Origin of the sequence: Streptomyces sp. M-16 (genome assembly GCF_052114405.1) — a bacterium.
In the GTDB taxonomy this organism is placed as follows: domain Bacteria; phylum Actinomycetota; class Actinomycetes; order Streptomycetales; family Streptomycetaceae; genus Streptomyces.
In genome coordinates, this window is record NZ_JBFRER010000024.1 from 1 (window position 1) to 54478 (window position 54478).

The following is a 54478-nucleotide window of genomic DNA, read 5'->3' on the forward strand; positions in this document are numbered from 1 at the left end:
ACCACCGGGTCGCCGCAGGGCCCGGCGGACGGGGCCGGCGGGCCGGGCGCCGCGGCCGTCTTCCTGGCGCCCGCGGGCGTGGACGGCCGGCCCGCGAGCCAGCGGGCGGCCGACGACCGCAACGTCCTGCGCACGTGCCTCTCGGCCGCCCACGACGCGCTGGAGCGGCTCAAACTGCTGGAGCCCGAGGTGGGCGCCCACACCCCGGTGATCCCGCTGCCCGGCCTCGAAGAGCTGAACCGGATCCTGGTCAGCCTCAGCGCCGACATCGAGAACCTGCGGCGGCGGACCGAGGACCTGCACGAGGACCTGCACGAGGAGGACGGAGAGGAGGGAGAGGAGGGTCTGGACTAGGCGGACGGCGGGCGGGCCGGCGGGGACGGGGACGCTAAGGAGGTCGCGTTCCGGTGTTCCGTCGGCGACGCAACCGTCGTCCGGACGGTCGCCCGCCAAGCCGTTACGGCCCGGGTGGGGGAGCGAAGGCCCTGGCCCGAGAGGGACGGAAGCCCTCCCGGCCGGGCCGGGAGGGCGAAGTGCGTCATGACCGGGGCAGGGAGCGCGTCAGGCCGCGCCGGTCAGCTGAGGCCTCTGCTGCGTTCGCCGATCCGGTCACCCTGGGGAGTGCCGGCCCGCTTCAGGGACGCCTTGGTGTGGGCGCCTCCCTTGACCTTGGTCCGGACCGGACCCTCGAAGCCGTGACCACCCTGCGTGTGGGGCAGCTGGGGGCGTTCCGACGCCTTCGCGATCGCCGCCTGGACGCCCTGCTTCTGCTCTTTGCTCATCCCGTCGTCAACTCCCTCGGGAAGCACCCAATCGGACTACTGGGATCCTATGCAGATATACGGACCAATGCACCCGGACCATGCGTAAAGAATGCTGGATCAAGGCCGTGGCGCGGCCGGCCGCTTCGGGGTGCCCACGGTGGCCCGGATCAGCTCCTCCGGGCAGGGCGTACCCCGCGGGAGCTGGTACTTCGCCGCCACCCGGTACTCCCCCGGCGCCGGCGCCAGCAGCTCCGTCCAGGTGTCCCCGGCGGCGTCGGGGGCCGCCTTGAAGAGGCACCCGGACGTGTTGGCGTACTCCTTGGGCGGCGCGCCCGTCCCGGCGGCGGCGGCGCCCCGGGCCTTGGACGCGGGGGTCTCCTGCGGGGGCTCGACCGCCTTGCCCGCCGCGTCCACCAGGCCCAGCCAGGGCGAGTGGGGGATCCGCACGAGGACCCGGCCGGGGGCCTTGACGTCGATGACCAGCTGATCGGCGCCCGCCCGCACCACGGTGGCCGGTCCGGACACCAGGTCCGTCGGGCCGGACACCTGGAACAGCCGCCAGTTCTCGTCGCCCCACACCTCACGGAGGTACGGGAGTCCCGCGCGCACGAGCTTCGCCTCGGCTTCCCCGCCCGAGTCGGGTTTGTCGGCGGGCAGCACCACGTAGTGCACGGCCCAGCGCCGCAGCCAGGCCCGGTAGCCGTCGGCGGTGAGGGTGCCGTCGTAGAAGAGCGGGTTGCGCTCCAGGTCCGCCTGCCGGTTCCAGCCGCGCGCGAGGTTGACGTACGCGGGGAAGGCCGAGGATTCGCGGTGGCTGCTGGCGGGGACCACCTCGACCCGGCCCCGGTCGGCGCCCGCCTTGCCGAGCCGGTCGATCAGCGGGGCCAGCTCCCGGTTCCAGGCGGCCACGGGGGTGGTGCGGACGATGTCGGTGACGCTGTTGGTGGTGATCCAGGCGGTCAGCCCCACGAAGGCCGCCAGCACCGCGTACCGGCGCCGCGAGCGCGGGGCGGCGTACGGGAGGGCGGCGAGCAGCACCGCCCCGCCGAAGAGCATGACCAGCCGGGTCACGTTCGAGCCGACCTGGGAGTCGATCGCCCAGGTCAGGAACACCCCGAAGGTGTAGACGGCCGAGGCGATCCGGACCGTCTTCCACCCCTTGGGCACCAAGAAGACCAGGGACAGGCCGAAGAGGAACGGCAGCCAGGCCGAGCCCAGCTTCATCGGCTGCGTACCGGAGAAGGGGAACAGCCAGGCCGACAGCCCCACGACGGCCACCGGGGCCAGCCCCAGGGCGTACGCGCCCGGCCGCCGCCCGCTCAGGAAGAGCGCGGCCGCGATCACCCCGAGGAACAGCCCCGCGACCGGACTCGCCGCGGTCGCCAGCCCGGCGAGCGGCGCGGCGACGGCGGCTTTGGCCCAGCGCCGCCGGGCCCATTTGCGGGGCCAGCAGAAGACGGCGGCGACGGCCCCGAGCGCGAACAGCACCCCGAGCCCGAAGGTGACCCGGCCCGACAGGGCGTTGCACAGCAGCCCGTAGACCCCGGCCAGGGCCGGCCACAGGGGGCGGCGGACGGCGCCGCGGCAACGGGTCAGGATGAGCGCGAGGAGCCCCGCCGCACAGGTGCCGGCGATCATCATCGTGGTCCGGACGCCGATCATGTGCATGACGTACGGGGACACGACGCTGTACGAGACCGGGTGCATGCCCCCGTACCAGGCGAGGTTGTACGCGGTGTCGGGGTGCCGGCCGACGAACTCCGCCCACGCGTCCTGTGCCGCCAGGTCCCCGCCGCTGTTGGCGAAGCTGAAGAACCACACCACGTGCAGGACGGCGGCCACGGCGACGGCCACGGCCACCGGATGCCGGTGCGCCCGTGCGAGCAGCCCGGCGCCCGGGCCGCCCGGCCCGGGGGACGCCCCGGCGGGCTCCTGTCCCTGCTCATGCTGCTCAGCGGTGGTCACAACCGACGCTCTCTCCCCGACACGACACGTGAGTCCCGCCCCGGCACCCTAGACGCGCCGCGGCGGCCCCGGGGTTGCCCGGGGCGCCGCGGCGACGCACCTGCGATCGGATCAGCCGATACGGGTCAGCTTGCTGCCGGCACCCGGCGCGACCAGCTCCCGCTGGAGCGCCACGGGCACCTTCACCTGGCTGGCCCCCTCGCCGACGGTCAGCACGCCGACCTGGGTTCCGGCCTTGGCCGTCTCCGGGATCCTGGTGCCGCCGTCGCCGAGCTTGAGGTTCACGGTCAGCGCGGGCCAGCCGACCGCCTGGACGTCGGCGGTGGCCACGACCGGCGTCCGGCCGCCGAGGCCGTCGTCCACGTACCCGACGACATCGCCCTTCTTCACGACGGGCGCGCCCTCGATGGTCTTCTGGGTGGCGATCAGCAGCGTCCGGCTCGCGCCGATGACGCTGTCGATGATCGGCGGCTTGTGCTGGCCGAGGACGGCGCCGACGATCAGCTGGTTGGTGTCGCCGACCTTCTTCTGCGCGGCGAAGAGGAGGTTTCCGCCCGCCTTGGTCGTCGTACCGGTCTTGATGCCGAGGGAGTCGTTGAACGGGACCAGACGGTTCCAGTTGGGCCACGGCTTGCCGGTCGGGTCGGTCCAGCTGGGCATGCGGGTGATGTCCACCAGCGCCGGGATCTCGACGATCTTCAGACCCAGCTTCACCTGGTCCTCGGCGGTGCTGACCGTGGTCGCGTCCAGGCCCGAGGGGTCGGTGTAGGTGGTGTTCGTCATGCCGAGTTCCTTGGCGGTGTCGTTCATCTTCTTGACGAACGCCTCCTGGGAACCGGAGTCCCAGCGCGCGAGCAGCCGCGCGATGTTGTTGGCCGACGGGATCATGAGGGCGGCGATCGCGTCGTACTCCGAGATCTTGTCGCCCTCCTTGACCGTGTTGAGGGTGGACTCGTTGTCCGACTTGTCCTTCTGGCCCTCGGTCTCGGCGGTCTTGTCGACGTCGATCATCGCGCCCTTCTCACCCTTCTTGAAGGGGTGGTCGCGCAGGATGATGTACGCCGTCATCGACTTGGTGACACTGGCGATCGGCACCGGCTTCTGCTCACCGGACGAGCCGATGGTGCCGAGGCCGGCGGCGGCCATGGAGGCCTGCCCCTCGGTGGGCCAGGGCAGCTCGGGCTGCCCGCCCGGGAAGGTGTACGAGGCCTTCGCGGTCATCGCCAGCTTCGGCGCGGGCAGCGGGCGCACCATCTGCACGACGGCGAGCACGATGGCCAGGAGCAGCACGATCGGCGCGTAGATCTTGAACCGCCGGACCGCGGTGCGCATGGGGCTCGGCGGCGGGGGCGGGTTGTTGGTGAGGTCCGCCAGCATGTCGAGCGGCGGCCGCGGGGGCAGCGGCTGCTGGGTGGTGCGCTCGCTGGAGTCCAGCCGGCCGGCCGCCGCCGGCGGGGCCGGGGGCGTCGAGAACGGCTTGGGGGCGGCGGGGGCGGGCTTCGGCGTCGCGGGAGCGGGCGTCGCGGGCTTCGGCGTCGCGGGGGCGGGCTTCGGCGGGGCCGGCTGCTCGTCTCCGCGCAGCGGCACGAAGGTGCTGGACCGCGCCCCGCCCTTCTCCGCGTCCGCCGGCTTCTTCTCACCGGCCGGGGCGGAGCCCGGCTTGACGGCCCGGAAGACGGCCGTGCGCTCGCTGTCGCCGTCGAGCGCCTTGCCCGACCCGGCGGCCTTCTCGGCATCGGCCGGCTCGGCCCCGCGGGCGTCCTGCGCGGGCTTCTTGTCCTCCACGGAACCGGAGCCGGAGCCCGGCTTCACCGTGCGGAAGACGGCGGTGCGCTCGCTGTCGGCGGCGGCGGGCTTCCCGCCCTTGTCCGCCGCGTCCGCGGGGGCCGCCTTGTCAGCCTTCTCCGCGTTGGCCTTGTCGGCCTTCTCCGCGTCGGCCTGCTTGGCCCCGCGCGGGTCCTGCGCGGGCTTCTTGTCCTCCACGGAACCGGAGCCGGAACCGGAACCGGGCGCGACGACGCCGAAGGCGGTGGTGCGCACGTCCGCGGACGGCTTCTTCGGCTCGTCGGCCGGAGCGGATCCCGGCTTCACGGCCCGGAAGACGGCCGTGCGCTCGCTCTTGCCGTCGGCCGGCCCGTCGGCCTTCCCGGCCCCGCGCGGGTCCTGCGCGGGGTTCTTGTCCTCCGCCGGAGCGGAACCCGGCTTCACCGTGCGGAAGACGGCCGTGCGCTCGCCGTCACCCTTCTCGGGCTCAGCGGCGGGCTTCCTGTCCTGCCCCGAACCGGAATCGGGCACGACGACGCCGAAGGCGGTGGTCCGCACGTCCGCGGACGGCTTCTTCGGTTCCGCACCGCGCGGATCGCGCGCCGGCTTCTCTTCCTCCGCGGAGGAAGAACCCGGCTTCACCGTACGGAAGACGGCCGTGCGCTCCCCGTCGCCCTTCCCGGGCCCGTCGGCGGGCTTCTTCGGCTCTCCGCCGCGCGGGTCCTGCGCGGGCTTCTTGTCCTCGGTCGAAGTGGAATCCGCCTTCACGGTACGGAAGACGGCCGTGCGCTCGCCGTCACCCTTCTCGGGCTCAGCGGCGGGCTTCTTGTCCCGCGCCGAACCGGAATCGGGCACGACGGCCCCGAAGGCGGTGGTCCGCACGTCCGTGGACGGCTCCTTCGGGCCGTCGGAGGTCTCCGAGGGAGCCGAGCCCTGGCGGACCACGCCGGGCGTGGCCGGCTTCTCGGGGTCCGCCCGACCGGGGGACGGCTCCGAAGCGGTGGCCGCCTTGCCCGCGCCGCCGGTCCCGGCGGCCGAGTCCGAGCCCGAGCCCGAGCCCGAGTCCGATTCCGTACCCTCGCCGCCGTCGCCGTCCGTGTCGCTGCCCACGTCACCGTCCGTGTCCGCGTCCGTGTCCGCGTCCGTGTCCGCGTCGGCGGTCCGGTCCGCCGGTCCCGTCGGCTCGGCGGTCGCGACCCATGCGGCCACGGCCTCCTTCAGCGCGTCGCGCCGCGGCGGCGGCTGAAAGACCGAAAGCCTCGGGTCCTGTTCCGCGGAGGAGGACTTCGCCGTTCCCGACGTTCCTTCATCTACCGACTTGTCGGGGGACTCGCCCGCCACCGTTCCTCCTCGATCGCCGTCCGGTCGCTGTCCGAACCGTCTAACAGTGTCCCGTCTAGGGGGCATCGCCCCCGTGCTAGACGAGAACGACATAGCTGCAGGTTCCCCCGCAAAGCGGCCAGGCGCTCTCGACAGATGAATGTGAGAGGCGTCACCCTGTCACTCATCCACGCGGGGAGGCATGGATGGGCAGGAGCCGCAGAACAATTCCAGAGGAGCTTCTGCTGCTCGCCTTGGACCCGGCCACGGGAACCACGGCGCAGCCGCAGTCGCTCGACCTCGGCCTGGCCGGGGCACAGCTAGTGGAGCTGGCTCTGGCAGGACGGATAGCCCCTGACGGGGATCGTATCGCCGTGGTGATGCCACGGCCGACAGGAGATCCGACTTTGGACTCCGCACTGGAACTGCTGCGCAGGCGCGGCAGCCCGGTCCGGGCCGTCCACTGGATCGGCGGACCCCGGCTGGGGCTCCGCCAGATTTACCTCGCCCACCTGGAGCGCTGCGGCATGGTGCATGCCGTCGCGGGACAGATGTGCGGGGTGTTGCCGACGACTCGCTACCAGGCGACCGACACGGCGATCAGCCGGGAGATCCGTGCCCGGCTCGACAGTGCGATCCGCACCGGTGTACCGCCGGACCCGCGGACCGCGGCGCTCGCCGCACTGGCCCACGCGGTCGGACTCGGCAAGCACCTGTACCCCGGCAACGAGGGGCGGTCGTCACGGTCCCGGCTGCGGGACCTGATCCGGCACGACCCGATGGGCGGTCTCGTAGCGCACGCCGTGATGGACGTCCAGAACGGCGTGGCCGCCCAGCCGCGCCGCGACCGGGCTCCGGCCCAGCCGCCCGCCGCCCGGGCCACGGCGAGCAGCGGTGTGCCGCTGCAGCCGCGCCGGACGGGTGCGATGGCACGGGCGGCAGCGCACTAGGGACGGACCCGCAACACCCGTACAGGCAGCACGCACAGGCCCCGTGACACCCCTTGATCCGCCGAACGGGGCACAGATCGCCGCGACCGGAGGTCCCCCAAGGACCGGCGCGGAAGCCGCCCGCACGCGGGGTGGCGTGACCGGCTCACCGGTCACGCCTCCCACCGTCCGACGCCGCCGACTGGGCATGGAATTGCGCAAGCTTCGCGAGGACAAGGGCATGACGGCCGAACAGGTCGCCGAACGCCTCCTCGTCTCCCAGTCGAAGATCAGCCGGTTGGAGAACGGCCGCCGGTCCATCAGCCAGCGTGACGTCCGCGACCTGTGCGAGGTGTACGAGGTCGAGGACGCCCGGCTGGTGGACTCGCTCATGCAGATGGCCAAGGACTCCCGCCAGCAGGGCTGGTGGCACGCCTTCGGGGACATCCCGTACAGCGTCTACATCGGGCTGGAGACCGACGCGGCCAGCCTGCGCACCTACGAACCTCAGATGGTCCCCGGCCTGCTCCAGACCCCGGAGTACGCCCAGGCCCTCATCCGCGGGGCACTGCCGGAGACGGCGCCCGCCGACGTGGACAAGCGCGTCCAGGTCCGCATGCACCGCCAGAAGCGGCTCTCGGAGACGGACAACAACAATCCCGACGTCGGGCCGCTGCGCCTGTGGGCGGTCATCGACGAGGCGGCGCTGCGCCGGCACGTGGGCGATCCGCAGTTGATGATCCGGCAGCTGGAGTACCTGATAGAGCAGTCGCAGCAGCCGTACATCACGGTGCAGGTGATGCCGTTCTCGATGGGCGCGCACCCCGGGGTGAACGGGCAGTACGCCATTCTGGAATTTCCGGACGCATCCGACTCGACGGTCGTCTACATCGAGGGCGTCACGAGCGATTTGTACCTGGAGAAGGCCAACGACGTTCAGAAATACAGCGTGATGTACGAGCACCTGCGGGCCCAGGCCCTCAATGTGGACCAGACCAGGCAGTTCATCGGCGAGATCATCGACCACTACGCGGGCAAGACGGGAAAGTGACCTGATGACCTGATGACCTGAGGCCCTGATGGCCTGATGGCCTGATGGCCTGATGGCCTGATGCGGCGAGGGGGGCCGGTACGGTACACCGTCGGTCCCCGGCCGGAAAAGGCCTGACCGGAATATGCCACCCGGTCGAGTGAATGCCTCGGTCAGGCGTCGGGAGGTGCCGGTAGCGTCGATCACGTCGGTCAGGGAATTGACCGGCACGCAACCGGAACTACTCGCTGAACCGGAGAGAAACATGGCAATTCGTCAGGGCGCCACGGAAAACTGGACCAAGTCCTCCTACTCCGGCGGAAACGGCGCCTGCGTCGAGGTCAAGTCCCCGGCCGTGGAAGCGATCGCGGTCCGCGACTCCAAGGTGCAGGACGGCCCGTCCCTCACCTTCGCGCCGGCCTCCTGGACCTCCTTCGTCACCGACGTCGTCGCGGGCCGGTAAGGGCGCCTCGCCTGAACACCGAAGCGCCCTGTCCGATGCCAGGTCCGATACCGGGGCCGGCGCCGGATCCCACGGCCGGTCCGGCAATGCCGACCAAAGCCCCCTCGACCGGCCCGCCGTCCTGGCCGAGGGGGCTCGGTCATGTCCGGGACCTCAGCGCAGCAGGTCCACGTAGCGGTCGGTTCCCGGCACCGTCGGGATGAACGGCGCGACCAGTTCCACCCGCCCCAGCCCCGATTCCGCGACCTCCGCGTCCAGCCCCTGGAAGCGGTCCCAGCAGGTGCGCGGGTCGGCTTCGAGGAACCACAGCAGGGTGAGCCGGGTGTCGACCCCCTCGACCTGCTTCACATAGGTCATCCGGTCGCCGGGCAGCGGCGTCGGCCGGAAGACGGTCACCATCGCCGCCTGCGAGCCGTTCAGCCGTCGCGGCAGGTCCCGGGAGCGCAAACGTTCCAGCAGCTCCGCCCGCCGGCCGGGGTCCTCGGCGTCGACGACCTGGAGCACGAGCCCGGCGTACGGGTGGTCGAGGGCGTGGAAGTCGCGGGGTCCGGCGGCCCCGTCGCGGTAGACGGTCGCCTCGTGGTCCTGGAAGGCCGTGAAGACGTGGGTGCGGTCCTGGTGGACCCGGCCGTCCCGGTTGAGGCGCTTGTTGATGCCGACGGTCCACTTCATGTGCTCGTCGTAGCGGCCCTCGGTCACCCAGTACGTGGAGAGGTAGCAGCCGGCGGTGACGGGCTGGGCGACCGCCGACTTCTCCGGGTAGCGCAGTTCCTGGAGGTCGCGGGTGGCGACCCAGCGGCGGCCGGCGTACATCCAGGGCATGGCCATGGCGCCGGCGTAGTAGTGGTCGTCCTCGTACCAGCGGTTGTACGCGTACTCGTGGCCCGGGTGGGGTTCCACCATGGTGATGAGGGCGTGGCCGGGGCGGACCCCGTACGGGCCCACGGCCGCCAGCTCCGCGTAGTCCCCGGCCCGGGTGTCCACGGGCTCCGGCCCCCGGTCCGGCCGTTCCCGATCGTCTCTGGTCGTCATGGCACCGGTCTAGCTGATGATGCGTCAGTTGGGGAGGGGTCGGGCGCGGTTCAGCCGGTGGACAGTAGGTGCCGTCTACACCTTCCGCCGCTAGGCTGCGCGGCATCCGCCACCCGAAGGAGCCCCCATGCCCCTCGACTCCCCCGCCCCGGCCGCCGCCCCGCTCCCGCCCTTCGCCGCCCGCGCCGCCTCCGTGGGCGGCTCGCCCGTGCGGGAGATCCTCGCGCTCACCGAACGCCCCGGAGTGATCTCCTTCGCCGGGGGACTGCCCGCGCCCGAACTCTTCGACACCGCCGGCCTGCGGGCCGCCTACGACGCCGCCCTCACCGGGGCCGCCGCCGCCCGCGCGCTCCAGTACTCCACCACCGAGGGCGCCCCGGAACTGCGCGAGGCCGTCGCCGCGCGGGCCCGTGCCCGGGGCCTGCCCACCACCGCCGACGAGGTCCTGGTCACCACCGGCTCCCAGCAGGCCCTCACCCTGATCGCCGCCACCCTCCTGGAGCCGGGCGACACCGTCCTCGTCGAGAACCCCACCTACCTCGCGGCCCTCCAGTGCTTCGGCCTCGCGGGAGCCCGGGTGATACCCGTGCCCTGCGACGAGCGGGGCCTGCTGCCCGACGCCCTGGCCGAACTCACCGCCCGGGAACGCCCGAAGCTCCTCTACACCGTCCCCACCTTCCAGAACCCGACCGGGCGCACCCTGCCGGGCGGGCGCCGCGTCGAGGTGGCCCGGACCGCGGCCCGCCTCGGGCTGTGGCTCGTCGAGGACGATCCGTACGGGGACCTCCGCTACGAGGGCGACCACCAGCCCTGGATCGCCGCCCACCCGGGCGCCGAGGACCGCACCGCCCTGCTCGGCAGCTTCTCCAAGGTGATGGCACCGGGGCTGCGCCTGGGCTGGCTGCGCGCCCCCGGCGCGCTGCGGCGCGCGGCGGTGGTCGCGAAGCAGGCCGCCGACCTGCACACCTCGACGGTGGATCAGCTGGCCGCCGCCCACTACCTCGGCGCCGCCGACCTCGACGCCCACGTCGCCCGGGTCCGCGAGGCCTACCGGGCACGCCGGGACGCCCTCCTCGCCGGACTGGGCGGGGCGCTCCCGGAGGGCTCGGAGTGGAACCGTCCCGAGGGCGGCATGTTCGTGTGGGCGCGGCTCCCCGAGGGGTACGACGCGGGCGCCCTGCTCAAGTCGGCGGTGGCCCACGACGTGGCGTACGTCCCGGGGGCACCCTTCTTCACGGGCACCCCCGACCCGCGCACGCTGCGCCTGTCGTTCACCACGCACACCCCGGCGGAGATCGCAGAGGGCCTCGCCCGGCTGGGCCGGGCCCTGGGATAGCCAGGTGCACTGACCGCAGCGTCGTTGACGCGGCTGATGCGGTGTGGCGTACGCGGACTCCGCCGTCGGGCTGGCCCATGAGGACCTCACCGCCGCAGCGGACCTGTGGATGTCCGAGTGGCCGAGTGCCTGCGAGGCGTACACGGAGGCGGTTGCGCCTCTCGACGAGCGCCGGCCTCGGCCGTCTGGAGCGGTAACTCCTCGCGGAACTCTGCCGTTCAGCCGTCAGCTCGCCCCTTGTGGCTACCTCCCCCTACCACTGCCGACACCGCAGCGGACGACCAGCCGTCAGCTTCTGCGGGCGCCGCCAGCAGGTGTCCCCACCGCAACCTCGCGCAAAGCCGCGCGGTGGAGTAGCGGGGCTAAACAAGATCTTCCGCGTCTGCAGAACTCTGTCGCCCCGCCGCCCAACTGCCGCGTGGTTATTGCTGCTGCTGTTGTTGCTGTTGCTGCTGCTGCTTCTCTTGTTGTTGCTGTTGCTGTTGCTGTTGCTGCTGTTGCTGCTGCTGTTGCTGCTGCTGTTGTTGTTGCTGCTGTTGTTGTTGCTGTTGCTGCTGCTGTTGCTGTTGCTGCTGTTGCGGGTTCTGCTGCTGCTGTTGCTGTTGCTGTTGCTGTTGCTGTTGCTGCTGCTGTTGCTGTTGCTGTTGCTGCTGTTGTTGCTGTTGCTGCTGCTGCTGTTGTTGCTGTTGCTGCTGCTGTTGCTGTTGCTGCGGGTTCTGCTGCGGGTTCTGCTGCTGCTGTTGTTGCTGCTGCTGGGTAATTTGATTGATGATTTGAATTATGACCGGTTGCGCAATGCCGAGGCGCTTACCCGCGGCTTCGGTCGCTGCTTTGGCCTCTGCCTTCACCACCTGCGGGGGGGCACCTCTCTGCACCGCCGCTTGCGCTGCAGCCTGTCCTGCCTGTAGGGCAGCGGCTGCCTTTGCCGAGGACGCTGCAGGGCCGATGCAGACCACAGAACCTACGGAGAACGGGCCCTGGCCCGTAACGGTGATCGGGCCGATGCGACCGCCAGAAGTGGAGCGCACAGTTTTTCCGCCAGGCGAGACGGTGAACGTCTGACTGGCAGCGAAATTCTCTCCCGTCAGAGTGCTTCCGTTCACACGGCACTTCGGGTTGGAAGCGGCGGAAGCTGAGGTGACGGCTCCAGCCGTTCCGCCGCCTAGCGCGACTATCACGGCGACACTCAATATGATCTTGCCTTTCACGGACTTCTCCTCTCGACACTGCGCCATCACACAACCGGTAGGTAGGACAGCGATTGAGGCCCCTTCAGGCAGTCGACGACAAAGCCTGCTCGGCTGGAACTCGTCTGGCCTGAGCCTCAGCACCCGGGTGCCTTCGCCGGGAACTCTCCACCCCGCATTGCCAGGTTCAAGTAGCACTAGAGCTACTCGGCGCCCGCTTTGAAGAGCGGCTGTTGGTGTTGCGCGGGAAGTTGACGGGGCCTTCGAAAGCGGGATTTCCCAGTGCGCCCGGTACGCCGTACTTCCGCGGCAGTGGCACCTTCTTCTCTGTCTGTTGCCTAGAGGCGGTGCGGCGCTGTGTTGCTGTCCGGCTCGCCCTTGATGGCCTGATAGCTGCGCATCCGCCGATTACCGCCACGACCAGCAAGGCCCCAGGGCGACACCATCTCAAGCCAGCTGGAGGGCAGCACATGCCTCTCTTCCACCATGCCCGGCATCCCGTTGAATCGCATCCCGAGTGCGCGGGTGCCGGGGGTGGCGGTCGCCCGGTCCATGGCTTCGGCCAAGCCGGGATCGCGGGTGCTCCCGGGAGAACCGACCTCCAAGATCCACTTCGTCGCGGACGGCCGGTGCCAGCCCCTCGCGGTCGTCATCACGCCGGGACAGGCTGGTGACGCACCCGCATTCGAGCAGGTCATGGCCCGCCTGCGGGTGCCCAGGCTGATCAGCCGCCCCAGGGTCACGCCGGATGAGGCCTGGCTGACAGGGCCTACTCGTCCCGGGCGATCCGACATCATCTGCGGCGGCGCGGAATCCGGGCGGTGATCCAGCAACCCGCCGACCAGGCTGCCCACCGCAAGAGGTTCGCCCGGCTCGGCGGGCGACCGCCGGCCTTCGACCGTGAGGCCTACAAGCAGTCGACCTGGCCCTCGTCCGCCGGCCGGTCCGCCGGCCGGTCCGCCGGCCGGTCGATCGGGCCGGGGCCGGCGGCGTACAGGGCCTCGATCTCGGCGGCGTAGCGTTCGGCCACCGCCCGGCGGCGCAGTTTCAGGGTCGGGGTCAGCGTGCCGTCGGCGACCGAGAGCTCCCCGTCCAGCACCCGGAAGGCCCGGATCCGCGCCGGCCGGGAGACGGTGGCGTTGGCGGTGGCGACGGCCTCGGCGACCAGGGCGCGCACCGCCGGGTGGGCGGCGGGGGACGCACCGAGGTCGAGGGACCGCCGGGCCGCCCAGGCGGCGACCTCGGCCCCGTCCAGGGTGATCAGGGCCACCGGGTGGGGCCGCCGGTCGCCGACGAGGACGGCCCGGGAGACGAGGGGGGAGGCGTTGCGGACGGCGAACTCCACCTCGGTCGGGGTGATGTTCTTGCCGGCCGAGGTGATGATCAGCTCCTTCTTGCGGCCGGTGATCGTCAGGAAGCCGTCCCCGTCGAGCCGGCCGAGGTCCCCGGTGTGCAGCCAGCCGTCGGCGTCGAGCACCCGCGCCGTCGCGGCGGGGTCGCCGTGGTAGCCGGGGAACACCATCGGGCCGCGGGCCAGCACCTCCCCGTCCGCGGCGATGCGGACCTCACAGCCGGCGACCGGACGGCCGACCGTTCCGGGGCGGACGGCGCCGGGGTGGTTGAGGCTGATCACCCCGCCGGACTCGGTCATCCCGTAGCCCTCGAAGACCCGGATGCCGCAGGCCCGCAGGAAGTCGAGGGTGGCGGGGGCGATCGGGGCGCCGCCGGTCAGCGCCCACTCCAGCCGGCCCCCGAAGGCGGCCCGGACCGGGGCGTAGAGGGACCGCTCCGCCGCCGCGTACGCCTCCCGGGCGGCGTCGGGGAGCCGGCCGTCGGCCGCCAGCACCCCCAGCCGTACGGCCTCCTCGAACCGCTCCCGGCCGCGCTCGGTCCCCTCGGCCAGGGCCAGCACCACCGCGTGCACCTTCTCGAACAGGCGCGGCACGGAAGGCAGGTGGGTGGGCCGGGCCTGCGCGAGCTCCGCGACCACGTCCTCCACCCGGCCCCCGAAGTAGCAGAGCTCCCCGCCCCGGAGCAGGGTGGTGAACTGGATGAGCTGCGCCAGCAGGTGCGCCAGTGGCAGGTACAGGTACGTGGAGTCCCCCGGTCCGCCCCGGATCAGCGGGAGCGTGGAGTCCTGGACGGCCCCGAGGTTGCCGTGGGTGAGCCGGCAGCCCTTGGGCAGGCCCGTCGTTCCGGAGGTGTAGACGACGGAGGCGTCGGCGTCGCGGGTGACCGAGGCGGCCCGGGCGGCGAGCGCCGACTCGGGTGCGAGCGGCGGCCCCTGGGGAACGTCCATCCGCAAGACCGCGCGCAGCGCAGGCAGTTTGGGGCGCAGCGCCTCGATCCGGGCCGCCTGGACGGCGTCCTCGCAGACGGCCACCACCGTCTCGGAGTCCGAGAGCACCCACGCCAGTTCCTCCTCCCCCGCCGTCGGGTACACCGGCACGAGCACCGCGCCCGCCGCGAGGATCCCGAAGTGGGCGTACGTCCACTCGGGCCGGGTCTCGGCGAGGACCGCGACCCGTTCCCCGGCCGCTACGCCGAGGCCGAGCAGGCGCCGGCCCACCGTCCGGACCTCCGCGGCGAGTTCGGCGTAGCTCCGGGTCCGCCACCCGGGTTCCCCCTCCCCCGGCCCCGTGCGGAAGCGGAGCGCGGGCGTGGGCCCGTACCGCTCCTCGGTCCACTGGGTGAACTCCGCCAGCGTGTCCGGCCGACCGTCCATCTCTTGCCCTCCCGGTGACAGGTGACAGGTGACCCCCGCCCCTCGACGCTAGGCACCGCCGCACCCGCTGCGGCAGGACCGGAAGCGTCACCACCGCTGACCCCAGCGCTCATCGGGGTTACCGTCGAAGCCATGGGGAGGCCGACGGTCACCGTGCACCACGTGCGCGCCGTGCTCGCGGGGGCGCGGCGCGGCGGCTTCGACCTGGTGCCGCTGCTCCAGGAGGCGCAGATCCCGCCGCTGCTGCTCGGCGACGACCGGGCGCGGATCACGCCGGCGCAGTTCGCGCGCCTCTTCCGGGCCCTGTACCGCACCACTCAGGACGAGTTCCTGGGCCTGTCCACCGTGCCGAGCCGGCCGGGGACCTTCGCGATGATGTGCCACGCCTGCCTGGGCTCCCGGGACCTGGGGGCGGCGGTGGAGCGGGCCGCGGTCTTCTACGGGCTGTTCCCGGGCGGGCCGGAGCTGGCGCTGGAAGTGGAGGACGGGCAGGCCCGGTTCACGGTGCGCGAGGACTTCGAGGGTGACGAGGAGCGGTTCCTCACCGAGTGCGTGCTCGCGATCTGGCACCGGCTCAGCAGCTGGCTGGTGGGGCGCCGGATCCCCCTCGCGCACGCGGCCTTCGCGTATCCGGCGCCGCCGCACGCGGACGAGTACGACGCGCTCTTCGGCTGCCCGGTCCGCTTCGGCGCCGGGCGGACGGGCGCCGCCTTCGATGCGCACTGGCTGACCGCACCCCTCGTACGGGACGAGCCCGAGCTCGACGCGATGCTGCGCCGGGCCCCCTTCGACCTGCTCTCGCGCCCCGCGTACGGGACCACGGTCGCGGAGCAGGTGCGCCGGAGCCTGACGCGGCGGCTGCGTGAGTCGCCGCGGCTTCCGGAGCTGGGGGAGGTCGCGGCGCGCCTCGCGGTGTCTCCGGCCACCCTGCGGCGCCGGCTCCGGGAGGAGGGGACTTCCTTCCAGCAGCTCAAGGACCACGTCCGGCGGGACGCGGCGATCGCGGGGCTGGCCGAGAGCGGGGAGCCGATCGCCGAACTCGCCGCCCGCCTCGGCTTCTCGGAGGACACCGCCTTCCACCGCGCCTTCCGCCGCTGGACGGGCACCACCCCGGGGGCGTACCGGATCGCGTCCGGGGGGTAGTGCGGGGCGCGCCGGGTCCGCGGGGTGTGCGCCCGCACTCCGTTGACCACGGAAAGTGATCGCCCCAATACTCGGCGTGGCGAACGCCCGGCCGGGCTTCGCCGACGCATTCGCCGATGAAGAGGTGGGACTCATGGGCATCCTGACGGGCCGGGACGACGGGGCGCGGCCGGCGCCGGGGCGGCGGGCCGTACTGGGCCGGGCGCTGGGCCTGGCGGCGGCGGGTCTGGGCGCCGCCGTGGCGGTGGGGGCCACGGCTCCCGCCGCGTACGCGTCGGCCCGCGCGAACCAGAACAACTGGCGGTTCTGCACCAAGTGCTTCGGCCTGTTCTTCCGCGGCTATCCCACGGACGGCGCCTGCCCGGCGGGCGGCGGCCACGACTCGGCCGGCTACGACTTCAACATCCCGCACGACATCCCCGAGACGCCGACCGCCCAGCACAACTGGCGCTTCTGCACGAAGTGCTACGGGATGTTCTTCTGGGGCTACCCGGACAACGGCCGCTGTCCCGCCGGAAACGCCCACGCGGCGGCGGGGTACGACTTCGTCCTGCCGCACGACATCCCCGCGACCGCGAAATCGCAGCGCGACTGGCGGTTCTGCCCCAAGTGCTACGGGCTCTACTTCTACGGCTATCCCACCAACGGCCGCTGCCCGGCGGGCGACGCCCACAGCGTGGCGGGCTACGACTTCGTCCTGCCCTTCCTGTAGGCCCGGCCACGGCTCCGCGCGCGGCCGAGCGCGCCGGTGGGCCGGTGGGCCGGTGGGCCGGTGGGCCGGTGGGCCCGCGCGGGCCCACCGCCGAATTCGTTCGCCGCACGGTCGGCCCGCCCGGTACAACGGCCCGATGGGTACCTGGACCGACGCCTTCTTCGCCCCCGCCGAGCCGGGGCTGCTGCTCCCGCGCGAGGACTTCGGGCGGCTCCTGCTCGCCCTGGGGCGGGAGCGGGTGGTGCGGATGCCCTGGGTGCTGCTCGCCGGCCGGCTGTGCGCGAACGCGAGCCTCAACTGGGGCAGCGTCAGCGGAGAGGCCAGCGGGAACCGGGAGGCCGGGCCGGGCACCGTGCTGCGGACCGGGGAACCCTTCCCGGAGAACGTGGACGACGACCCGCCGCCCTGGGGCGACTCCCACGAGGAGGCGCGGGTGCTGGCGCGCGGGGAGTCGATGGACGGCCTGACGGCGGCCCTGCGGACGGCTCCGTACGGCACCGAGGACATCTCCGTCGCCTTCGCCGGTGTGGACTTCGCCAACCCGGCGGTCAAGGACTGGTTCTGGTGGGACGACCCCCGCACGACGGTCGTCTGCTACGCCTTGGCGAGCCCGCAGGAGCGGCCGCTGAAGGCGGAGTTCTACGGGATCCCGCGCGGCCGGACCCATCGGGTGCGCACCTGCCTGGTCCACACGTACAAGATCGTCTCGGGATCCGGGCCGGTGCCGGCCATCGCCTCCGTGGCTGCCCGGCACTTCGGGCCGGATCCGGTCACGGGCGCGACGCGCGACTGAGGGGCGTCGCGGGCGCGGCGCGGCGCGGGCGAGGCGCGGCGCGGGCGGGTGGGAGTCCCGCGCGGGCGGGTGGGAGTCCGGGGCAGGCGGGTGGGATTCCGGGTCAGGCGGGTGCGCGTCCCGGTCAGGCGGGTGGGATTCCGGGGCAGGCGGGTGCGCGTCCCGGTCAGGCGGGTGGGAGTCCGGGTCAGGCGGGTGCGCGTCCCGGTCAGGCGGGTGGGAGTCCGGGCCAGGAAAGGTGAGCTGCCCGGTCAGCCACATCCCGACCGGTCGGTCACTACCTTCGCTTCACCCACCCCCACACGGACCCCCGGGAGAGCCGCCCATGCGCATCCGAAGCACCGGCACCGCCCTGGCCGCCGTGGCCGCCCTGGCCGTTTCGGCCTGGATCCCCGCCGCCACCGCCACGGCCGCCGACGGCGGAGCCGCCGCCCGCCCCGGCGACATCGTCTCCAGCGCCCCGTCCGCCTTCCATCCGCTGCCCGGTCAGCCCACCGGCACCAAGGCCTGGAAGGTCCACTACCGCTCGACCACCGCCGACGGCGCCCCGAACGTGGTCTCGGGCACCGTCATCGTCCCGCAGGACGGCCGCACCGGCCCCCGCCCGCTGATCACCTACGCCGTCGGCACCGTGGGCATGGGCGACTCCTGCGCCCCGAGCGAGAACCTGCCGAACGGCACCGCGATGGAGGCCAACCTCATCCAGCAGTACACCCTGCGCGGCTGGGCGGTGGTCGTCACCGACTACGAGGGCCTCGGCACCCCGGGCGTCCACACCTACACCGTCGGCCCCTCGGCGGGCCACGCCGTCCTCGACGCCGCCCGCGCCGCGATCCGGCTGCCGGAGGCCGGGCTGGGGGCGGACGCCCCGGTCGGGATCATCGGCTACTCGCAGGGCGGGCAGGCCAGTGGCTGGGCGGCCGAGCTGCAGGGCTCGTACGCCCCGGAGCTGAAGGTGAAGGGCACGGCGACCGGCGGGGTCCCGGCGGACCTGATGAAGGTGGCGGCCTCCGACAACGGCTCCTTCGGATCCGGCCTGATCTTCATGGCGGCGGCCGGGCAGGACGCGGCCTTCCCGGAGCTGGGGCTCGACTCCTACCTCAACCCGGAGGGCCGGGCCCTCGTCGCAGGGATGAAGGAGAACTGCGTCGCCGTCGACGCGATCGCCGGCTCCTTCAAGCGGATCTCCGACCTCACCACGCACGACCCGCTCGCGCAGCCGGACTGGCGGGCCCGCCTGGAGCAGAGCCGGCTCGGCGGGACGGCCCCGGCCGCGCCGGTGTACCAGTACCACGCGCTCGGCGACGAGCTCATCCCGTACGCCGTGGGCCGGCAGCTGCGCTCCGAGTGGTGCGCGAGGGGCGCGGACGTGCAGTGGGACACCGTCTGGGTGGGTGAGCACGTCAGCGGGGTGATCACCCGCTCCCCGGAGGTCGGGAACTGGATGGCGGACCGCTTCGCGGGTCGCGCCACGCACCCGAACTGCTAGCCGCCGCGCGGCGGGACCCGCCGTCCGCCCCGCCGGGGGTCACTCCCCGGCGGGGCAGGCGCGCGTTCCGTGCGGGAGGCGGCCGTCGGTGAGGAAGGCGTCCACGTGGCCGCGTACGCAGGCGGAGGTCCCGTAGCCGGTGTGTCCGTCGCCCTTGTGGTCCACGATCACGGCCGAGCCCAGCCGGCGGGCCGTCTCCTCGGTCCACTCGTACGGGGTCGCCGGGTCGCCGCGGGTGCCGACGAGCAGCATGCGCGGGGCGCCGGGGTGGTCGATCCGGCGGATGAAGTCGGTGCCGGCGGGGCGTCCGTAGCAGGCCAGTACGGTTCCCAGCTGGCCCGGCCCGAAGATCTCCGACACCGCGCGGAACTCCGGCTCCAGGTCCCGGATCTCCCGCTCGATGGCCGCCGGGCCGGCCCGGTCGTCGCTGCGGTCGGGGTCGTCGGCGCAGTTCACGGCGGTGAGGGCGGCCTCGGCGTTGTCGGCGGGGACCGTGGCGGGACCTTCGCCCGCGTCGGGCGACGGGCCGGTGGGGCCGCCGAGCTGCATCAGCCCGACGGGGTCGTGCCGCCGCTCTGCCAGGGCGAGGGCGTCGGCGAGGGCGGGCCAGGCGGCCGGCGCGTACAGGGCGCCGGCGATGGCGTCGACCGCGTCCTGTCCGGTGAACCAGGAGCCGTCGTCCCCGACGAGCGGGTTCCGGTCGAGCCGCGCGACGAGGTGGTCGACCCGTTCCTTGGCGGTTCGGGTGCTGGTGCCGTAGACGCAGCCCGGACGGTGGGCGCACCAGGTGAGGAAACGGTCGAGGGCGCGCTGGCGGCCGCGCGCCGAGGCGAGGGCCTGTTCGACGAGGGGTTCGCTGAGGGTGTCGACCCCGTCGAGGACCATCCGGCCGGTGCGGTGCGGGAACAGGGCGGCGTAGACGGCGCCGAGCCGGGTGCCGTAGGAGAAGCCGAGGTAGTTGAGCTTCTTGTCGCCGAGCGCCCGGCGGATGGCCTCCATGTCGCGGGCCACCTGGACGGTGCCGACGTACGGGAGCACGGGTCCGGAGTGCAGGGCGCAGCGGCGGGCCACGGCGCGCAGGGCGGCGAGCTGGGAGGCGGCGTCGGCCGGGACACCGTCGCCGACCTCCTGGGAGCCGCCGCAGGAGACGGGTTCGCTGAGGCCGACGCCGCGGGGGTCGAAGGTGACGAGGTCGTAGCGCTCGCCGAGCTTCACGAAGGTCTCGGGGTCGGCGGCGAGGGAGGCGGTCCCGCGTCCCCCGGGGCCGCCGAAGTTCAGCAGCAGCGAGCCGAGGGGGTGCCGGCCGGGGGCGGTGGCCGGGATCCGGGCGAGGGCCACCCGGATGGTGCCCTTGGCGGGGTCGTCGTGGTCGAGGGGGACGGTCACGGACCCGCACGTCATGCCGTCGGGCACGGGCTTGTCGGGGCAATCCCCCCACCGTATGGGCCCCGGGGCGGGGGACGGGGTGCCGGATCCGCTCCCGGAGCCGGGGCCGGGGCCCGCGCCGAGGGCGGAGGCCAGCACGACCGCACAGACCGCGGCGGCCCCGCGCGTACGCAGCCGGGCCCGTACGGGGGCACGGAGGCGGCCGGGCGCGTCGGCAGGCGGGCGCCCGGCCACATCGTTACGGGCACGGCCGGCCACATCGGTACGGGCACGGCCGGCCACATCGTTACGGGTACGGCCGGGCGCGTCGGTATGGGAACGGCCGGGGCCGTGGGAGCGGGTACGGCGGTGGGAACGGTGCACGACACCCTCCTCGGGTGATCCCCCGGACCGGTCAGCCCAGCTCACCCTAAGCGCGCCCCGCCCCTCCCGCCCCTCGGCCGCCGCCGGAGGGGTTACCCCCGGCCGGGGCCCGGCTCACCGCTCCCTGCGGTACAGCTCCTCGATCTCCCGCTCGTAGTCCCGCGCGACAGCGCCCCGCTTGAGCTTCATCGACGGCGTCAGGTGCCCCCGCTCCTCGGTGAAGTCCCCCGGCAGGACCGCGAAGCGGCGTATCGATTCGGCCCGCGAGACCAGCGCGTTCGCCTCGTCGACGGCCCGCTGGAGGTCGGCGAGCAGGGCCTCGTCGGTGAGCAGCTCGCGGATCGGCACTCCCTGCTTCTTGTGCATCTGCCGCCAGTGCGCCAGCCCGTCCGGTTCGAGGGTGATCAGGGCGGTGACGTACGGCCGGTTGTCGCCGACGACCATGCACTGCCCGACCAGCGGATGGGCGCGGAGCCAGTCCTCCAGGGGGGCGGGGGCGACGTTCTTGCCGCCGGAGGTGATGATCACGTCCTTCTTGCGGCCGGTGATGGTGAGGTACCCGTCCGCGTCGAGCTCGCCGATGTCCCCGGTGGCCAGCCAGCCGCCGGGCTGCTGCGCGGYGACGTTCCAGTAGCCGGCGAAGACGTGCGCCCCGCGCAACAGCACCTCCCCGTCGTCGGCGATGCGCACCGCCGTCCCCGGCAGCGGCCAGCCGACCGTGCCGAGCCGGGGGCGCAGCGGCGGGGTGACCGTGGCGGCCGCGGTCGTCTCGGTGAGCCCGTAGCCCTCGAAGACCTCGATCCCGGCGCCCGTGTAGAAGGCGGCGAGGCGTCGGCCGAGGGGGGAGCCGCCGCTGAGGACGTAGCGGACGCGGCCGCCGAGGGCGGCGCGGACGCGGCGGTAGACGAGCGGGTCGTACAGGGCGTGCGCGGCCCGCGTGCCCATGGGGGGCCGTCTGCCCTCGCTCTGCGCCTCGCCCACGCTCTGGGCGATGCGGGAGGCCCGGTCGAAGGAGGCGCCCTTGCCCATCTTCTCGGCGGTGGCGCGGGCGGTGTTGTAGACCTTCTCCAGGACGTAGGGGATGGCCAGCAGGAAGGTCGGCTGGAAGCCGGCGAGGTCGGCGAGGAGGTCCTCGGTGGCGATGCTCGGCGCGTGTCCGAGTCTGACGCGGGCCCGCAGGCAGCCGACGGCGACCATCCGCCCGAAGATGTGGGACAGCGGGAGGAAGAGCAGGGTGGAGGCCGGGTCCTCGCTGACCGACTTGAACACGGGGTGCAGCAGCTCCACCGCGTTGTCGACCTCGGCGTAGAAGTTGGCGTGGGTCAGCACGCATCCCTTGGGCTGCCCGGTGGTGCCGGAGGTGTAGACGAGCGTGGCGACGGACTGCGGCGCACGGGTGGACCTGCGGGCGTGCACGATCGCGTCGGGCAGGTGCTCCCCGGCCTTGACGAGCCGGGCGACCGCCCCGGTGTCGAACTCCCACAGGTGCGCGAGCCGGGGCAGGTTGCCGCGTTCGGCGCTGATGATGCGGGCCTGCGCGGTGTCCTCGACGGCGCAGGCCACGGCCCCGGAGTCGTGGATGATCCAGCGCGCCTGGAGGGCCGAGGAGGTGGGGTAGATCGGTACGGTCACCAGCCCGGCGGCCCAGCCGGCGAAGTCCAGCAGCGTCCACTCGTAGGTGGTCCGGGCCATGATCGCGAGCCGGTCGCCCTCCTGGAGGCCCTCGGCGATGAGCCCCTTGGCGACGGCGAGCACCTCGCGGGCGAACTCGGCGGCGGTGACGTCGCGCCAGGTGCCGTCGGGCTCCTTGCGGGCGAGCACGGGCTCGTGCGGGGCTTGGCGGGCGTTCTCGAAGGGGAGGTCCCCGAGCGAGCCGCTCACCGGCATCCCGGCGAGGGCGGGGACCGCCGCCTCGCGCACCACCCCGGCGACGGTGGTCTTGACGGGCTCGACCGGTTTCGGCTCGGCTTCCACGGCTGTTCTCCTCGGTCGTTCCGGGGTTACCGCCGGTAATCTAGGCATGGGAGATCGCGCCCGGCCACCCCCCGGACGGCTTCTTCACCCACCTCCCACCCCCTGCCCACACCCACCGGGGAGAATCGGCACCCCGCCCCCGTCCCTCCCGGAGACCACCGTGGCCCGCGCCGTCCCGCCCCGCCTGCTGCACCTGGACCGCACGCTCGACGAGCTCGACGGTCCCCCGTGGCCACCCGCCCCCGAGCCCACGACCTCCCTGGTCGCCCGCTGCCACGCGCTGCGCCGCCGGCCGCTGGGGACCCTGGCCCCGGCGGACCTCCGCACCCTGATCACCCAGGACATCGCCCTCCCCTTCCTCCTCCCGCTCGCCGTCCCCCTCCTGTTGGAGGACCCCCTGCTGGACGCGTACTTCTACGAAGGCGACCTGCTGCACGCCACCCTCACCCGGCCCGCGGCCGCCTGGGCCCTCGTCCCCGATCTGGCAGCCCTCCTCGCGGCGGCCGTGGCCCTCCTGCCCACCACCCCCGAGCGGGCGGACTTCGTCGCGGCCCACGGTCGGTAACCACCTGGCAACAGCCCCTCGGAACACCTGCGTCGACCCACCCCCACCGGGCAGAATCCCCGCGGGGGCCCGGTCGACGGCTTCCGCGTTCCCGTCCACCGTGAGGAGTCCGCCGGTGTCTCCGCAGGAAATCCAGTTACCGCTCACCCCCCAGCAGGCCGCCGAGGGCACGGTCGTCACCGTCCCCCTGCCCAACGGCACGGCCCGCCTGCGCATACCGCCGTCCCGCGACGGCGACCTGGTCCGCGCCCGCTTCGGCGAGAACGAGGTGCTGCTCCGGGTCCGGGTCACAGCGACGGGGGCGCCGCCCGCACCGCCCGCACCGCCGAAGAAGTCGAGCCCGCTGGGCTGCCTGCTCGCGCTGGGCGTCGTGGCGGCCGTGATCATCGCCATCGTCGTGACGAACGACGGCAAGGACGACGGCTCGAAGAACACGGCCTCCGGCACCTCGACGCACTCCAGCTCGACCACCCCGTACCCGACCCCCACCTACACCTACACGCCGCCGACCTCGGCGCCCACCCTCCCCGCCCTCCCCACCCTCCCGGCGCTCCCGCTCCCCACCCCCACCACGGAGGCCCCCACCCCCTTCGACAAGGGCACCTGCCTCAACGGCCGGCTCCCGGACTCGGAGACGGCCCAGCGGGTGGACGACGTCAAGGAGGTCTCCTGCTCGGCGTCGGACGCGCACTACAAGGTGATCCAGAGGTTCCCGTTCTCCTCGGACATGGAGCAGTGCAAGAGCAACCCCGACACGGAGTACGCCTTCTCGTACCGCTACACGCTCAACGGAAGCGTCATCAACCAGTACGTGTACTGCCTGATCGGCCTCGGCTCCTACTCCCGCTCCTGACGTCCGGCGTTCCCCTCGACCCGCCGCCAGGCCCAGGCGACGGAGGTGACGACGAACGCCGCACCGGCCGACCCGACGAGCTCGGGCACGGCGGCGGCCGGTACGTCCCGCACCCCTCGGGCAACTGCGCGGCGGCGACCTGGACGGAACTCCCTTGCATACGGCTCTCCTTCACGACTTCACGAAGGGGTCCGGCGCGACCGCGCCGGACCGGACGTGAGGAGACCTTGCGCCGCCCGCCCCCTGGCCCCCSCCCCCTGGCCCCAACCTGCACCACGCCTTCGCCCACGAAGGCGGCGGCCTCCGACCCGGAGGCGAACGTCCGCCGCCATGCGGCCGACGGACTCGCGGAGGGCCGGCCCGGCGACCCGGCCGCCCGGGACACCGTGCTGCGGTTCGCGGACGATCAGCCCTGGCCCCGCCGGCCCGCCACCGAGTTCAGCAGCGCGGCCCCCCGCTCCGCGTCGTTCACGCTGACCGCGAAGTCGCGGCCCTTCGCGCGGATGACCAGGCATTCGCCGCCCCGCAGCATCACCGTCGTGCCCAGGCCGTTGATGCGGTAGCCCCAGCCGCCCGCCCGGGACGGGGTGCGGTTTTCCGTGCGGGCCGATTCGATGTCGCGCGCCGCCCAGCGCCGGACCGGCAGCCCCAGCGGGCCGAAGGCCACCTCCAGGCCGTCACCCGTCACCCGCGCCCGGACCGACGAGCAGAGCAGCACGGCCAGGGCGGCGGAGCCGGTCGACGCGACCAGCCCCCACACCGCCGCGTCGGCCAGCCCGGCCAGGGCCGACAGCGCGCCGGCCACCGCCACCAGGCCCAGCACGGCACTGGTCAGCCGGAGCCACGGGTTGCTCTCGCGGGAGAGCCAGACGAGCCGTTCGCCGTCCGGGATCTCCATCCGGGGCCCGGTGGCGGGAGGCTGCGCCCCGGCCTCGCCCCGGCGGCCCGCCAGCGCCCCGCCGAGCGCCGCCAGTACGGCCGCCACCGCGACCCCCACGAGCCACGCCGTCACCGACCCGGCCTGCCGCCAGTCCGCCCGGTCCAGGTTGGCCCGTACGAGCGCGGCCTGGCCGCCGGCCAGCCCCACCCCGGCGCCGGCCAGCGTGGCCGCGACCCAGCCGCCGCCCGGCCCCGCGAACCGCCGGCCGAGGACGACGCCCGCCACGAGGACCGCCCAGATCAGCGCCGGGAACAGCGTCGCCGCCCACAGCGGCATCGAGCCGTCGGGGCCTCCGGAGCCCGCCGACCAGTGCGTGGCCAGCCGGTCCGGCAGCCGCCCGCTCGCGGCCACCGGCATCCCCACCAGCAACACCAGCACCCCCGCGGCCCCTCCGGCCACGCCCCACCCCGTCCACTGCTTCACGGCAACTCCCTGATCATCTCGATGAGATCGGCCTTGCTGTACCCGAGCCGCGCCCCGTCCTCCACCAGTCCGCGTACGCGGTCCAGCAGCCCCGAGCGCCCGCCCGCCCCCTCCGCGACGGTCACCCCGCGGCCCCGCCGGAACTCCAGCAGCCCCTCGTCGCGCAGGACGCGCAACGCCCGCAGGACGGTGTTGGCATTGACCCCGAGCGCCCCCGCGAGGTCCCGCGCGGGCGGGATCCGGTCTCCGGGCGCGCATTCGCCGTCGGCGATGGCGCGCCGGAGGGCTCCCGCCACCTGTTCGTGGAGGGGACGTGGGTCCGCGGTGTTCAGCCTCAGCAACATGGTGCTAGTGAACATAGCACCATCGCCACCACCCGGCCAGACACGCCGACGGCCGGACGGCGGGTTTCCGGGATTGTCGGCGGCCGGACATAAGGTGATCTTCGTAGCGGTGGGAAGTTCCACCGCCCAAGAAAAACGGGGTAGTTGTGACCATTTCTCGTCTTTCCGCGCTGCGCACCGCAGTGCTCGGGGCCGCCGGTTCGGCCCTGCTCGTCGGCGCGATGACCGTGCCCGCCCACGCCGACGGCTCCTACACCGTCGTCCTGCGCAACGGCGCGAGCGGCAAGTGCCTGGAGGTTCCCGGCGGCAACTTCGACAACGGCGCGCCCGTGCAGCAGTGGGACTGCAACGGCGGCAGCAACCAGAAGTGGACCGTCATCTACGGCAACGGCTACTCGCAGATCGTCAACGTGAGCACCAAGAAGTGCCTTGAGATCGCGGACTGGAGCAAGAGCAACGGCGCCGTGGCCCGTCAGTGGGACTGCCACGGCGGCGCCAACCAGCAGTGGGTCGTCGCCGGCATCGACCAGGCCGGGCAGACCCAGCTCCGCAACAAGAACAGCTGGATGGTCCTGGACGACCCGGGTTCCAGCCCCTACAACGGCCAGCAGATGATCCAGTGGCCCGAGAAGCGCGGGGCCGCGAACCAGGCCTGGACCGTCGGCTACCGGTAGCCGCGAGCCGCGCCGAGGCGCACCCAGGCGCACCGAGGCGTCCCCGCCCCAGGGCGGGGGCGCCTTCCCCCSCACCCCCCGGCGCGAATCTCCGTGGACAGCCTCCGCCCAGTCGGCCGATAGTGCCGCTCATGAGTTCTCTCGTGCGCCACGTGACCTTCGACTGCTCCGACGCCTACGCCCTGGCCCGCTTCTGGGCCGACGCCCTGGACGGCTCCCTCGCCGACGACGACCACCCGGGCGACCCGGAAGCGCTGGTGACCGCGCCCGGCACCGCCCTCCTCTTCATCACCGTGACGGACACCAAGACCGTCAAGAACCGGGTGCACCTGGACCTCCAGCCACAGGACCGCACCCGCGACGAGGAAGTGGAACGTCTCCTCTCCCTCGGCGCCACCGTCGCGGGCGACCACCGCAACCCGGACGGCACCGGCTGGGTGACCATGACGGACCCCGAGGGCAACGAGTTCTGCGTCGAACGCAGCGCCGCCGAGCGGAAGGCCTGAGCGCAGGCCGGAGCGGAAGGCCTCACCGGCCGCCCCGCCCTCGCCCCTGCCCCCGCGACCTGCCGGAACTGCCCTGCCGGACCTCCCGGCCCACGCGGCCGCTGCTTCTTCGGGCAGCCCTTCCCGCAGGCACCCGCCACCCGCCGGAAGGGGCCGCGAACCGCCCCTAGGGTGAACGGGCGTACGGGAACCGACCGACCAACGGTTCCCGACGTTGCACCGAAGGGGCTGTTCCAGCATGAAGAAGTTGAAGGCCGTCGTCCTCGCGGTCGCCGCCGTCGCCGGACTGACCGTCGCCGCCACACCGGCACAGGCGTCCACGTGCGAGGCGGGCGGCGGAGGCCTCTACATCTGCGAGTACGGGGTCACCAAGCACGCGCTCCCGGGCGGCGAGAAGGAACAGTTCCTCGTCGGCACCGACAACGCGATGTGGACGCGCTTCACCACGGCCGGCAAGTGGAGCGGCTGGGTCTCCCTCGGCGGCCCGGTCAAGAGCAAGATCTCGATCCAGGAGCGCCCCGACCCCGACCACCCGTACGCGATCACCATCTACGCCACGGGCCGGTGGGACAAGGCCTGGGGCCAGACCCGGCTGGCGCCGGGGCTGGACTGGACCCCGTTCGACTGCCTGAAGTGCCCCGAGGCCGAGTAGGAACGGCCGGGCCACGGCGGACGTGCCCCCCATCCGGCAGTCTGGAGCCATGAGGCCCTGGAACACCGCCACCGAACGCGCCCTGCGGGGTCTGCTCAACGAGTGGGACCCGATCGGTGTCGCCGACGCGGTCGCCGACGAGTACGACTGCCTGCTCGCCCCTCTGCTCGGGCGGCTGTGCAAGGGCGCCGACCGGGCGGAGATCGAGGCGTTCCTCCGGCACGAACTGGAGGACCACTTCGGCATCAGTCCCGCACTCCAGCGCACCGACGCCGTGGCGGGCCGCGTGCTCGACTGGTGGGCGTCCGCGCGTCCCGTGCCGGGAGACGGACCACAACCCATGCCCTGACGTGCGGTCAGGACGACCGGCGTGCGGGGGAACCGGCCGGCCGGCGGCTCCCCCGCACATCACCGAAGGACACATGCGCACCATGAAGAAGATCAAGGCGGTCGTTCTCGCGGCCGTGGCCGTAGCCGGACTGACCCTGGCCGCCGCACCCGCGGCGCAGGCGTCCCCGTGCGAAGCGGGGGGCGGGGGCCTCTACATCTGCGAGTACGGGGTCACCGACCACGCGCTCCCGGGCGGCCACAAGGAACAGTTCATCGTCGGCACCGACAACGCGATGTGGACGCGCCACACCATGGACGGCAAGTGGAGCGGCTGGGTCCCCCTCGGCGGCGTGTTCCAGGGCAGGATCTACGTCCAGGAACGGCCCGAACCCGATCACCCGTACGCGGTCATCGTCTACGGCGCGGGCCCGGGAGGTAAGGCCTGGGGCACGAAGCGGCTGGCCCCGGGCCTGAAGTGGACCCCGTTCTTCTGCCTGCAGTGCGGCGGGTAGGAGCGGGCCGCTACGCCGCGTTCGCGACCGTCGGCCCCCCGGTGGGCGGGCAGTCGCGGCAGCGGCCGGGGGCCGGGGCGCGGAAGGCGCGTTCGCAGCCGTCGCAGGTCTGGAACGGATCGGGCCGCCGGGCCTGCGGCGCGGGGGCCGGGGCCGTCGGCATCCGCGGCGGGATCCCGGCCCGCAAGCGGTACCCGATCACCGCGGCCGGACTGCGCATGTCGGCGGGCAGGTCCCCGGTGAGCGCGTACCGTACCGCCTCCGGATCGGCGCCCCGGTCCAGCCAGGCGGTCACCCCCGGCGCGAGCTGCCGTACGTCGCGCTCCGCGAGCAGCAGCCGGGGGTCGTCGACCCGCAGCCTGGCGAGCAGGTCGACGGCCTCCTGCCGGACGGGGACCGGGGCCTCCGGCGCTTCTACGGGTACGGGTTCGGGGGCCGCCACCGATGTGGGCGCGGGCTCCGGAGCGGGCCCGGACTGCGGCTCCGCCACCGGCGCGGCCACGGCCACGGCCACGGCCATGGACTCCCGCACGGGCCCCGGCTCCGGGGCCGGCTCCGGTACGGGTGCGCGGTCCGGCGGCGGCGGATTCGGCGGGTCGGGGTGCGTGCCGGGCGTCCGGGGCCGGTTGTAGGACACGGTCCGGGTCGCCAGCCGCCCGCCCTCGGTCCGTACGCGGCTGCGCTTCAGGTACCCGTGGGCCTCCAGCTCCCGCAGGCCGGCGGCGATCCGGATCTCCCCCTCGGGGAACCGGCGGGCGAGCGGCTTGATGCCGACCTCGGCCCCGGCGGGCAGCGACTGGATGTGGAGCGCGAGGCCGATCGCGACGAGCGACAACGCCCGGTGCTGGGCAAGGTGGTTGCCCACCACGGTGTAGTGATCGGTGTGCTGCACGTTGACGTGGACGACACCTGAAGAGGCGGTTCCGGCGCGATGCCGGGACGCGGCGCGCGAGGGCGCGCTAGGGTGCTCAAGAGCCATTGGGAAGGGCTGTCTTCCTAGTTGGTCAGGCCCTCGCCCGGGATGCCAGTCCCGGCGGGGGCCGTCTCATGTCTGATGTTGTGGGGCGAGCATATGCCCGCCAACCATCCAGAAATCCAGCCGAGTTGGCACAGTTCACCCGTGTGAGTGAGCGGGGAGCCGGAGGGGTGGGTTGGTTGGATTTACCTCGGTACTTAGGTAGGTAGACGTCGAGGATCGCCGGGTCCCGGCCACCCGCGTCACGGCTCCCGCCCCTCACCGGGAAGGTCCAGTTCCACCCACACCGCCTTGCACGGCGACGGCCCCTCCTCGACCCCCCACCGGTCGGCCACCGCTGCCACCACCACCAGCCCCCGCCCACCCTCCGAGCCGGGGTCCGCGTCGCGGGCACACGGGATCCGGCTCTCCAGGTGATGCCGGCTGACCGCGAGGTACACGCCGGGATGGACGGCGGGATCGAAGTACTCAAGTTCGAGAACGGTACGGCGGTGGGCCGCTCGGAAGGGGCGTTCGCGGGGCGTCCGGTCTCCGATCCGAGGCAGCTCCGGATCCTCGAACTGCGCTATGGCATGATCCGAGCCCAAGCGCTGGCACCCTTGGAGCCTCGGGACTTCATCGAAGAACCGCTGGGAGAAACGTGATCCACAACCCCGGGTTCGACTGGTTCAAGAGCAGCTACAGCAGCGGCAGCGAAGGCGACTCCTGCGTCGAAGTGGCGAACGCCCCAGCCGCAATCCACGTCCGCGACTCCAAGGACACCACGCTGCCCCACCTCACCTTCACCCCCCACGCCTGGACCGGCTTCCTCCCGCACGCCTCCGCCCGCTGAAGCCCCCGGCCCGCCACCCCACAGGGGAACGGCGGCCGGGACGGCGGTACACAGCCTGCGGCTCCGCTTCGTCCCGCTCCGCGTGCAACCGTCCGGGCCCCACGGCGGTCATGATCACCGTGAAGACCTCGTTCCCCGGGCAGACCTCCGGCGAGGCACGGTTCCGGCAGGTCGTCGGGCCCGTGCTCGTGCCCGCGCACCTGCTCCACGCCGCCGTCGTCTGCGTCGCGCTCGGCGCCGTCGCCTCGGCCCGGCCGGCGGGGCTGTTCTGAGCCCGCGCCGCGAGTCGATCGACCTGCCCGCCGACCAGGGGTGCCTGCGGTGGGTGCTGGGCCTCCCCTTGGTCCTCTTCTGCTACCTGCCCGCCGCGTACTTCTGTTACGGCGCGCTGGTGTTGCAGCCCGGCTACCCGGGCGACCGCATGCGCGACGACGCCCGGCTGCTGGCCGGGATCAGCGTCGGCCTGTGCTTCGCCGGGCTGCTGCTCACCGCCGCGCCCCTCTTCCACCGCACGCTGGGCCGCTGGTGGTACGCGGGGCCCTACCTCCTCGCGACGCTGGCGTTCCTGCGTTGGCAGACCCTTTGAGCCCCCGCCCGCCGCCGCCCACCGAGATCTTTCGAGATTTTCTTCCCCAGCTCCGTCCAAACACGGTTCCCTAGGCCTCACCCGTTGCGACCGGCCCACCCCGGGCGGTCGTGAGGAGGACCAGGATGACGAGCTTCCCGCCCTCTGCCACGCCCTGTCTGAACTGCGCGGCCCCCGTCGACCTGCTGGACGCGGAGCCCCCCGCCGGGGACGGGCCGGCGGAGTACCTCGACTCGACACGCTGGTGCGGGCGCTGCATGCGCTACCTGGACGACTGGGACCGGTTCTTCCTGCTCTACCAGCCGCGGTTGCGCAGCTTCTGCCTGCGCAAGCTCCAGGGGTTCATGCCCAACGAGGACTTCCGGCAGGTCGCGGAGGACATCGTCCAGGAGACGATGATCATCGCGTACCGGCACTTCGATCGGTGGGACCGGCCGGAGCGGGCGATCTGGCGCACGGCCCGCAACGAGATCAGCGAGCGGTGCTCGGCCTACCGCATGGTGACCGCGGACGGCTTCCCCCTCACCATCCGGCACGTCTCCCCCACCCGCCCCGAGGACTTCGGCTTCCCCCCGGCCGCGGATCCGGCCGAGGCGGTCATCGGCAAGGTCACCCTCTACTCCGCCCTCTCCCGACTGCCCCGCCCCCAACAGGAGGCGCTCCTCGTCCACACGGCGCTCCAGGTCCCCGCGGCAGCGGCGGGAGTCCTGCTCGCAAGGCCGGCGTCGACGGTCAAGACACATGCGCAGAGCGGTCGAAAGACCCTGCGGGAAGCCGTGGCCAAGGGCGCACTCGTCATCCTGCCCGGCGCCGCCCTCGTGGGGCTGTACAAGATCCTGGAGCAGGTCCCCTTCGAGGCCGCCGCCAGCGGCGGCCTCGACCTGCTCACCCGGCCCGACGTCTACCCGGTGGTGGCGGCGGCCGCGGCCAGGTACGGCATCGGGTACCTCCGCGACCGGTACCTGCGCGCCCGGTACCAGAGCCGGCCCGACGCCCCCGACACCGCTGACGCAACCGGAGCCCGCATCCGGACCACCCTCCGGGACCGCCGCACCTACGACAAGGAGCGTCACCGCGGCGCGCTCTGACGGCACCGGGCCCGCCGGGCCCGCCGAACCCGCCGGCCCTGCCGGTCCCTTCGCGAACGCCGCTGCCCCCGCCCGGACGGGGGCGGGGGCAGCGGGCAGGGTGCCGGACGTCGCCGGACGGGCCTCAGGCCGCGACGGGGACCTTCGCCGGCTCGGCGGCGGCCGGGGCGGCGGCGGGCTCGTCGAGCGGGGAGGACGAAGCGGCGGCGTACGCCTCCTTGTCCAGGATCCCCTCACGGGCCGAGACGAGGACCGGGACGAGCGCCTGGCCGGCCACGTTGGTGGCGGTGCGCATCATGTCGAGGATCGGGTCGATCGCCATCAGCAGGCCGACGCCGGCCAGCGGCAGGCCCAGCGTGGAGAGGGTGAGGGTCAGCATCACGGTCGCGCCGGTGAGGCCGGCCGTGGCGGCGGAGCCGACGACCGAGACGAACGCGATGAGCAGGTACTCCTTGATGCCCAGCTGCACGTCGAAGATGTTGGCGATGAAGATCGCGGCGAGCGCCGGGTAGATCGCGGCGCAGCCGTCCATCTTGGTCGTGGCGCCGAACGGGACGGCGAAGGAGGCGTACTCCTTCGGGACGCCGAGGCGCTCGGTGACCTTCTGGGTGACCGGCATGGTGCCGACCGAGGAGCGGGAGACGAAGGCGAGCTGGATCGCGGGCCAGGCGCCCTTGAAGAACTGGACGGGGTTGACCTTGGCGACCGTCGCGAGGAGCAGCGGGTAGACGCCGAACATCACCAGGGCGCAGCCGATGTAGATGTCGGCGGTGAAGGTGGCGTACTTGCCGATCAGGTCCCAGCCGTAGCTCGCGATGGCGGTGCCGATGAGGCCGACGGTGCCGATCGGGGCGAGGCGGATGACCCACCACAGGGCCTTCTGGAGGAGTTCCAGGACGGACTCGGCCAGGTTCAGGACGGGCTGGGCCTTGCCGCCGAGCTGGAGGGCGGCGATGCCGGCGACGGCGGCGAGGAAGACGATCTGAAGGACGTTCAGCTCGGTGAAGGGCGTGATGATGTCCTTCGGCACGATGCCGGTCAGGAAGTCGATCCAGGAGCCGTGCCGCTTGGGCTCCTTGCCGTCGGCCGGGGTGAGGCCGGTGCCGGCGCCCGGGTCGGTCAGCAGGCCGATGGCCAGGCCGATGGCGACCGCGATCAGCGAGGTGATCATGAACCAGAGCAGCGTGCGGGTGGCGAGCCGCGCGGCGTTGTTCACCTTGCGGAGGTTGGTGATGGACACCAGGATCGCGAAGAAGACGAGGGGTGCGACGGCCAGCTTCAGCAGCTGGATGAAGATGTCGCCGACCTGTTCGAGGGTGGTCTTGAGCCAGCTGATGTCCTGGCTGCGGGCGAGCCAGCCGAACAGGACGCCGAACGCGAGGCCGGCGACTATCTGGGCCCAGAACGGGAACTTGAACGAGGCCTTGGCGGGAGCCTGGGCCTGGGGGGACGCGGACACGGGCACTCTCCGGGGGTGACGCACGGGGGGAGGCGGAAGGTTTCTGCGGGGGATGCGGTGCGGCAGCAGCCGGAAAGGGGTCGGGCCGGCCGGGGACCGCTGCTGTATCGATTCGGCTCGACGGGGCGAGGGGAATCAGCGGCAACAGCAACAGGCCGCGGACACGCGGCGGCAGAGGTCGACGTGCAGGCGTGACACGAGCGGGACGCTCACGGTCATCGGGTGCGCTGCGACGGTCAACATGTTGAACACGCTAACACTTCTCCTTTGAGAATCTCAAAGGAGTACTTTGGGTCGGGCTCGCGCGGGACCGGAGCGCGCCTCCCCGGAAACGCCGAAGCCCCAGCGGACCAGGGGGTGTTCCCGGTGCTGGGGCGGTTCGGTGCGGTTCGGTGGAGTTCGGCGCTTTCGCTGTGTGAGGAAGCCCACGGGCTCCCGTCAGTTCACGCGGGCGGCGTCGTCGGCCGCGTCCTCCTGGCTGCGGTTCGCGGCGAGCTTGTCCTTCGCACCCGCGACGCGTCCCGCGATCTGCTGGGACATCTCGTCACGCTGCTTGCGCAGCAGGATGAAGGAGAGCGGGGCGGAGATCACCAGGGCGAGCAGCACGACCCAGGCGGGGTTCGCGTCGCCCAGACCGGCGGGCACCCAGCCCACGTTGACCAGGACGGCGACGAGGACCAGGCATCCGACGAAGATGCCCAGGCGCATCGCGGTGTAGCGGATCGTCGCGCTCGGCTTGAGGGACACGGTGACCCCTTCTCTCTCGTCGTCTACGGCGGCACGTGCCACACCAGTGAAGCACGCCGGGCCCCCGATCCGGCCCGCCGGGGTCACCCGCCGGACTCCCCCGCCGGTCAGTGCAGCGGCAGCAGCATGGTGATGTCGTCGCGGTCGTCGCCCGGGGCCACCCGGATGGCGTCGGGGACGCGGCCGACCTCCTTGTAGCCGCACGCCGCGTAGAAGTGCTCCAGCCCGAGGCCCCCGCGGCAGGAGAGGCGGATGGCCTCGATCCCTTCCAGCGAGCGCGCCGCCTCGGCGAGGGCGGCCATCAGCTCCCGGCCGGCGCCGCGGCCCTGGAGGGCGGGGCCGACCATGACGGTGTACGCCCAGACCCAGTGCGTCTGCAACCGGTGCGTGTTGAGGGCGAGGAACGCGGCGGCCGCGACCCGGCCCCGCTCGTCGTGCCCCACCAGCAGCCGGTGGCGGCCCTCGGCCATGGCGGCGAGGTGCTTGACCAGCTCCGGCCGAATGACGTCGCGGGTGACGGGCGGTACGAAGCCGACCGCGCCGCCCGCGTTGGAGACCTCGGTCCACAGCTCGGCGATGCCGTCGCGCAGGGCGGCATCGACCACCGGGTCGAAGGTAAACGTAAGGGTCATACCTGAATAGTAGTCATTACCGACTCTCCCGGGCAACGCAAAAGCCCCGGTCCGTCGGGGACCGGGGCTCATCACGCGCGGGAGCGGAGCCTCAGACGCGCATCGCCTGCGGGGTCTCGCGCAGGCCGGCGTCGGGACCGGGGTACTCGCGGATCACCTCGTAGCGCGTGTTGCGTTCGACCGGGCGGAAGCCCGCCTCGCGGATCAGCTCCAGGAGGTCGTCGCGGCCCAGCTTGTTCGGGGTGCCGTAGTTGTCCGCGTCGTGCGTGATCTTGTACTCGACGACCGATCCGTCCATGTCGTCCGCACCGTGCTGCAGCGCGAGCTGGGCGGTCTGCACGCCGTGCATCACCCAGAAGACCTTCACGTGCGGCACGTTGTCGAAGAGCAGGCGCGAGACCGCGAAGGTCTTGAGGGCCTCGGCGCCGGTCGCCATCGTCGTGCGCGCCTGGAGCTTGTTGCGGACCTTGCCGTCCTGCATGTCCACGAAGTCGTGCTGGTAGCGCAGCGGGATGAAGACCTGGAAGCCGCCGGTCTCGTCCTGGAGCTCGCGCAGCCGCAGCACGTGGTCCACGCGGTGGCGCGGCTCCTCGATGTGCCCGTAGAGCATGGTGCTCGGGGTCTTGAGACCCTTCTCGTGCGCCAGGCGGTGGATGCGCGACCAGTCTTCCCAGTGGGTGCGGTGGTCCACGATGTGCTGGCGGACCTCCCAGTCGAAGATCTCCGCACCGCCGCCGGTGAGCGACTCCAGCCCGGCCTCGATCAGCTCGTCGAGGATCTCGGAGGCCGAGAGGCCGGAGATCGTCTCGAAGTGGTGGATCTCGGTGGCCGTGAACGCCTTCAGCGAGACGTTCGGCAGCGCCTCCTTGAGGGCGGACAGCGAACGCGGGTAGTACCGCCACGGCAGCGTGGGGTGCAGGCCGTTGACGATGTGCAGCTCGGTGAGGTTCTCGTTCTCCATGGCCTTGGCCAGGCGGACGGCTTCCTCGATGCGCATCGTGTACGCGTCCTTCTCGCCCGGCTTGCGCTGGAACGAGCAGTACGCGCACGAGGCGGTGCAGACGTTCGTCATGTTGAGGTGGCGGTTGACGTTGAAGTGGACGACGTCACCGTTCTTGCGCGTGCGCACCTCGTGGGCGAGACCGCCCAGCCAGGCCAGGTCGTCCGACCCGTAGAGGGCGATGCCGTCCTCACGCGTCAGCCGCTCGCCGGAGCGGACCTTCTCCTCCAGCTCGCGCTTGAGCCCAGCGTCCATGCCGGTGTCTCCTCTATGTGTCCCGTCCTGCGTGCAACCGCCACCCACCGTACTCTCAGCCCTCCTCGGGCAGCTCCCCGACCCGGTTCTCCCACTTCGTGGAGAGCACGATGGTGGTGCGGGTGCGCGAGACGCCCTTGGTGCCGGAGAGCTTCCGGATGATCTTCTCCAGGCCGTCGACGTCGCTGGCGCGGACCTTGAGCATGAAGGAGTCGTCGCCGGCGATGAACCAGCAGTCCTCGATCTCCGCCAGGTCGCGCAGCCGACGCGCCACGTCCTCGTGGTCCGCGGCGTCGGAGAGGGAGATGCCGATCAGCGCGGTGACGCCGAGCCCGAGCGAGGCCGAGTCCACGGTCGCGCGGTAGCCGGTGATCACACCGGCCGTCTCCAGACGGTTGATGCGGTCGGTGACGCTGGGGCCGGAGAGGCCCACGAGACGGCCCAGCTCCGCGTACGAGGCACGACCGTTCTCGCGAAGTGCCTGGATGAGCTGCCTGTCCACCGTGTCCATTACGTGGAGCCTTCCATTATTCGGCGTTACTGCAAGTCTAGGTATAGAATCAAAGGCACACAGGGTCAACACCCTGTGAATCTTTCAACAGATCAATGACGATCTTCAGGAGTGGTTCACCGTGTACACGATCGAGATGGCCTACGCGCACATGCGACAGCTCCAGGAGCTGGCCAACCGATCCCGCACCGACCAGCCGACCGCCGCGCACCGCGTCGACAAGACCCGTAAGCCGCGCGGCGCCAAGAAGCGCTAGTCACCGGACTGGCCACGGGGGCGGGCGCCGCCAAGCTCCCCCTCCCAACGGCGGTACAGCCGGTGCGGCACACCTGCCGCGTCCAGCACCCGCCCCGCGACGAAATCCACCAGATCCTGGATGTGCGTCGCACCCGCGTAGAACGCCGGAGAGGCGGGCAGCACGATCGCGCCCGCCTCGTCCAGCGCCACCAGATGCTTGAGCGTCTGACCGTTCAGCGGGGTCTCCCGCACCGCGACCACCAGTCGGCGCCGCTCCTTGAGCGTCACGCTCGCGACGCGCTGGAGCAGGTCCTTCGACAGTCCCAGCGCCACCCCGGCCACGCACGCCGTGGACGCGGGGACGATCAGCATCCCCTTCACGGGGTACGAGCCCGAGCTCGGACCGGCTGCCAGGTCACCCGCCCCCCAGTACCGGACGGCGTCCAGATCCGGCACCCGGAAGGTGCCCGGCTTCCCGTCGGCACCCCGGCCCAGCCACTCGGCGAGGTCGTCGCGCCAGTGCGCGTCCCGGAAGGCGATCCCCGTCTCGTCCAGCAGGGTCAGCCGCGAGGCGCGGCTGACCACCAGGTCCACGTCCTCACCCGCCGCCAGCAGCCCGCGGACCACCGCCGCCGCGTACGGCGTCCCGGAGGCCCCGGAAACCCCGACCACCCACGGGGTGCGCTTGCGCTCTGTCATGCCTCCGAGACTATCCGGCCACGGCGCGAAGGCAGTCGGTAAGGTGACCGCACGTCCCAGGGCGTGGGACGGCGCGAGGGGACGTACATGAACACGATGGCCGAAGAGACCTGGTCGCAGACGGACCGGGCGAAGGCCGCGGCCCGTCTGATGCTCGGCTGGGTGGCCCTGTTGTGGGCGATCGAGGCGGTCGACCTCGTCACCGGCCACGCGCTCGACGCGTACGGGATACCCGCCCGCGACCCGGACGGCCTGAGCGGCATCCTCTTCGCGCCCTTCCTGCACTTCGGCTTCGCCCACGTCGCCGCCAACAGCGTCCCGCTGCTGGTCCTCGGCTTCGTGACGGCCCTGTCCGGGATCCGCCGCTTCCTGGCGGTGTGCGCCCTGATCGTGCTGGCCGACGGCATCGGCGTCTGGCTGATCGCGGCGCCGAACACCATGACGGCCGGCGCCTCCGGCCTGGTCTTCGGACTCTTCGGCTACCTGCTCGTCCGCGGCTTCGTGGAACGCCGGGCCCTCGGCATCGCCGTCGCCCTGGGCGTCGCCGCCGTCTGGGGCACCACGATCGTGGCCGGCGTCCTGCCGACCGACACCACCGTCAGCTGGCAGGGCCACCTGTGCGGCCTGGCCGCGGGCATCGCGACGGCCCTGTACTTCCGCCGCCCGCCCCGGGCCTCCTGACGGATCAGCCGGTCGTACCCGGGTCCACGGGGAGCTCCGCGGTCTCGACCGTCAGCTTGCCGATGCCCGCCTCGACGACGACCGCCCCGCCGTACGGGATCACGTCCCGGCCCCGGTAGCCGTCCGGGCCGGGGTTCCACAGGGTCGTGCACTGCGCCCTGTACGGGTCGAAGATCAGGTAGTGCGGGATCCCCCGGCGGGCGTAGGCCCGGTCCTTGACCTCGTAGTCGTTGCGCACGCTGCTGGGCGAGACGACCTCGACGGCCAGCTCGATCAGGTCGGGCGGGTAGGCGCTGAGGTTCTTGTCCGCTTCCACCGCCGGAAGCACGGCGAGGTCGGGGCAGAATTCGTTGTCCCCGTCGAAGGGGACCGCGACATCGCTGATGAAGCCCCACTCCCCCGACAGCTGGGCATCCAGCGCGTTCCACAGCTGCCGGATGGTCCGGGCGTGGTGCGGCTTCAGCGGACTCATCACGATGGCGCCCTCGACAATCTCCATCCGGTAGCCCGGGAACATGTCCTCGAACCGGCTGAGCTGCGAGTGCAGGCGGTCGCTCTCCGAGACGGTCACGTCGGCCTCCCTGTCCATGCACTCGATGGTAGGCCGCACGCTACTCAGACCGTCAGACCCCGCACCACCAGATCGGCCAAAGCACACACGAACAGGGCGATGCCGATGAAGCCGTTGACCGTGAAGAAGGCCCGGTTCAGGCGGGACAGGTCGTGCGGCCGCACGATGGTGTGCTCGTAGCAGAAGGCCGCCACGACGACCAGCAGCCCGAACCAGAACACCGGGCCCGCGTCGGTGAGCAGCGCGTACCAGACCAGCAGGGCCGTGGTGACGACGTGGGCACCGCGGGCGCCCCACAGGGCCGCCGGGACCCCGAAGCGGGCCGGGACGGACTTGACGCCCTCCGCCCGGTCCGCGGCCACGTCCTGGCAGCCGAAGATCAGGTCGAAGCCGCCGATCCACACGCCGACGGCGAGGCCGAGGACCACGGCCTCCCAGGACCACTCGCCCGTGACGGCGAGCCAGGCGCCGATCGGCCCCATCGCCTGGGCCAGGCCCAGGATGGCGTGCGGGAAGTTCGTGAACCGCTTGCCGTACGGGTAGACCACCATCGGGACGACGGCGACCGGCGCGAGCGCCAGGCACAGCGGGTTCAGCAGCGCCGCCGAGCCGAGGAACACCACGAGCGCGACCCCGGCCCCGGTCCACGCGGACCGCACGGACACCGCGCCGGTGACCAGCTCGCGCCCCGCGGTGCGCGGGTTGCGGGCGTCGATCTCGCGGTCGATGATCCGGTTCGCGGCCATGGCGAAGGTCCGCAGGCCCACCATGCACACGGTGACGAGCAGCAGCTCCCTCCAGTGCACGCGCCCGTCCAGCCGGGACATCGCGGTGAAGGCGGCGATGTAGGCGAAGGGCAGCGCGAAGACCGAGTGCTCGATCATCACGAGCCGCAGGAAGGCCTTCACCTTGCCGGCGGACCGGGGCGCGGGGCCGGGCCCGAGGACGTCCTCGGCAGCCGATGTCATCCGAGGGACCTCCGGAACTGTTCGAGTTCGGCGCGCAGGTCCGTGATGGACGACGGGCCGATCTCCACCTCCAGCAGGGGCGTTCCCTCGGAGGGCGGCGGGACGACGCTGGCCAGGAAGGCGAAGCCCTCGCCCGCCGGGCGGCCGTCGAGGCGCAGCACGTCGTGCGCGGCGACCGTCAGCACCTCGGTGAACTCGGCGTCAGGGTCGGCGATCGCGGCGAGCAGCCGCTCCGCGAAGGCGCCCGCATCGGCGTCGGAGAGGTCGTTCAGGGCGATCTCCCGCCCCTCGCCGTCGGTGCGGTCGGCGATCAGCTGCCACTGGTCGGACGGGCCGGCGAACTCCTCGGGCGTGACTCCGGCGCGCTTGGCGGCCTCCTTGACCGCCGGCTGGGCCGGGTCGATCGTGGGGCGCACCAGGGCGACGCAGGGGGTGTCGCTGCCGATGAAGAGGGCGGGACCGCCCACGTCGATGGGGCTCACAGGCCGTACTCCTTCCATCGGCGGTCCACGAGGGCCGCCGTCGCGGGATCGGACTCCACCATGTCGGGCCAGCCGCCGTCGCGCGTGTAACCCTCCTCCGGCAGTTTCTTCGTGGCGTCGATGCCCGCCTTGCCGCCCCAGAACTGCTGGTACGAGGCGTGGTCCAGGTGGTCCACCGGTCCCTCGACGACCGTGAGGTCGCGGGAGTAGTCGGTGTTGCCCAGCGCCCGCCAGGACACCTCGTGCAGGTCGTGGACGTCGCAGTCCTTGTCCACCACGATGATCAGCTTGGTCAGCGACATCATGTGGGCGCCCCAGATGGCGTGCATGACCTTCTGCGCGTGCTTGGGGTACTTCTTGTCGATCGAGACGATCGCGCAGTTGTGGAAGCCGCCCGACTCGGGCAGGTGGTAGTCCACGATGTCCGGCACGATGATCTTGAGGAGCGGCAGGAAGAAGCGCTCCGTCGCGCGGCCCAGCGGACCGTCCTCGGTCGGCGGCCGGCCGACCACGATGGACTGCAGCAGCGGACGCTTGCGCATCGTCACGCAGTCGATCTTCAGTGCGGGGAAGGGCTCCTGCGGGGTGTAGAAACCGGTGTGGTCGCCGAAGGGGCCCTCGGGCAGCATCTCGCCCGGCTCCAGCCAGCCCTCGACCACGACCTCGGCGTTGGCCGGGACCTGGAGCGGGACCGTCTTGCAGTCGACCATCTCGATCCGCTTGCCCGCGACGAACCCGGCGAAGAGGTACTCGTCGATGTCGCCCGGCAGCGGCGCGGTCGACGCGTACGTCACGGCGGGCGGGCAGCCGAAGGCGATCGCGACCGGCAGCCGCTCGCCGCGCGCGGCGGCCACGGCGTAGTGGTTGCGGCTGTCCTTGTGGATCTGCCAGTGCATGCCGATGGTGCGCTTGTCGTGGCGCTGGAGACGGTAGAGGCCGAGGTTGCGCACGCCCGTCTCGGGGTGCTTGGTGTGGGTGAGACCCAGGTTGAAGAAGGAGCCGCCGTCCTTGGGCCAGGTGAAGAGGGCCGGCAGCTGGTCCAGGTCCACGTCGTCGCCGGTGAGGACGACCTCCTGGACGGGCGCGGACTCGCCCTTCACCTTCCTCGGCGGGACGTGCACCATCGAGCCGAGCTTGCCGAAGGCCTCGCGGACGCCGATGAAGCCCTGGGGCAGCTCGGGCTTCAGCAGGCCGCCGATCTTCTCGCTGATCTCGCCGTACGACTTCAGGCCGAGGGCCTTGAGCAGGCGCCGGTCGGTCCCGAAGACGTTCATGGCGAGCGGCATCGCCGAGCCCTTGACGTTCTCGAAGAGCAGGGCCGGGCCGCCGGCCTTGTTCACTCTGTCGACGATCTCCCCGACCTCCAGGTACGGGTCGACTTCGGCCTTGATGCGCTTGAGGTCGCCCTCCCGCTCCAGAGCCCGGAGCAGCGAGCGGAGATCGTCGTAAGCCATGGGGCCCAGTATCCGTCACCAACTACCCTGGGGACGTCACCGGGGCCCGACGCGGGCCCGCCGCCACTGCTGGGGAGTCGGTCCCACACCGTGCTGCGCTATCTGCCGTTCCTGCTGATCATCGCGCTGACCATCTACACCTTCATCGACTGTCTGAACACCCCCGAGGAAGAGGTCAAGCACCTCCCCAAGGTGGTGTGGGTGATCATCATCCTGATCTTCTCGATCGTCGGGCCGGTGGTGTGGCTGTTCGCGGGCAAGCGGGCGGGCGTCGGCGGCGGCCGCCCGGGGCGCACCCAGTGGGTGGCGCCGGACGACAATCCGGAGTTCCTGAAGTCCCTGGGTGAGGAACGCGAGAACCGGAAGAACCGCGAGAACCGCGAGAACCGGGACGAGAAGGACAAGGACCAGTAGGACCGGGACCCGCGCGTCACAATGTGACGCGAAACTTGATTGAACGCGTTCAATAGAGCTGTCAGAATGGGCCCATGCCACTGCCACGGGCCCCACGCGAGCGCGGGCCGCGGATCGTCGACACGATCCTGCGCAATCTCCTCGCCTACGGGGTGCTCGTCGCCGCGCTGCTCACCATGACCGGGTGGAACCCCCAGCAGGGCACGCCACCCGTCCCCGCCGTCTACGACGCCGACCTCTCCGAGATCGTCGGCACCTGGCGCTGCGTCGACGGCACCCAGGTCGTCTTCCGCGCCGACGGCAGCGCCTCCGTCACCCTCCTCGACGGACAGGAACGCGACTACGCCGCCGGCTGGCGGCTCTCCGGCCCCGGCCGCTGGCGTCTCACCGGGGACCGCGACTCCGGCCGCAGCCTCGGCCAGCACCTGCGCCTGGTCCTGCCCGCCGCCACCGGCACCGCCACCCGCGCCGGCACCGTCACCCAGGCACCCGGCCGCTACTCCTGGACCTTCGAGCTGCGCCGCGACGCGCACCGCTCGCTGGAGCTGTACTTCTTCTTCGGCAACGGGACCGGCCCGGGCCGGCGCGGGGCCTACGTCCTGGAGAAGGACGCGTAGGAGGCCCGCAGCTCCGCCCGCCGGGCCTCGGTCCGGCCCGCCCAGTCGACGGGCTGCCCGCCCAGCGCGGCCTCCAGCCCTTCGAAGTGCTCGTGCCAGGCGGCCAGGCAGTCCAGGCGCTCCGCGTCGGAGCCGCCGCGCTCGTTGAGGAAGCGGACGACCGTCGAATCGGTGCCCACCGGGTCCAGGTGGAAGCGGATCCGCCCCTCGCCGGTGACCGTGTACTCCACGACCCGCTCGGTGTCCCAGGCCGTGACCTTCCCCGACACCGTGTTCGCGGTGTACGGCCGGCGCAGGGTGACGGCCCCGCCGAACCGGCGTTCCAGCACGTCCACCGCCGCCAGCCAGCCGTACAGCCCGTCCGCCGTGGTCAGGGCGGGCCACACGGCCTCGTAGGCGAAGGGCACGTGCGTCTCGAAGCGGACGATCCAGCGTCCGCCCTCACGCGGTTCGCTGGTGGCATGGCTCACAGGAGGCATACCACCAGCGTCGCACCGCCTGCGCTCAGACGCCCGCGTACGAGTGCTTGCCGCTGAGCAGAATGTTCACGCCGTAGTAGTTCCAGATCCAGCAGGCGAAGGCGAACAGCGCCAGGTACGCCGCCTTGCGGCCCTTCCAGCCCGCGGTGGCCCGCGCGTGCAGGTAGCAGGCGTACGCCACCCACGTCACGAAGGACCAGACCTCCTTGGGGTCCCAGCCCCAGTAGCGGCCCCAGGCGTCGCCGGCCCAGATCGCGCCCGCGACGATGGTGAACGTCCACAGCGGGAAGACGGCCGCGTTGATGCGGTACGAGAACTTGTCGAGCGAGGCCGCCGAGGGCAGCCGCTCCATCACCGAGGAGCGGAAACGGCCGGGCGTGCGGCCGGCCTCCAGGTGGGCCTCGTAGCTGTCGCGGAACAGGTAGAGCACCGCGCCCGCCGCACCGATGTAGAAGACGGCGCCGCAGAAGATCGCGGTCGAGACGTGGATCCACAGCCAGTACGAGTGCAGGGCCGGAACCAGCTGGTCACTGGCGGTGTACAGCCAGGTGGTGGCGATGCCGAGGTCCAGCAGGACCGTGGTGACCAGGATCAGACCGAGCCAGCGGACGTTCTTCTTCAGCGCCAGCAGCAGCAGGTACGCGCCGACGGCCACCGTGGAGAAGGTCACCGAGAACTCGTACATGTTGCCCCAGGGGGCCCGCTGCACCGACATCGCGCGGGAGACCACGCCGGCCGCCTCGATGAGGAAGCCGAGGACGGTCAGCGAGACCGCGATCCGTCCGTAGAGGTCACCCTTCTCGGTGCCGCCGGCCGCGCCGGGGCCGTCCGGGACGTCCCGGGTGCCCGCGGCGGAGCGGGTGACGACCTGCGGCCTGTCGAGGACGGCCGTGCCGCCGCCCTTGGTCCGCACCTGCACGGCGGGAGCCGCGCCGGCCGCGGCCGGCGTCAGCGCGGCGGCCGTACGGCCCACCTTGCTGCGGCTGCCGAAGACCCATTCGGTGATGTGCGCGAAGAAGGCGAGCGTGTAGACCGCCATCGACGCGTACACCAGCTTGTTGCTGAGATCGGCCAGGCTCTCGTTGGTAGCGGCCGCGAGCAGCGTCATGCGCGCTCTCCTTCGTGGGCTTCATCTGCGGATGACGCGGATCCTGCGGGTTCCGCGTCTGCGGGGGGTGCGGCGGCGGGCGCGGAGGGCGCCCGCTCGAACAGGGCGGCCGAGAGCGCCGACAGCTCCTCCGGCAGCTTCGCGGACTCGCTGCGGCCCAGGCCGGCCATCTCGACGACGGTCACCCCGTCCTCGCCGCGCACCGCGCGGACCCAGACCCGGCGGCGCTGGATGAACAGGGAGGCGGCCAGACCGCCGATGGCGGCCATGGCGCCCGCGAGGGCCAGCCCGCTGGCCGGCTGCCGGGTGACCGAGAAGGTCGCCCAGCGCTCGACGCCCTCGAACCTGACGGTGCCCTCGCCTCCCGGGAGCTCCATCGCCTCGCCGGGCCGCAGGCGCTTCTTGAACAGCTGCCCGTCGGCGCCCTTGAACTCCTGGAGCTTGGAGGTGTTCAGCTGGTACACGTTCTGCGGCAGGCCCGAGTCCACGCCCAGGCTGCCGTGGTAGGCGCTCAGCGCGAGGACGGGGAAGTCCAGCGCCGGGAACTGCGAGAGCATCGTGCCCTTGCCCTCGCCCGCGAAGGTCGGCACGAACATGGCGTTGAAGCCGAGCTGCTCCTTGTCGCCGTTCTTGTTGCGGTAGCCGTCCGGGACCTTGACCGCGCCCGAGGAACTCAGGTTCGCGTCGAAGGGCAGCATCGGGACGGCGTCCTTGTAGATCACCTTCCCGGTGGGGTCGGTCACCGAGATGACGGGCGCGTACCCGTGCCCCAGCAGGAAGATCTTGGAGCCGTCGATCTCCAGGGGCTTGTTGACCTCGATCTCGGCCTGGCGCGGCGCGCCGTCGGCGCCCTCGCTGTAGGTGACGTAGGCCTTGAAGTCGCGCGCGGTGCCCTTCTGCGGGCCCGTCTTCTCGTACGTCGCGTCGAACTTGTCCAGCGTGAACGAGAACGGCGCCAGGTCGTCCGAGGAGAAGAGGCTGCCGTACTTGAAGTCGTCGTACTGGGTGAGCGTGTTGGAGAAGCCCTTGCCGCGCAGGACGAGCTTGCCGCCCTCGGACTTGAACAGCTGACCGGCGGCGAACGCCACCAGCATCACGATCAGGGCGATGTGGAAGATCAGGTTCCCGGCCTCGCGCAGGTAGCCCTTCTCGGCGGCGACGGAGTTCCCGCCCGCCTCCGTACGGAAGCGGCGCCCGCCCAGGACGCCCTTCGCCGAGGCGAGCACCTCGTCCGGGGACTTCTCCGTACGCCACGTCGTGTACGCCGGCAGCCGGTCAAGGCGCCGCGGCGCGCCCGGGGGACGGCCGGTGAGCTGGCCGACGAACTGCCAGGTGCGCGGAACGATGCAGCCGATCAGCGACACGAACAGCAGGATGTAGATCGCGGAGAACCACACCGAGCTGTAGACGTCGAAGAGCTGGAGCTTCTCGGCGGCCGGCACCCAGAACTCGTGGGTCTTCTTCCAGTCCGCGACCTTCATCGCGTCGACCTGGGTCTGCGGGATGAGGGAGCCGGGGATGGACCCGAGCGAGAGCAGGAACAGGAGGATCAGCGCCACCCGCATGGAGGTGAGCTGACGCCAGAACCATCGGGCCCAGCCGATCACGCCGATGCCGACGGGGGCGGCGGGGCCGTCCTCGACGGGGGCGGTGGACAGCTGCGCGCCGGCCGCCTCGTCGGTGGCGTCGGACTCGTGCGGCGCCTCGGCGGGCGCCTTGTCGGTCGTACTCATGTGCGTGTAGTCCTCAGATCCCCACCGTGAAGCCTTGGGTCCAGCCCTGCATCTCACTGACGATGCTGGCCCACATTCCTGTGACGAGCAGCAGACCGGTCACGATCAGCATGCCGCCGCCGATGCGCATCACCCATGCATAGTGCTTCTTCACCCAGCCGAAAGCGCCCAGCGCCTTGCGGAAGGCCAGCGCCGTGGCGATGAACGGCAGGCCCAGCCCCAGACAGAACACCACGGTGAGCAGCGCCCCGCGGCCGGCGGTCGCCTGGTCGATGGAGAGGGTGTTGACCGCCGCGAGCGTCGGACCCATGCACGGGCTCCAGCCGACCCCGAAGAGCACGCCGAGCAGCGGCGCCCCGAGCAGGCCGGCCGCCGGCTTCCGGTGGAAGCGGAACTCGCGCATCGTCAGACCGGGGATCCACCCCATGAAGAAGAAGCCGAGGAGGATCACCACCCCGCCGAGCACCCGGGAGATGACGTCCTTGTTGGCGGCGAGGGTGTCCCCGAAGTAGCCGAAGAGCGCGCCGGTCGAGACGAAGACGGCGGTGAAGCCGAGCACGAACAGGCTCGCGCCCGCCAGCATCCGGCCGCGGCGCGCCTCGGCGAGGTCGGCGCCGCCGACGCCGGTCACGTAGGACAGGTAGCCGGGGACCAGCGGCAGGACGCAGGGGGAGAAGAAGGAGACCAGCCCGGCCAGCAGCGAGAGCGGCAGGGCCAGCAGCAGCGCGCCGTTGAGCACGGTGGTGTTCACACCGGTGGCTTCGGCGGCGAGGAGGTGCAGGGCGACCACGGGGTCACTTCTCCGCGAGGAGCGGGTCGATCATCGAGCGCAGCTGCTCCTCGTTGACCGCGACGAGGGTGCGGGCGGCGATCTTGCCCTCCTTGTCGAGGACGATCGTGGAGGGGATGGACTGGGGGTTGAGCGTGCCCTTGGGGAAGCGGAGCATCAGTTTCCCGTCCGGGTCGAAGAGGCTCGGGTAGGTGATCCCGAAGTTCTCCTCGAAGGCGGTGGCGTTCTGCTTGCTGCTGTCGCGGGTGTTGAGGCCGACGAAGGCGACGTCCTTGCCGGCGTCGGTCATCTCCTTGGAGACCTTCGCGAAGTACGGCGCCTCGGCCCGGCACGGCGGGCACCAGGAGCCCCACACGTTGAGGACGACGACCTTTCCCTTGAGGGCGGTGGTGTCGGCGGTCTTGCCGTCCACCGTCTCGCCGTCGAGCTTGGGGGCGTCGACGCGGTCGGCCTTGGCCACGGTGGAGATGCCGTTGGGGCCGGTCACGTAGTTGCCCCCGGCCGAGCCGGAGGGCTTGCCGCCGCCGTCCGCGTCGCTGCACGCCGACAGGGCGAGGGTGCTCGCGAGGGTCACCGCGGTCAGCAGGACGGCGCGGCCGCTGGTCGAGCGGCTGCTACTACGACGGACACGGGCGCGGCTGAGGCTCATGTGAAAAGTTTCGCATGAGCGATTTGCCGATCTTCCGCACCCCCCGACGGGGTTGTTAAGGCGCTGGTCAGTACCGGTCAGGCGGCCGAAAGGTACGCGGACCAGCCGCCGGGCGGGGCTTGTCCGGGGGCCAGGGTCCGCAGCCTGGCCAGCAGTTTCCGGTCCTGGACGTCGAGCCAGTCGGTGAACTGCCGGAAGGATACGAGGCGTACGTCCTTTTTGTCCGCCATGGCCTTGAGGGCCTCCTCGACGGCGTCCATGTAGATGCCGCCGTTCCATTCCTCGAAGTGGTTGCCGATGAAGAGGGGCGCGCGGTTGGTCTCGTAGGCGCGGCGGAAGCCGCCGAGGTAGGTGGCGGTGGCCTGGGAGCGCCAGGCGGGGTAGTTGGCGGGCACGCCCCGGGTGGTGTTCTGCGACTGGTTGGCGAGGATGTTGTAGTCCATGCTCAGCACCTCGAACGTGTGCCCGGGGAAGGGCAGCGACTGGAGGGGCAGGTCCCAGACGCCCGCCTTCTTCGCCGGCCACTGCTGCAGGCCGCCGGACGAGCTGGAGTCGTAGCGCCAGCCGAGGCGGGCGGCGGTCGGCAACAGGCCCTCCTGGCCCAGGAGGCAGGGGGTGCGGGCGCCGATGAGCTCCTTGCGGTAGTCGAAGGGCAGGGGTTCGAGGTCGGTGAAGCCGGTGTTGGTGCGCCAGTTGGTGACGAACGCCACCGCCTGGTCGATCTCCGACCGCCAGTCCTCCGGGCTCCAGTGCGCGACGGAACCGGAACCGCCGCAGAAGTGGCCGTTGAAATGCGTGCCGACCTCGTGGCCGTCGAGCCAGGCCTGGCGGACGAAGTGGAGGGTGTTGCGGACGTTCTCGTCCTTGAGGTAACCGATGTCGGAGGCGCCGACGGGGTTGTTCGGGGGGTGGTACAGGCCGCTCTTCGATTCCGGCAGGAGGTAGAGGCCGGAGAGGAAGAAGGTCATCGCCGCGCCGTGGTCATTGGCGAGCTTGAGGAAGCGGGGGAAGAGGCCGTTGCCGACCTCGCCCGCGCCGTCCCAGCTGAAGACGACGAACTGCGGCGGGGTCTGACCGGGTTCCAGGGGGACGGGCCGGGGCGGCTGGTGCGGCTGCGGTCCGGTGTCGGCGGTGGAGCCGTCGCCGATCACGCGGACCGCCGCGGGCGGCGCGGAGCCGTCGCCGGCCGCTATCGGGCCGTGCCTACCGGACCCGGACCCGGACGTGCCGCCACCGCCGCCACCGCAGCCGGCGAGCCCGATCGCCGCAGCGGCACCGAGTCCGAACCCGAGCAATCCCCTTCGACTGACGTCGCGTACGTCGCTCATGAAATGTCATATAAACGGACAATCCCGCGACGTCGACCCTTCGACACGGCAGCGCGTGCGCAACTTGTATGAAATTAGGCCTGCCCATGACCCGGCTTTGCCTTCGGGGCCCGCCCCGGGTGGGGACGGGCCCGCGGGAGAGGCGGAGTCAGGCGCCGAAGGCCTTGGACTTGCCCTTCACCGGCTTCGCTCCGGCCAGGAGGTGCGCCGGGACCAGGTCCCGCGCCGGCTCGCTGTAGCCCACCGACACCAGCTTGTCGCCCTGGTACGTGAACGACGTCAGCGAGGCCAGCGTGCACTGCCGGCGCCGCGGGTCGTGCCACAGCCGCCGCTTCTCCGCGAAGCTCCGCACGATCCAGATCGGCAACTGGTGGCTGACCGCCACCGCCTCGTGCCCGCGCGCCGCGTCCCGCGCCGYCTCGATCGCGCTCATCATCCGTACGACCTGCTCGACGTACGGCTCGCCCCACGACGGCTTGAACGGGTTCGTCAGGTGCTTCCAGTTGCCCGGCTTGCGCAGCGCGCCGTCGCCGACGCCGAAGGTCTTGCCCTCGAAGACGTTGCCCGCCTCGATCAGCCGGCCGTCCGTCGCCAGCTCCAGGCCGTGCACCTTCGCGATCGGCGCGGCCGTCTCCTGCGCCCGCTCCAGCGGGGAGGCCACCACGTGCGTGACGTCCCGGTCCTGGAGGTGCTCGGCCACCCGGTCGGCCATCTGCCGGCCCAGCTCGGAGAGGTGGTACCCGGCCCGGCGCCCGTAGAGCACCCCGTCCGGGTTGTGCACCTCGCCGTGCCGCATCAGGTGGACGACGGTGATGTCGCTCATGCGGTCGCCTCCGCGGCGGCTCGGGCGGCGGCGGGAAGCGCGGCCGCGATGCGCTCCACGGCGCGCTCGTCGTGGGCGGTGGACACGAACCACGACTCGAACGCCGACGGCGGCAGGTAGACGCCCTGCGCCAGCATCGAGTGGAAGAACCCGTTGAAGCGGAACCCTTCCTGCTTCTTCGCGTCGTCGTAGTTGCGGACCTCGTCCTCGGTGAAGAACACCGAGAACATGTTGGAGGCCGTCTGCAGCCGGTGCGCCACGCCCTCCTTGGCCAGCGCCGCCGTCACCAGACCCTGGATCTCCGCGGACACCGCGTCGACCTTCTCGTACGCCGCCGCGTCCAGCAGCCGCAGCTGCGCGAGACCGGCCGCGGTGGCGATCGGGTTACCGGAGAGCGTGCCCGCCTGGTACACCGGGCCGGCCGGGGCCAGGTGGCCCATGACGTCCGCACGGCCGCCGAACGCCGCCGCCGGGAAGCCGCCGCCCATGACCTTGCCGAAGGTCATCAGGTCGGGCTCGACCCCGTCCACGCCGTACCAGCCCGCGCGGGAGGTACGGAAACCGGTCATCACCTCGTCGGAGATGTACAGCGCGCCGTTCTCCCGGCACAGGTCGGCCAGCCCCTGGTTGAAGCCCTCGCCCGGGGTCACCACGCCCATGTTGCCGGGCGCGGCCTCGGTGATCACGCAGGCGATCTCGCCCGGGTGCGCGGCGAACGCCGCCCGCACCGCGTCGAGGTCGTTGTAGGGCAGCACGATCGTGTCGCCGGCCTGCGCGCCGGTCACACCGGGGGTGTCCGGCAGGGCGAAGGTCGCCAGGCCGGAACCGGCGGCGGCCAGGAGCGCGTCGACGTGACCGTGGTAGCAGCCGGCGAACTTCACGACCTTGGCGCGGCCGGTGAAGCCGCGGGCCAGCCGGATCGCCGACATGGTCGCCTCGGTGCCCGAGGACACCAGGCGCACCTGCTCGACGGGCTCGATACGGGCGACGATCTCCTCGGCGAGCGCGACCTCGCCCTCACCGGGCGTGCCGAAGGACGTGCCGCGGGCGACCGCGGCCTGCACGGCCTCGATCACCTCGGGGTGGGAATGGCCGAGGATCATCGGCCCCCACGAGCAGACCAGGTCGACGTACTCGCGCCCGTCGGCATCGGTCAGATAGGGACCGGTACCGGACACCATGAACCGGGGCGTACCGCCCACGGCACGGAAGGCGCGCACGGGAGAGTYCACGCCGCCGGGGGTCACGAGGGACGCGCGCTCGAAGAGCGTCTGCGAAACTGGGGCTTCATACGGGTACGGGTAGCTCACACCAGCCATGGTCTCAGAGGCCGCGACAGACTTGCGGACGGGCGTTTCACCGCGCCGCCGCGGGGGAGGTCACTGCCATGATGATCAGGCTGCGTGGCGGGGGCCGCGGGGCCGGGGCAGGCAATACGTGTCGGGTGGAGATATGCAACGCGGTGGTGGACCGGGCGAGGGTACGGACGGCCTGGACCCGCAGCGCGCCCGCGATGCCCGAGCCCGTCGCGGCAAACACCGGCGCCGCGGCGCCGAGGCGGCCGATCCCGTGCCGGCTCCCACCCGGACGCCGGACGGCGGGGACGGCCTCCCCAAGGGCCGCGGCATGGGAGTGACGTACAAGTACTTCGGCGCCCCCGACGGCGCCACGGCCGCGCGGGTGCCCCAGACGATGCGGCCCGAGGAGCTGGGCGGCGACGAGCTCGGCATGGGCGGCATGTTCACCAAGATCAAGCCGGAGACGGTCGCCGCGATGGTCCTGACCGGCATCGAGGGCATACCCCTGCACAAGGTGCCCCCGCTGGAGCTGGTCGTCCTGCACCCCGACTACGCCGTGGTCAAGCTCCCGATGACGGTGGTCGACCCGCTGCGCGGCGTCGGCGAGGAGTCGGTGGGCGCGGCCGCCTTCATCTGGTCGACCGTCCCGGACCGGGGCGGCCCCCGGGACGCCTTCAACGTCTACCAGCTGCTGCACGAGTGGCAGGACTTCTCCCACCGCCTCCACGAGGCCGGCCACCAGCCGTACTGCCTCGTCTGGCCCTGACCGGGCCGTCCCGCCCCGCCGCGGTCGCGGGGCGGGCCGGGGCGGGGCGGGGCGGGGCCGATGCCGGGTCGGTGCGACGGGCGGGGTCGGCGCGGCTGGTCAGCGGGCGGCGGCCCGGGCGGGGTCGGCGCGGCTGGTCAGCGGGCGGCGGCCGTGTGCAGTGCCTCCGCCATCGGTGACGTGCCCTCCGTGACGTAGCTGCGGATCGAGGCCAGGTAGGCCTCCCGGCCGACGCGCCCGTGGCCGCCGGCGGCCCGGTCCAGCGCGTCGAACGCCGGACCGGCGTTGTCGGCCGGATTGCCCAGCGCCTCGCGCAGCCGCGTGAACTCCGCCCGGTCCAGCGCCCCGTCGCCGTCCGCGTCGGCGAGGTCGAACAGCGAGCCGAGCGCCTGCCGGCAGACCTCGTCGAAGGCCTCGGCGCCCGCCCAGGCCGCGTACTCCTCGAAGGTCACCGCCCCGTCGCCGTCCGCGTCCATCGAGGCGAACACCCGCTCGTGGGCGGTGCGGGCGACCGCGACCCGCGGGTCGTCGTCGCCGCGGCCCATCGCCGACGCGGCTCGCTCGGGGCGGGACAGGTACTCGTGACGGGAGATCACGCCGTCCCCGTCCACATCGAGCATGGTGAAGATGTGGCGCTTTGCAATGAGCGAGGTGGCCGTGTCCATGAAGATTCCTTTCGCGTACTTCGGACTGGCCCGCTACCCCGCCCTTCACCCCTTCACCCGCCCCGCGCGCCCCACGCGCCCCCTCTCACCTCTTTCCGCCCCCCAGCCCACGGGGCAGAGTGGCCGCATGGAGACACGCGTACGGCTGGAGCCCTGGGGCGAGGACGACTTCTGGCTGCTGTCGCGGTGCAACTCGGCGGAGATGACCGTGCACCTCGGCGGGCCCGAGTCCGAGGAGAAGCTCGCCGGCCGGCAGCGCCGCTACGAGGCCCTGAGCGCGCGGGAGCCGGCCGCCGGACGGATGTTCCGGGTGGTGCTCGGCGCCGAGACCGTCGGGTCGATCGGCTTCTGGGAGCGGGAGTGGCGCGGCGAGCCGGTGTACGAGACCGGCTGGGCGGTGCTCCCGGAGTTCCAGGGCCGCGGCCTGGCCGCGGTCGCCCTCGGCGAACTCGTCGCGCACGTCCGCGCCCACGGCTCCCGCGGCGCCCTGCACGCCTTCCCGGGCACCGACCACCCGGCGTCCAACGCCGTCTGCCGCCGGGCGGGCTTCGCGTGCCTGGGCCGGGTCGACTTCGAGTACCCCCCGGGCACCCCGCACCCCTCCAACGACTGGCACCTGCCCCTCACCCCCTGACCCCGCCCTCCCCGTCGGCGGCCGGGCCGCGGGGGCCGGGCCCGGCCCGGCCGGAGCCCCCGGGCGCCCGGCCCTTCTGCCCTTCAGCCCTTCAGCCCTTCAGCCCTTCAGCCCTTCAGCCGACCGTGAGGACCAGCCGGCCGCGCGTGCCCGGGGTGCCGAGGGCGGCGTGCGCCTTCGCGGCGTCCGAGAGGTCGAAGGTGTCCGCGACCCTGAGCGTCAGCTCCCCCGCGTCGACCAGCGCGACCAGCCGCCCCAGGTGCTCGCCGTCGGGGGCGACCTCCTGCTCCTCGACCCGGATCCCCCGCTCCGCGGCCGGCCCGCCGTGAGGGCGGAGCCCGACGTAGACCCCTCCGTCACGGACGAAGGCCAGCGCGGCCTCCCCCAGGACCGCCGCGTCCAGGACCCCGTCGACCGGGGCGGCCGGCGCCCCGCCGCGCTCCACGAAGGCGCTCGCGCCGAGCGACCGTACGAACGCCTCGTCCTCCGCGCCCGCCAGGGCGGTCACCACCAGTCCGGCCCGGACGGCCAGCTGGACCGCGAGCCCTCCGACCACCCCGGCCGCGCCGGTGATCAGCACGGACGCGCCGGGAGCCAGTCCGAGCAGGTCCACCGCGCGGGCGGCCGTCAGCCCGCTCAGCGGCAGCGCCGCCGCGGCCGCGTCGTCCGCCGTCCCGGGGGCCGGGGCCAGGGCCGAGGCGTCGAGCACCACGTACTCGGCGTGCGTGCCGAGCGGCTTCACCGGGCCGTAGTGCAGGCCCACCACCCGGCGGCCCACCGTCCAGCCCTCCACCTCCGGGCCGACGGCGTCGATCTCGCCCGCCACGTCCCACCCGAGCCCGAGCCGCTGCCCGGCCCCGCCGAAGACCCCGACGCGGACCGCTCCGTCGACCGGGTTCACCCCGGCCGCCCGGACCCGGATCCGGACCTGGCCGGCTTCCGGGCGCGGCACCGGCACCCGCTCCACCCGCACCTGCTCCGGACCGCCGAAGGCGTCGACGACCGCTGCCCGCATGGTGTGCGTCTGCTCGCTCATTCTCTTTCTCCCCTGTCTCGGTCGGCTCGGGTTCGCCGGGCGGTTCCGCCCTTCCCGATGACCACTAACTTAGGGAGAGGTACTCTCTTTTCGTAAGTACGCACTCCGGAGTGCGTACCCGACCCGGAAGTGGGTAACCATGGCCACCCGCACCGCCGCCGCCCGCCGCGACGAAGCCCGCGCCGCCTACGACGCCTTCGTCAAGGAGTGCCCCACCAGCCAGCTCCTGGCCCGCATCAGCGACAAGTGGGTCGGCCTCATCCTCAGCGCCCTCGGCCAGGCCGAGACCGGCTCCATGCGCTACAGCGACCTCGGCCGCAAGATCCCCGGCGTCAGCCAGAAGATGCTCACCCAGACCCTCCGCTCCCTCGAACGCGACGGCCTCGTCAGCCGCACCGTCACCCCCACCGTCCCCGTCCGCGTCGACTACGCCCTCACCGAACTCGGCAGCAGCCTCGGCTGTCTCCTCTCCTCCGTGAAGCGCTGGGCGGAGAACCACTTCGACGACGTCAGCGCCCACCGCGACGCCTACGACGGAGCCCTCGCGACCACGTAATTCGGCCGCGCCACCCCGCCCCCCGATGGCATGCTGGGATCGTGAACGGTCCCGGCATTCAGCTCACCCTCGCCCCCGAACTGCGCCTCTTCGCCCCGCCCAGCCGGCGCGCGGAACGTGTACCGACCGCCACCGACGGCGCCTCCAGCATCGGCCACGTCGTCGAATCCGCGGGCGTCCCCCTCACCGAGGTCGGCCGCCTCCTCGTCGACGGCCACGAGGTGCCCGTC

The 54478-nt window shown here is 72.3% G+C and carries 60 protein-coding genes and 3 pseudogenes (1 of these 63 cut by a window edge); 31 read left to right on the plus strand and 32 right to left on the minus strand.

Annotation, left to right across the window (positions count from 1 at the left end; all coding sequences use genetic code 11):
* Positions 1-354 (plus strand): annotated as a pseudogene (locus AB4039_RS13480) (hypothetical protein); the annotation flags it as partial.
* 221 nt (positions 355-575) lie between these two features.
* On the opposite strand, the gene AB4039_RS13485 reads toward AB4039_RS13480, so the two are convergent.
* The 3 genes from AB4039_RS13485 to AB4039_RS13495 all read right to left on the minus strand — a co-directional run bounded on the left by AB4039_RS13485 (position 576) and on the right by AB4039_RS13495 (position 5702).
* Positions 576-782 (minus strand): hypothetical protein, encoded by a 207-nt coding sequence (locus AB4039_RS13485; RefSeq protein WP_266839662.1) that lies wholly within the window; start codon positions 780-782, stop codon positions 576-578.
* Between the two features lie 99 nt (positions 783-881).
* Positions 882-2729 carry an MFS transporter gene (locus tag AB4039_RS13490; RefSeq protein WP_442270813.1) on the minus strand — a complete coding sequence of 616 codons (1848 nt, stop codon included), beginning with the start codon at positions 2727-2729 and terminating at the stop codon, positions 882-884.
* Between the two features lie 111 nt (positions 2730-2840).
* On the minus strand, positions 2841-5702 hold the full coding sequence (locus AB4039_RS13495; protein WP_442270814.1) for a hypothetical protein: 2862 nt from the start codon (positions 5700-5702) through the stop codon (positions 2841-2843).
* Between the two features lie 317 nt (positions 5703-6019).
* On the opposite strand from AB4039_RS13495, the gene AB4039_RS13500 reads away from it, so the two are divergent.
* The 3 genes from AB4039_RS13500 (at position 6020) to AB4039_RS13510 (ending at position 8235) form a co-directional block, all read left to right on the plus strand.
* Entirely contained in the window at positions 6020-6763 is a 744-nt protein-coding gene (locus AB4039_RS13500; RefSeq protein WP_030232012.1) for a GOLPH3/VPS74 family protein, read from the plus strand.
* Between the two features lie 187 nt (positions 6764-6950).
* The gene (locus AB4039_RS13505; RefSeq protein WP_442270815.1) at positions 6951-7793 is read left to right on the plus strand and encodes a helix-turn-helix domain-containing protein; all 843 of its coding nucleotides are present in this window, start codon (positions 6951-6953) and stop codon (positions 7791-7793) included.
* A gap of 244 nt (positions 7794-8037) precedes the next feature.
* Positions 8038-8235 (plus strand): DUF397 domain-containing protein, encoded by a 198-nt coding sequence (locus AB4039_RS13510; protein ID WP_266839666.1) that lies wholly within the window; start codon positions 8038-8040, stop codon positions 8233-8235.
* A 153-nt stretch (positions 8236-8388) separates the two neighbouring features.
* On the opposite strand, the gene AB4039_RS13515 is transcribed toward AB4039_RS13510, so the two are convergent.
* Positions 8389-9267, minus strand: a complete 879-nt coding sequence (locus AB4039_RS13515; RefSeq protein ID WP_266839667.1) for a hypothetical protein — start codon at positions 9265-9267, stop codon at positions 8389-8391.
* Between the two features lie 127 nt (positions 9268-9394).
* On the opposite strand from AB4039_RS13515, the gene AB4039_RS13520 reads away from it, so the two are divergent.
* The 3 genes and pseudogenes from AB4039_RS13520 to AB4039_RS13530 form a co-directional block, all read left to right on the plus strand.
* Positions 9395-10603, plus strand: a complete 1209-nt coding sequence (locus AB4039_RS13520) for an aminotransferase-like domain-containing protein (protein WP_442270816.1) — start codon at positions 9395-9397, stop codon at positions 10601-10603.
* Between the two features lie 425 nt (positions 10604-11028).
* Positions 11029-11511, plus strand: coding sequence for a hypothetical protein (locus AB4039_RS13525; RefSeq protein ID WP_442270817.1), 483 nt, complete (start codon positions 11029-11031; stop codon positions 11509-11511).
* 867 nt (positions 11512-12378) lie between these two features.
* Positions 12379-12704 (plus strand): annotated as a pseudogene (locus tag AB4039_RS13530) (transposase); the annotation flags it as partial.
* On the opposite strand, the gene AB4039_RS13535 reads toward AB4039_RS13530, so the two are convergent.
* On the minus strand, positions 12698-14515 hold the full coding sequence (locus AB4039_RS13535; RefSeq protein ID WP_442270818.1) for an AMP-dependent synthetase/ligase: 1818 nt from the start codon (positions 14513-14515) through the stop codon (positions 12698-12700). The pseudogene AB4039_RS13530 and the gene AB4039_RS13535 overlap by 7 nt on opposite strands.
* Positions 14516-14647: 132 nt before the next feature.
* On the opposite strand from AB4039_RS13535, the gene AB4039_RS13540 reads away from it, so the two are divergent.
* The 4 genes from AB4039_RS13540 (at position 14648) to AB4039_RS13555 (ending at position 18652) form a co-directional block, all read left to right on the plus strand.
* Entirely contained in the window at positions 14648-15658 is a 1011-nt protein-coding gene (locus AB4039_RS13540) for an AraC family transcriptional regulator (protein WP_442270819.1), read from the plus strand.
* 55 nt (positions 15659-15713) lie between these two features.
* Positions 15714-16370: a hypothetical protein gene (locus AB4039_RS13545; RefSeq protein WP_442270820.1), complete on the plus strand. Its 657-nt coding sequence runs from the start codon at positions 15714-15716 to the stop codon at positions 16368-16370.
* A 136-nt stretch (positions 16371-16506) separates the two neighbouring features.
* Entirely contained in the window at positions 16507-17163 is a 657-nt protein-coding gene (locus AB4039_RS13550) for a hypothetical protein (RefSeq protein WP_266839677.1), read from the plus strand.
* Between the two features lie 325 nt (positions 17164-17488).
* Positions 17489-18652 (plus strand): lipase family protein, encoded by a 1164-nt coding sequence (locus tag AB4039_RS13555; protein ID WP_442270821.1) that lies wholly within the window; start codon positions 17489-17491, stop codon positions 18650-18652.
* A 39-nt stretch (positions 18653-18691) separates the two neighbouring features.
* Here the strand turns inward: AB4039_RS13555 and AB4039_RS13560 are convergent, their stop codons facing one another.
* Together AB4039_RS13560 and AB4039_RS13565 are read right to left on the minus strand one after the other, a co-directional pair.
* Positions 18692-20038, minus strand: coding sequence for an alpha/beta hydrolase (locus tag AB4039_RS13560; protein ID WP_266839679.1), 1347 nt, complete (start codon positions 20036-20038; stop codon positions 18692-18694).
* Between the two features lie 477 nt (positions 20039-20515).
* Positions 20516-22423 (minus strand): AMP-dependent synthetase/ligase, encoded by a 1908-nt coding sequence (locus tag AB4039_RS13565; RefSeq protein ID WP_442270822.1) that lies wholly within the window; start codon positions 22421-22423, stop codon positions 20516-20518.
* A 112-nt stretch (positions 22424-22535) separates the two neighbouring features.
* On the opposite strand from AB4039_RS13565, the gene AB4039_RS13570 reads away from it, so the two are divergent.
* Positions 22536-22940, plus strand: a complete 405-nt coding sequence (locus AB4039_RS13570; RefSeq protein ID WP_266839681.1) for a contact-dependent growth inhibition system immunity protein — start codon at positions 22536-22538, stop codon at positions 22938-22940.
* A 115-nt stretch (positions 22941-23055) separates the two neighbouring features.
* Positions 23056-23793 (plus strand): LppU/SCO3897 family protein, encoded by a 738-nt coding sequence (locus AB4039_RS13575; RefSeq protein ID WP_442270823.1) that lies wholly within the window; start codon positions 23056-23058, stop codon positions 23791-23793.
* On the opposite strand, the gene AB4039_RS13580 is transcribed toward AB4039_RS13575, so the two are convergent.
* The 3 genes from AB4039_RS13580 to AB4039_RS13590 all read right to left on the minus strand — a co-directional run bounded on the left by AB4039_RS13580 (position 23778) and on the right by AB4039_RS13590 (position 25500).
* Entirely contained in the window at positions 23778-23906 is a 129-nt protein-coding gene (locus tag AB4039_RS13580) for a hypothetical protein (protein WP_442270824.1), read from the minus strand. The two genes, AB4039_RS13575 and AB4039_RS13580, sit on opposite strands and share 16 nt — an antisense overlap.
* 293 nt (positions 23907-24199) lie before the next feature.
* Positions 24200-25156 carry a DUF1648 domain-containing protein gene (locus AB4039_RS13585; RefSeq protein WP_442270825.1) on the minus strand — a complete coding sequence of 319 codons (957 nt, stop codon included), beginning with the start codon at positions 25154-25156 and terminating at the stop codon, positions 24200-24202.
* Entirely contained in the window at positions 25153-25500 is a 348-nt protein-coding gene (locus AB4039_RS13590) for a GntR family transcriptional regulator (protein ID WP_266839684.1), read from the minus strand. The genes AB4039_RS13585 and AB4039_RS13590 overlap by 4 nt, the downstream gene beginning before the upstream one ends.
* Positions 25501-25646: 146 nt before the next feature.
* On the opposite strand from AB4039_RS13590, the gene AB4039_RS13595 reads away from it, so the two are divergent.
* The 5 genes from AB4039_RS13595 (at position 25647) to AB4039_RS13615 (ending at position 28174) form a co-directional block, all read left to right on the plus strand.
* A complete protein-coding gene (locus tag AB4039_RS13595; RefSeq protein WP_266839685.1) occupies positions 25647-26174 on the plus strand; it encodes an RICIN domain-containing protein in 528 nt (175 codons plus the stop codon).
* Between the two features lie 131 nt (positions 26175-26305).
* Positions 26306-26680 (plus strand): VOC family protein, encoded by a 375-nt coding sequence (locus AB4039_RS13600; protein ID WP_266839686.1) that lies wholly within the window; start codon positions 26306-26308, stop codon positions 26678-26680.
* 238 nt (positions 26681-26918) lie between these two features.
* Positions 26919-27332, plus strand: coding sequence for a hypothetical protein (locus AB4039_RS13605; protein WP_266839687.1), 414 nt, complete (start codon positions 26919-26921; stop codon positions 27330-27332).
* A gap of 49 nt (positions 27333-27381) precedes the next feature.
* Positions 27382-27681: a hypothetical protein gene (locus AB4039_RS13610; protein ID WP_266839688.1), complete on the plus strand. Its 300-nt coding sequence runs from the start codon at positions 27382-27384 to the stop codon at positions 27679-27681.
* 73 nt (positions 27682-27754) lie between these two features.
* Positions 27755-28174, plus strand: a complete 420-nt coding sequence (locus AB4039_RS13615) for a hypothetical protein (protein WP_266839689.1) — start codon at positions 27755-27757, stop codon at positions 28172-28174.
* A gap of 10 nt (positions 28175-28184) precedes the next feature.
* Here the strand turns inward: AB4039_RS13615 and AB4039_RS13620 are convergent, their stop codons facing one another.
* Positions 28185-29066 (minus strand): helix-turn-helix domain-containing protein, encoded by an 882-nt coding sequence (locus AB4039_RS13620; RefSeq protein ID WP_442270826.1) that lies wholly within the window; start codon positions 29064-29066, stop codon positions 28185-28187.
* Between the two features lie 326 nt (positions 29067-29392).
* Positions 29393-29590 carry a hypothetical protein gene (locus AB4039_RS13625; protein WP_442270827.1) on the minus strand — a complete coding sequence of 66 codons (198 nt, stop codon included), beginning with the start codon at positions 29588-29590 and terminating at the stop codon, positions 29393-29395.
* On the opposite strand from AB4039_RS13625, the pseudogene AB4039_RS13630 reads away from it, so the two are divergent.
* The 5 genes and pseudogenes from AB4039_RS13630 to AB4039_RS13650 form a co-directional block, all read left to right on the plus strand.
* Positions 29546-29794 (plus strand): annotated as a pseudogene (locus AB4039_RS13630) (Scr1 family TA system antitoxin-like transcriptional regulator); the annotation flags it as partial. The gene AB4039_RS13625 and the pseudogene AB4039_RS13630 overlap by 45 nt on opposite strands.
* Positions 29791-29982: a DUF397 domain-containing protein gene (locus tag AB4039_RS13635; protein ID WP_371678090.1), complete on the plus strand. Its 192-nt coding sequence runs from the start codon at positions 29791-29793 to the stop codon at positions 29980-29982. The pseudogene AB4039_RS13630 and the gene AB4039_RS13635, both read left to right, overlap by 4 nt.
* Before the next feature lie 110 nt (positions 29983-30092).
* On the plus strand, positions 30093-30254 hold the full coding sequence (locus AB4039_RS13640) for a hypothetical protein (protein ID WP_266839692.1): 162 nt from the start codon (positions 30093-30095) through the stop codon (positions 30252-30254).
* A 53-nt stretch (positions 30255-30307) separates the two neighbouring features.
* Positions 30308-30568: a hypothetical protein gene (locus tag AB4039_RS13645; protein WP_266839693.1), complete on the plus strand. Its 261-nt coding sequence runs from the start codon at positions 30308-30310 to the stop codon at positions 30566-30568.
* Positions 30569-30693: 125 nt separating this feature from the next.
* A complete protein-coding gene (locus AB4039_RS13650; protein ID WP_442270828.1) occupies positions 30694-31656 on the plus strand; it encodes an RNA polymerase sigma factor in 963 nt (320 codons plus the stop codon).
* 124 nt (positions 31657-31780) lie between these two features.
* Here the strand turns inward: AB4039_RS13650 and AB4039_RS13655 are convergent, their stop codons facing one another.
* The 5 genes from AB4039_RS13655 to AB4039_RS13675 all read right to left on the minus strand — a co-directional run bounded on the left by AB4039_RS13655 (position 31781) and on the right by AB4039_RS13675 (position 36260).
* Positions 31781-33115: a dicarboxylate/amino acid:cation symporter gene (locus tag AB4039_RS13655; protein WP_266839695.1), complete on the minus strand. Its 1335-nt coding sequence runs from the start codon at positions 33113-33115 to the stop codon at positions 31781-31783.
* A 438-nt stretch (positions 33116-33553) separates the two neighbouring features.
* Positions 33554-33823 carry a DUF4229 domain-containing protein gene (locus AB4039_RS13660; RefSeq protein ID WP_442270846.1) on the minus strand — a complete coding sequence of 90 codons (270 nt, stop codon included), beginning with the start codon at positions 33821-33823 and terminating at the stop codon, positions 33554-33556.
* Between the two features lie 146 nt (positions 33824-33969).
* Positions 33970-34494, minus strand: coding sequence for a GNAT family N-acetyltransferase (locus tag AB4039_RS13665; protein WP_266839697.1), 525 nt, complete (start codon positions 34492-34494; stop codon positions 33970-33972).
* Positions 34495-34585: 91 nt separating this feature from the next.
* The gene (mqnE, locus tag AB4039_RS13670; protein WP_266839698.1) at positions 34586-35749 is read right to left on the minus strand and encodes an aminofutalosine synthase MqnE; all 1164 of its coding nucleotides are present in this window, start codon (positions 35747-35749) and stop codon (positions 34586-34588) included.
* 55 nt (positions 35750-35804) lie between these two features.
* Positions 35805-36260, minus strand: a complete 456-nt coding sequence (locus tag AB4039_RS13675; protein WP_030232075.1) for an Lrp/AsnC family transcriptional regulator — start codon at positions 36258-36260, stop codon at positions 35805-35807.
* Between the two features lie 121 nt (positions 36261-36381).
* Here AB4039_RS13675 and AB4039_RS13680 point away from each other — a divergent pair, with 121 nt between their 5' ends.
* The gene (locus tag AB4039_RS13680) at positions 36382-36516 is read left to right on the plus strand and encodes a hypothetical protein (RefSeq protein ID WP_266839699.1); all 135 of its coding nucleotides are present in this window, start codon (positions 36382-36384) and stop codon (positions 36514-36516) included.
* Here the strand turns inward: AB4039_RS13680 and AB4039_RS13685 are convergent.
* Positions 36513-37196: a UbiX family flavin prenyltransferase gene (locus AB4039_RS13685; protein ID WP_266839700.1), complete on the minus strand. Its 684-nt coding sequence runs from the start codon at positions 37194-37196 to the stop codon at positions 36513-36515. The two genes, AB4039_RS13680 and AB4039_RS13685, sit on opposite strands and share 4 nt — an antisense overlap.
* A gap of 87 nt (positions 37197-37283) precedes the next feature.
* Between AB4039_RS13685 and AB4039_RS13690 the strand changes: the two genes are divergently transcribed.
* The gene (locus AB4039_RS13690) at positions 37284-37877 is read left to right on the plus strand and encodes a rhomboid family intramembrane serine protease (protein ID WP_266839701.1); all 594 of its coding nucleotides are present in this window, start codon (positions 37284-37286) and stop codon (positions 37875-37877) included.
* Between the two features lie 4 nt (positions 37878-37881).
* Here the strand turns inward: AB4039_RS13690 and AB4039_RS13695 are convergent, their stop codons facing one another.
* The 4 genes from AB4039_RS13695 to AB4039_RS13710 are packed head-to-tail and all read right to left on the minus strand — an operon-like array spanning position 37882 to position 41352.
* Complete coding sequence (locus AB4039_RS13695; protein ID WP_442270829.1) at positions 37882-38466, minus strand: Uma2 family endonuclease; 585 nt, start codon at positions 38464-38466, stop codon at positions 37882-37884.
* 26 nt (positions 38467-38492) lie between these two features.
* Positions 38493-39416 carry a menaquinone biosynthesis prenyltransferase MqnP gene (mqnP, locus tag AB4039_RS13700; RefSeq protein ID WP_442270830.1) on the minus strand — a complete coding sequence of 308 codons (924 nt, stop codon included), beginning with the start codon at positions 39414-39416 and terminating at the stop codon, positions 38493-38495.
* Complete coding sequence (locus AB4039_RS13705; protein ID WP_266839703.1) at positions 39413-39898, minus strand: hypothetical protein; 486 nt, start codon at positions 39896-39898, stop codon at positions 39413-39415. The genes mqnP and AB4039_RS13705 overlap by 4 nt, the downstream gene beginning before the upstream one ends.
* Positions 39895-41352, minus strand: a complete 1458-nt coding sequence (locus tag AB4039_RS13710; protein WP_266839704.1) for a menaquinone biosynthesis decarboxylase — start codon at positions 41350-41352, stop codon at positions 39895-39897. Before AB4039_RS13710 ends, AB4039_RS13705 begins: the two co-directional genes overlap by 4 nt.
* Before the next feature lie 90 nt (positions 41353-41442).
* On the opposite strand from AB4039_RS13710, the gene AB4039_RS13715 reads away from it, so the two are divergent.
* Together AB4039_RS13715 and AB4039_RS13720 are read left to right on the plus strand one after the other, a co-directional pair.
* Positions 41443-41766 carry a PLD nuclease N-terminal domain-containing protein gene (locus AB4039_RS13715; RefSeq protein WP_442270831.1) on the plus strand — a complete coding sequence of 108 codons (324 nt, stop codon included), beginning with the start codon at positions 41443-41445 and terminating at the stop codon, positions 41764-41766.
* Between the two features lie 74 nt (positions 41767-41840).
* Complete coding sequence (locus AB4039_RS13720; RefSeq protein WP_442270832.1) at positions 41841-42383, plus strand: hypothetical protein; 543 nt, start codon at positions 41841-41843, stop codon at positions 42381-42383.
* Here AB4039_RS13720 and AB4039_RS13725 read toward each other — a convergent pair.
* The 8 genes from AB4039_RS13725 to hemL form a co-directional block, all read right to left on the minus strand.
* Positions 42359-42862, minus strand: coding sequence for an SRPBCC domain-containing protein (locus AB4039_RS13725; protein WP_442270833.1), 504 nt, complete (start codon positions 42860-42862; stop codon positions 42359-42361). The genes AB4039_RS13720 and AB4039_RS13725 overlap by 25 nt on opposite strands.
* 25 nt (positions 42863-42887) lie before the next feature.
* The gene (ccsB, locus tag AB4039_RS13730; protein WP_266839711.1) at positions 42888-43970 is read right to left on the minus strand and encodes a c-type cytochrome biogenesis protein CcsB; all 1083 of its coding nucleotides are present in this window, start codon (positions 43968-43970) and stop codon (positions 42888-42890) included.
* Positions 43967-45703 carry a cytochrome c biogenesis protein ResB gene (gene resB, locus AB4039_RS13735; RefSeq protein ID WP_442270834.1) on the minus strand — a complete coding sequence of 579 codons (1737 nt, stop codon included), beginning with the start codon at positions 45701-45703 and terminating at the stop codon, positions 43967-43969. The genes ccsB and resB overlap by 4 nt, the downstream gene beginning before the upstream one ends.
* Positions 45704-45716: 13 nt before the next feature.
* The gene (locus AB4039_RS13740; protein ID WP_266839714.1) at positions 45717-46493 is read right to left on the minus strand and encodes a cytochrome c biogenesis CcdA family protein; all 777 of its coding nucleotides are present in this window, start codon (positions 46491-46493) and stop codon (positions 45717-45719) included.
* Between the two features lie 4 nt (positions 46494-46497).
* On the minus strand, positions 46498-47142 hold the full coding sequence (locus tag AB4039_RS13745) for a TlpA disulfide reductase family protein (RefSeq protein WP_266839715.1): 645 nt from the start codon (positions 47140-47142) through the stop codon (positions 46498-46500).
* A 77-nt stretch (positions 47143-47219) separates the two neighbouring features.
* Positions 47220-48470, minus strand: coding sequence for a hypothetical protein (locus AB4039_RS13750; protein WP_266839716.1), 1251 nt, complete (start codon positions 48468-48470; stop codon positions 47220-47222).
* Positions 48471-48618: 148 nt separating this feature from the next.
* Positions 48619-49293: a histidine phosphatase family protein gene (locus AB4039_RS13755; protein WP_442270835.1), complete on the minus strand. Its 675-nt coding sequence runs from the start codon at positions 49291-49293 to the stop codon at positions 48619-48621.
* Complete coding sequence (gene hemL, locus AB4039_RS13760) at positions 49290-50612, minus strand: glutamate-1-semialdehyde 2,1-aminomutase (RefSeq protein WP_442270836.1); 1323 nt, start codon at positions 50610-50612, stop codon at positions 49290-49292. The genes AB4039_RS13755 and hemL overlap by 4 nt, the downstream gene beginning before the upstream one ends.
* Positions 50613-50919: 307 nt before the next feature.
* Here hemL and AB4039_RS13765 point away from each other — a divergent pair, with 307 nt between their 5' ends.
* Positions 50920-51357, plus strand: a complete 438-nt coding sequence (locus tag AB4039_RS13765) for a hypothetical protein (protein ID WP_030232110.1) — start codon at positions 50920-50922, stop codon at positions 51355-51357.
* Positions 51358-51494: 137 nt separating this feature from the next.
* Here AB4039_RS13765 and AB4039_RS13770 read toward each other — a convergent pair whose 3' ends face one another.
* Entirely contained in the window at positions 51495-52022 is a 528-nt protein-coding gene (locus AB4039_RS13770; RefSeq protein WP_266839721.1) for an EF-hand domain-containing protein, read from the minus strand.
* A gap of 127 nt (positions 52023-52149) precedes the next feature.
* On the opposite strand from AB4039_RS13770, the gene AB4039_RS13775 reads away from it, so the two are divergent.
* Complete coding sequence (locus tag AB4039_RS13775; RefSeq protein ID WP_442270837.1) at positions 52150-52656, plus strand: GNAT family N-acetyltransferase; 507 nt, start codon at positions 52150-52152, stop codon at positions 52654-52656.
* A 115-nt stretch (positions 52657-52771) separates the two neighbouring features.
* Here AB4039_RS13775 and AB4039_RS13780 read toward each other — a convergent pair whose 3' ends face one another.
* Positions 52772-53671, minus strand: coding sequence for an NADP-dependent oxidoreductase (locus AB4039_RS13780; protein WP_266841720.1), 900 nt, complete (start codon positions 53669-53671; stop codon positions 52772-52774).
* A gap of 160 nt (positions 53672-53831) precedes the next feature.
* Here AB4039_RS13780 and AB4039_RS13785 point away from each other — a divergent pair, with 160 nt between their 5' ends.
* Complete coding sequence (locus AB4039_RS13785; RefSeq protein WP_266839725.1) at positions 53832-54248, plus strand: winged helix-turn-helix transcriptional regulator; 417 nt, start codon at positions 53832-53834, stop codon at positions 54246-54248.
* A 41-nt stretch (positions 54249-54289) separates the two neighbouring features.
* On the plus strand, positions 54290-54478 hold the beginning of the coding sequence (locus AB4039_RS13790) for a Mut7-C RNAse domain-containing protein (protein ID WP_266839727.1). The gene runs 546 nt beyond the window's last position; 189 of the gene's 735 nt are visible here — the first part of the coding sequence; its start codon is at positions 54290-54292; its stop codon lies off the right edge, out of view.

Coding starts and splice junctions, on each gene's coding strand:
- AB4039_RS13750 (WP_266839716.1), bottom strand. CDS start 48,470: ATGAGCGACGTACGCGACGTCAGTCGAAGGGGATTGCTCGGGTTCGGA.
- AB4039_RS13745 (WP_266839715.1), bottom strand. CDS start 47,142: ATGAGCCTCAGCCGCGCCCGTGTCCGTCGTAGTAGCAGCCGCTCGACC.
- AB4039_RS13775 (WP_442270837.1), top strand. CDS start 52,150: ATGGAGACACGCGTACGGCTGGAGCCCTGGGGCGAGGACGACTTCTGG.
- AB4039_RS13590 (WP_266839684.1), bottom strand. CDS start 25,500: ATGTTGCTGAGGCTGAACACCGCGGACCCACGTCCCCTCCACGAACAG.
- AB4039_RS13520 (WP_442270816.1), top strand. CDS start 9,395: ATGCCCCTCGACTCCCCCGCCCCGGCCGCCGCCCCGCTCCCGCCCTTC.
- AB4039_RS13725 (WP_442270833.1), bottom strand. CDS start 42,862: ATGCCTCCTGTGAGCCATGCCACCAGCGAACCGCGTGAGGGCGGACGC.
- AB4039_RS13650 (WP_442270828.1), top strand. CDS start 30,694: ATGACGAGCTTCCCGCCCTCTGCCACGCCCTGTCTGAACTGCGCGGCC.
- AB4039_RS13785 (WP_266839725.1), top strand. CDS start 53,832: ATGGCCACCCGCACCGCCGCCGCCCGCCGCGACGAAGCCCGCGCCGCC.
- mqnP (WP_442270830.1), bottom strand. CDS start 39,416: ATGACATCGGCTGCCGAGGACGTCCTCGGGCCCGGCCCCGCGCCCCGG.
- AB4039_RS13500 (WP_030232012.1), top strand. CDS start 6,020: ATGGGCAGGAGCCGCAGAACAATTCCAGAGGAGCTTCTGCTGCTCGCC.
- AB4039_RS13710 (WP_266839704.1), bottom strand. CDS start 41,352: ATGGCTTACGACGATCTCCGCTCGCTGCTCCGGGCTCTGGAGCGGGAG.
- AB4039_RS13515 (WP_266839667.1), bottom strand. CDS start 9,267: ATGACGACCAGAGACGATCGGGAACGGCCGGACCGGGGGCCGGAGCCC.
- resB (WP_442270834.1), bottom strand. CDS start 45,703: ATGAGTACGACCGACAAGGCGCCCGCCGAGGCGCCGCACGAGTCCGAC.
- mqnE (WP_266839698.1), bottom strand. CDS start 35,749: ATGGACGCTGGGCTCAAGCGCGAGCTGGAGGAGAAGGTCCGCTCCGGC.
- AB4039_RS13780 (WP_266841720.1), bottom strand. CDS start 53,671: ATGCGGGCAGCGGTCGTCGACGCCTTCGGCGGTCCGGAGCAGGTGCGG.
- AB4039_RS13540 (WP_442270819.1), top strand. CDS start 14,648: ATGGGGAGGCCGACGGTCACCGTGCACCACGTGCGCGCCGTGCTCGCG.
- AB4039_RS13615 (WP_266839689.1), top strand. CDS start 27,755: ATGCGCACCATGAAGAAGATCAAGGCGGTCGTTCTCGCGGCCGTGGCC.
- AB4039_RS13640 (WP_266839692.1), top strand. CDS start 30,093: ATGATCACCGTGAAGACCTCGTTCCCCGGGCAGACCTCCGGCGAGGCA.
- AB4039_RS13770 (WP_266839721.1), bottom strand. CDS start 52,022: ATGGACACGGCCACCTCGCTCATTGCAAAGCGCCACATCTTCACCATG.
- AB4039_RS13605 (WP_266839687.1), top strand. CDS start 26,919: ATGAAGAAGTTGAAGGCCGTCGTCCTCGCGGTCGCCGCCGTCGCCGGA.
- AB4039_RS13505 (WP_442270815.1), top strand. CDS start 6,951: ATGGAATTGCGCAAGCTTCGCGAGGACAAGGGCATGACGGCCGAACAG.
- AB4039_RS13690 (WP_266839701.1), top strand. CDS start 37,284: ATGAACACGATGGCCGAAGAGACCTGGTCGCAGACGGACCGGGCGAAG.
- AB4039_RS13685 (WP_266839700.1), bottom strand. CDS start 37,196: ATGACAGAGCGCAAGCGCACCCCGTGGGTGGTCGGGGTTTCCGGGGCC.
- AB4039_RS13765 (WP_030232110.1), top strand. CDS start 50,920: ATGGGAGTGACGTACAAGTACTTCGGCGCCCCCGACGGCGCCACGGCC.
- AB4039_RS13550 (WP_266839677.1), top strand. CDS start 16,507: ATGGGTACCTGGACCGACGCCTTCTTCGCCCCCGCCGAGCCGGGGCTG.
- AB4039_RS13720 (WP_442270832.1), top strand. CDS start 41,841: ATGCCACTGCCACGGGCCCCACGCGAGCGCGGGCCGCGGATCGTCGAC.
- AB4039_RS13660 (WP_442270846.1), bottom strand. CDS start 33,823: ATGCGCCTGGGCATCTTCGTCGGATGCCTGGTCCTCGTCGCCGTCCTG.
- AB4039_RS13695 (WP_442270829.1), bottom strand. CDS start 38,466: ATGGACAGGGAGGCCGACGTGACCGTCTCGGAGAGCGACCGCCTGCAC.
- AB4039_RS13665 (WP_266839697.1), bottom strand. CDS start 34,494: ATGACCCTTACGTTTACCTTCGACCCGGTGGTCGATGCCGCCCTGCGC.
- AB4039_RS13510 (WP_266839666.1), top strand. CDS start 8,038: ATGGCAATTCGTCAGGGCGCCACGGAAAACTGGACCAAGTCCTCCTAC.
- AB4039_RS13535 (WP_442270818.1), bottom strand. CDS start 14,515: ATGGACGGTCGGCCGGACACGCTGGCGGAGTTCACCCAGTGGACCGAG.
- AB4039_RS13555 (WP_442270821.1), top strand. CDS start 17,489: ATGCGCATCCGAAGCACCGGCACCGCCCTGGCCGCCGTGGCCGCCCTG.
- AB4039_RS13675 (WP_030232075.1), bottom strand. CDS start 36,260: ATGGACACGGTGGACAGGCAGCTCATCCAGGCACTTCGCGAGAACGGT.
- AB4039_RS13600 (WP_266839686.1), top strand. CDS start 26,306: ATGAGTTCTCTCGTGCGCCACGTGACCTTCGACTGCTCCGACGCCTAC.
- ccsB (WP_266839711.1), bottom strand. CDS start 43,970: ATGACGCTGCTCGCGGCCGCTACCAACGAGAGCCTGGCCGATCTCAGC.
- AB4039_RS13610 (WP_266839688.1), top strand. CDS start 27,382: ATGAGGCCCTGGAACACCGCCACCGAACGCGCCCTGCGGGGTCTGCTC.
- AB4039_RS13485 (WP_266839662.1), bottom strand. CDS start 782: ATGAGCAAAGAGCAGAAGCAGGGCGTCCAGGCGGCGATCGCGAAGGCG.